Source organism: Dietzia alimentaria 72 (assembly GCF_000226215.1).
GTDB classification, from domain to species: Bacteria; Actinomycetota; Actinomycetes; order Mycobacteriales; family Mycobacteriaceae; genus Dietzia; species Dietzia alimentaria.
The window spans coordinates 1-57,317 of sequence record NZ_AGFF01000025.1 but is presented as its reverse complement, the minus strand read 5'-3'; the positions used below and the strand labels follow the sequence as shown (position 1 = coordinate 57,317).

At 66.6% G+C, this 57,317-nt stretch carries 52 protein-coding genes and 1 riboswitch; of the genes, 20 read left to right on the top strand and 32 right to left on the bottom strand.

Features of this window, described 5'->3' with window-relative positions; all coding sequences use genetic code 11:
- Positions 1-235 precede the first annotated feature (235 nt).
- Positions 236-868: a hypothetical protein gene (locus ON04_RS13685; protein ID WP_010542196.1), complete on the top strand. Its 633-nt coding sequence runs from the start codon at positions 236-238 to the stop codon at positions 866-868.
- Between the two features lie 255 nt (positions 869-1,123).
- Positions 1,124-1,621 carry an SRPBCC family protein gene (locus ON04_RS13680; RefSeq protein ID WP_029458460.1) on the top strand — a complete coding sequence of 166 codons (498 nt, stop codon included), beginning with the start codon at positions 1,124-1,126 and terminating at the stop codon, positions 1,619-1,621.
- A 31-nt stretch (positions 1,622-1,652) separates the two neighbouring features.
- Here ON04_RS13680 and ON04_RS13675 read toward each other — a convergent pair whose 3' ends face one another.
- Positions 1,653-2,024 carry a hypothetical protein gene (locus tag ON04_RS13675; protein WP_010542194.1) on the bottom strand — a complete coding sequence of 124 codons (372 nt, stop codon included), beginning with the start codon at positions 2,022-2,024 and terminating at the stop codon, positions 1,653-1,655.
- A 183-nt stretch (positions 2,025-2,207) separates the two neighbouring features.
- Between ON04_RS13675 and ON04_RS13670 the strand changes: the two genes are divergently transcribed.
- Positions 2,208-2,396, top strand: coding sequence for a hypothetical protein (locus tag ON04_RS13670; RefSeq protein ID WP_010542193.1), 189 nt, complete (start codon positions 2,208-2,210; stop codon positions 2,394-2,396).
- A 207-nt stretch (positions 2,397-2,603) separates the two neighbouring features.
- On the opposite strand, the gene ON04_RS13665 is transcribed toward ON04_RS13670, so the two are convergent.
- Both ON04_RS13665 and ON04_RS13660 read right to left on the bottom strand, forming a co-directional pair.
- Positions 2,604-2,792: a hypothetical protein gene (locus ON04_RS13665; RefSeq protein ID WP_029458457.1), complete on the bottom strand. Its 189-nt coding sequence runs from the start codon at positions 2,790-2,792 to the stop codon at positions 2,604-2,606.
- 226 nt (positions 2,793-3,018) lie between these two features.
- A complete protein-coding gene (locus tag ON04_RS13660; protein ID WP_010542191.1) occupies positions 3,019-4,242 on the bottom strand; it encodes an NAD(P)/FAD-dependent oxidoreductase in 1,224 nt (407 codons plus the stop codon).
- A 228-nt stretch (positions 4,243-4,470) separates the two neighbouring features.
- On the opposite strand from ON04_RS13660, the gene ON04_RS13655 reads away from it, so the two are divergent.
- Positions 4,471-4,989 carry a TetR-like C-terminal domain-containing protein gene (locus ON04_RS13655; RefSeq protein WP_238529334.1) on the top strand — a complete coding sequence of 173 codons (519 nt, stop codon included), beginning with the start codon at positions 4,471-4,473 and terminating at the stop codon, positions 4,987-4,989.
- Here the strand turns inward: ON04_RS13655 and ON04_RS13650 are convergent.
- The 4 genes from ON04_RS13650 to ON04_RS13635 are packed head-to-tail and all read right to left on the bottom strand — an operon-like array spanning position 4,961 to position 12,580.
- Positions 4,961-7,339 carry a GNAT family N-acetyltransferase gene (locus tag ON04_RS13650; protein WP_010542189.1) on the bottom strand — a complete coding sequence of 793 codons (2,379 nt, stop codon included), beginning with the start codon at positions 7,337-7,339 and terminating at the stop codon, positions 4,961-4,963. The two genes, ON04_RS13655 and ON04_RS13650, sit on opposite strands and share 29 nt — an antisense overlap.
- On the bottom strand, positions 7,336-9,684 hold the full coding sequence (locus ON04_RS13645) for a GNAT family N-acetyltransferase (RefSeq protein ID WP_010542188.1): 2,349 nt from the start codon (positions 9,682-9,684) through the stop codon (positions 7,336-7,338). Before ON04_RS13645 ends, ON04_RS13650 begins: the two co-directional genes overlap by 4 nt.
- Complete coding sequence (locus tag ON04_RS13640) at positions 9,681-11,036, bottom strand: lysine N(6)-hydroxylase/L-ornithine N(5)-oxygenase family protein (RefSeq protein ID WP_010542187.1); 1,356 nt, start codon at positions 11,034-11,036, stop codon at positions 9,681-9,683. The genes ON04_RS13645 and ON04_RS13640 overlap by 4 nt, the downstream gene beginning before the upstream one ends.
- Positions 11,036-12,580, bottom strand: coding sequence for a pyridoxal phosphate-dependent decarboxylase family protein (locus ON04_RS13635; RefSeq protein WP_010542186.1), 1,545 nt, complete (start codon positions 12,578-12,580; stop codon positions 11,036-11,038). The genes ON04_RS13640 and ON04_RS13635 overlap by 1 nt, the downstream gene beginning before the upstream one ends.
- Positions 12,581-12,745: 165 nt before the next feature.
- On the opposite strand from ON04_RS13635, the gene ON04_RS13630 reads away from it, so the two are divergent.
- Positions 12,746-13,984 (top strand): MFS transporter, encoded by a 1,239-nt coding sequence (locus tag ON04_RS13630; protein ID WP_010542185.1) that lies wholly within the window; start codon positions 12,746-12,748, stop codon positions 13,982-13,984.
- 55 nt (positions 13,985-14,039) lie between these two features.
- On the top strand, positions 14,040-14,906 hold the full coding sequence (locus tag ON04_RS13625) for a siderophore-interacting protein (RefSeq protein WP_010542184.1): 867 nt from the start codon (positions 14,040-14,042) through the stop codon (positions 14,904-14,906).
- Between the two features lie 74 nt (positions 14,907-14,980).
- Here the strand turns inward: ON04_RS13625 and ON04_RS13620 are convergent, their stop codons facing one another.
- On the bottom strand, positions 14,981-15,739 hold the full coding sequence (locus ON04_RS13620) for a cobalt-precorrin-4/precorrin-4 C(11)-methyltransferase (protein ID WP_010542183.1): 759 nt from the start codon (positions 15,737-15,739) through the stop codon (positions 14,981-14,983).
- Positions 15,736-17,004 carry a bifunctional cobalt-precorrin-7 (C(5))-methyltransferase/cobalt-precorrin-6B (C(15))-methyltransferase gene (locus ON04_RS13615; RefSeq protein WP_010542182.1) on the bottom strand — a complete coding sequence of 423 codons (1,269 nt, stop codon included), beginning with the start codon at positions 17,002-17,004 and terminating at the stop codon, positions 15,736-15,738. The genes ON04_RS13620 and ON04_RS13615 overlap by 4 nt, the downstream gene beginning before the upstream one ends.
- 72 nt (positions 17,005-17,076) lie before the next feature.
- Positions 17,077-17,260: riboswitch (cobalamin riboswitch) on the top strand.
- Positions 17,261-17,282: 22 nt separating this feature from the next.
- Between ON04_RS13615 and ON04_RS13610 the strand changes: the two genes are divergently transcribed.
- Genes ON04_RS13610 through ON04_RS13600 form a run of 3 tightly spaced genes read left to right on the top strand, consistent with a single transcriptional unit; the run spans position 17,283 to position 21,653 of the window.
- Entirely contained in the window at positions 17,283-19,502 is a 2,220-nt protein-coding gene (locus ON04_RS13610; protein ID WP_010542181.1) for a magnesium chelatase subunit D family protein, read from the top strand.
- A complete protein-coding gene (gene cobO / locus ON04_RS13605) occupies positions 19,502-20,116 on the top strand; it encodes a cob(I)yrinic acid a,c-diamide adenosyltransferase (protein ID WP_010542180.1) in 615 nt (204 codons plus the stop codon). Before ON04_RS13610 ends, cobO begins: the two co-directional genes overlap by 1 nt.
- Positions 20,106-21,653: a cobyrinic acid a,c-diamide synthase CobB gene (locus tag ON04_RS13600; RefSeq protein ID WP_010542179.1), complete on the top strand. Its 1,548-nt coding sequence runs from the start codon at positions 20,106-20,108 to the stop codon at positions 21,651-21,653. The genes cobO and ON04_RS13600 overlap by 11 nt, the downstream gene beginning before the upstream one ends.
- Positions 21,654-21,761: 108 nt before the next feature.
- On the opposite strand, the gene ON04_RS13595 is transcribed toward ON04_RS13600, so the two are convergent.
- From ON04_RS13595 to ON04_RS13580, 4 genes are all read right to left on the bottom strand, one after another.
- Positions 21,762-22,544, bottom strand: coding sequence for a cobalt-precorrin-6A reductase (locus ON04_RS13595; protein WP_010542178.1), 783 nt, complete (start codon positions 22,542-22,544; stop codon positions 21,762-21,764).
- Positions 22,541-24,073, bottom strand: coding sequence for a cobyric acid synthase (locus tag ON04_RS13590; RefSeq protein WP_141564795.1), 1,533 nt, complete (start codon positions 24,071-24,073; stop codon positions 22,541-22,543). The genes ON04_RS13595 and ON04_RS13590 overlap by 4 nt, the downstream gene beginning before the upstream one ends.
- A gap of 67 nt (positions 24,074-24,140) precedes the next feature.
- Positions 24,141-26,135 carry a hypothetical protein gene (locus ON04_RS13585; RefSeq protein WP_010542176.1) on the bottom strand — a complete coding sequence of 665 codons (1,995 nt, stop codon included), beginning with the start codon at positions 26,133-26,135 and terminating at the stop codon, positions 24,141-24,143.
- A gap of 92 nt (positions 26,136-26,227) precedes the next feature.
- Positions 26,228-27,481, bottom strand: coding sequence for an ATP-grasp domain-containing protein (locus ON04_RS13580; protein WP_010542175.1), 1,254 nt, complete (start codon positions 27,479-27,481; stop codon positions 26,228-26,230).
- A gap of 367 nt (positions 27,482-27,848) precedes the next feature.
- On the opposite strand from ON04_RS13580, the gene ON04_RS13575 reads away from it, so the two are divergent.
- Positions 27,849-28,283 carry a universal stress protein gene (locus tag ON04_RS13575; protein ID WP_010542174.1) on the top strand — a complete coding sequence of 145 codons (435 nt, stop codon included), beginning with the start codon at positions 27,849-27,851 and terminating at the stop codon, positions 28,281-28,283.
- 49 nt (positions 28,284-28,332) lie between these two features.
- On the opposite strand, the gene ON04_RS13570 is transcribed toward ON04_RS13575, so the two are convergent.
- Both ON04_RS13570 and ON04_RS13565 read right to left on the bottom strand, forming a co-directional pair.
- A complete protein-coding gene (locus ON04_RS13570; protein ID WP_081477203.1) occupies positions 28,333-29,715 on the bottom strand; it encodes an MFS transporter in 1,383 nt (460 codons plus the stop codon).
- Positions 29,716-29,798: 83 nt separating this feature from the next.
- Positions 29,799-30,569 carry an SDR family oxidoreductase gene (locus tag ON04_RS13565; RefSeq protein ID WP_010542172.1) on the bottom strand — a complete coding sequence of 257 codons (771 nt, stop codon included), beginning with the start codon at positions 30,567-30,569 and terminating at the stop codon, positions 29,799-29,801.
- 205 nt (positions 30,570-30,774) lie between these two features.
- Here ON04_RS13565 and ON04_RS13560 point away from each other — a divergent pair, with 205 nt between their 5' ends.
- Entirely contained in the window at positions 30,775-30,954 is a 180-nt protein-coding gene (locus ON04_RS13560) for a hypothetical protein (RefSeq protein ID WP_029458454.1), read from the top strand.
- A 78-nt stretch (positions 30,955-31,032) separates the two neighbouring features.
- Here the strand turns inward: ON04_RS13560 and ON04_RS13555 are convergent, their stop codons facing one another.
- Genes ON04_RS13555 through ON04_RS13545 form a run of 3 tightly spaced genes read right to left on the bottom strand, consistent with a single transcriptional unit; the run spans position 31,033 to position 33,787 of the window.
- Positions 31,033-31,368, bottom strand: a complete 336-nt coding sequence (locus tag ON04_RS13555; protein ID WP_010542171.1) for a hypothetical protein — start codon at positions 31,366-31,368, stop codon at positions 31,033-31,035.
- A gap of 29 nt (positions 31,369-31,397) precedes the next feature.
- Positions 31,398-32,396 carry an alpha/beta fold hydrolase gene (locus ON04_RS13550; protein WP_010542170.1) on the bottom strand — a complete coding sequence of 333 codons (999 nt, stop codon included), beginning with the start codon at positions 32,394-32,396 and terminating at the stop codon, positions 31,398-31,400.
- Between the two features lie 32 nt (positions 32,397-32,428).
- Positions 32,429-33,787 carry a cytochrome P450 gene (locus tag ON04_RS13545; protein WP_010542169.1) on the bottom strand — a complete coding sequence of 453 codons (1,359 nt, stop codon included), beginning with the start codon at positions 33,785-33,787 and terminating at the stop codon, positions 32,429-32,431.
- A gap of 120 nt (positions 33,788-33,907) precedes the next feature.
- On the opposite strand from ON04_RS13545, the gene ON04_RS13540 reads away from it, so the two are divergent.
- Positions 33,908-34,525, top strand: a complete 618-nt coding sequence (locus ON04_RS13540) for a TetR/AcrR family transcriptional regulator (protein ID WP_010542168.1) — start codon at positions 33,908-33,910, stop codon at positions 34,523-34,525.
- 6 nt (positions 34,526-34,531) lie between these two features.
- On the opposite strand, the gene ON04_RS13535 is transcribed toward ON04_RS13540, so the two are convergent.
- Entirely contained in the window at positions 34,532-35,230 is a 699-nt protein-coding gene (locus tag ON04_RS13535) for an SDR family NAD(P)-dependent oxidoreductase (protein WP_010542167.1), read from the bottom strand.
- 136 nt (positions 35,231-35,366) lie between these two features.
- Between ON04_RS13535 and ON04_RS13530 the strand changes: the two genes are divergently transcribed.
- On the top strand, positions 35,367-37,382 hold the full coding sequence (locus tag ON04_RS13530; protein WP_010542166.1) for a BCCT family transporter: 2,016 nt from the start codon (positions 35,367-35,369) through the stop codon (positions 37,380-37,382).
- Between the two features lie 34 nt (positions 37,383-37,416).
- Here the strand turns inward: ON04_RS13530 and ON04_RS13525 are convergent, their stop codons facing one another.
- The 5 genes from ON04_RS13525 to ON04_RS13505 form a co-directional block, all read right to left on the bottom strand.
- On the bottom strand, positions 37,417-38,286 hold the full coding sequence (locus ON04_RS13525; RefSeq protein ID WP_010542165.1) for a Rieske (2Fe-2S) protein: 870 nt from the start codon (positions 38,284-38,286) through the stop codon (positions 37,417-37,419).
- A gap of 55 nt (positions 38,287-38,341) precedes the next feature.
- A complete protein-coding gene (locus tag ON04_RS13520; protein WP_010542164.1) occupies positions 38,342-38,731 on the bottom strand; it encodes an SRPBCC family protein in 390 nt (129 codons plus the stop codon).
- A gap of 96 nt (positions 38,732-38,827) precedes the next feature.
- Positions 38,828-39,799, bottom strand: coding sequence for a hypothetical protein (locus ON04_RS13515; RefSeq protein WP_010542163.1), 972 nt, complete (start codon positions 39,797-39,799; stop codon positions 38,828-38,830).
- A gap of 30 nt (positions 39,800-39,829) precedes the next feature.
- A complete protein-coding gene (locus ON04_RS13510; RefSeq protein WP_010542162.1) occupies positions 39,830-41,347 on the bottom strand; it encodes a molybdopterin-dependent oxidoreductase in 1,518 nt (505 codons plus the stop codon).
- A gap of 14 nt (positions 41,348-41,361) precedes the next feature.
- On the bottom strand, positions 41,362-41,892 hold the full coding sequence (locus ON04_RS13505; protein WP_010542161.1) for a hypothetical protein: 531 nt from the start codon (positions 41,890-41,892) through the stop codon (positions 41,362-41,364).
- A 142-nt stretch (positions 41,893-42,034) separates the two neighbouring features.
- On the opposite strand from ON04_RS13505, the gene ON04_RS13500 reads away from it, so the two are divergent.
- A complete protein-coding gene (locus tag ON04_RS13500; RefSeq protein ID WP_010542160.1) occupies positions 42,035-42,814 on the top strand; it encodes a metal-dependent hydrolase in 780 nt (259 codons plus the stop codon).
- An 89-nt stretch (positions 42,815-42,903) separates the two neighbouring features.
- On the opposite strand, the gene ON04_RS13495 is transcribed toward ON04_RS13500, so the two are convergent.
- From ON04_RS13495 to ON04_RS13485, 3 genes are all read right to left on the bottom strand, one after another.
- Positions 42,904-43,848 (bottom strand): alpha/beta hydrolase, encoded by a 945-nt coding sequence (locus ON04_RS13495; protein ID WP_141564794.1) that lies wholly within the window; start codon positions 43,846-43,848, stop codon positions 42,904-42,906.
- Positions 43,849-43,916: 68 nt separating this feature from the next.
- Complete coding sequence (locus ON04_RS13490; protein WP_010542158.1) at positions 43,917-44,540, bottom strand: TetR/AcrR family transcriptional regulator; 624 nt, start codon at positions 44,538-44,540, stop codon at positions 43,917-43,919.
- The gene (locus ON04_RS13485) at positions 44,537-45,865 is read right to left on the bottom strand and encodes a flavin-containing monooxygenase (protein ID WP_029458448.1); all 1,329 of its coding nucleotides are present in this window, start codon (positions 45,863-45,865) and stop codon (positions 44,537-44,539) included. Before ON04_RS13485 ends, ON04_RS13490 begins: the two co-directional genes overlap by 4 nt.
- Before the next feature lie 94 nt (positions 45,866-45,959).
- On the opposite strand from ON04_RS13485, the gene ON04_RS13480 reads away from it, so the two are divergent.
- From ON04_RS13480 to ON04_RS13455, 6 genes are all read left to right on the top strand, one after another.
- A complete protein-coding gene (locus tag ON04_RS13480) occupies positions 45,960-46,724 on the top strand; it encodes an SDR family NAD(P)-dependent oxidoreductase (RefSeq protein WP_010542156.1) in 765 nt (254 codons plus the stop codon).
- Positions 46,721-47,608, top strand: coding sequence for an SDR family NAD(P)-dependent oxidoreductase (locus ON04_RS13475; protein WP_050815370.1), 888 nt, complete (start codon positions 46,721-46,723; stop codon positions 47,606-47,608). Before ON04_RS13480 ends, ON04_RS13475 begins: the two co-directional genes overlap by 4 nt.
- Positions 47,609-48,026: 418 nt before the next feature.
- Entirely contained in the window at positions 48,027-49,136 is a 1,110-nt protein-coding gene (gene pstS, locus ON04_RS13470) for a phosphate ABC transporter substrate-binding protein PstS (RefSeq protein WP_010542154.1), read from the top strand.
- A 638-nt stretch (positions 49,137-49,774) separates the two neighbouring features.
- On the top strand, positions 49,775-50,146 hold the full coding sequence (locus ON04_RS13465; RefSeq protein ID WP_010542153.1) for an SdpI family protein: 372 nt from the start codon (positions 49,775-49,777) through the stop codon (positions 50,144-50,146).
- 270 nt (positions 50,147-50,416) lie between these two features.
- Positions 50,417-50,878 (top strand): transposase, encoded by a 462-nt coding sequence (locus ON04_RS13460; protein ID WP_010539514.1) that lies wholly within the window; start codon positions 50,417-50,419, stop codon positions 50,876-50,878.
- Positions 50,875-51,930 carry an IS3 family transposase gene (locus tag ON04_RS13455; RefSeq protein WP_010539515.1) on the top strand — a complete coding sequence of 352 codons (1,056 nt, stop codon included), beginning with the start codon at positions 50,875-50,877 and terminating at the stop codon, positions 51,928-51,930. The genes ON04_RS13460 and ON04_RS13455 overlap by 4 nt, the downstream gene beginning before the upstream one ends.
- Before the next feature lie 254 nt (positions 51,931-52,184).
- Here ON04_RS13455 and ON04_RS15790 read toward each other — a convergent pair whose 3' ends face one another.
- The 5 genes from ON04_RS15790 to ON04_RS13430 form a co-directional block, all read right to left on the bottom strand.
- Positions 52,185-54,323 (bottom strand): MMPL family transporter, encoded by a 2,139-nt coding sequence (locus ON04_RS15790; RefSeq protein ID WP_238529332.1) that lies wholly within the window; start codon positions 54,321-54,323, stop codon positions 52,185-52,187.
- Between the two features lie 46 nt (positions 54,324-54,369).
- Positions 54,370-54,759 (bottom strand): DUF3817 domain-containing protein, encoded by a 390-nt coding sequence (locus ON04_RS13445; RefSeq protein WP_010542151.1) that lies wholly within the window; start codon positions 54,757-54,759, stop codon positions 54,370-54,372.
- Positions 54,756-55,229: a DUF2871 domain-containing protein gene (locus ON04_RS13440; protein ID WP_050815369.1), complete on the bottom strand. Its 474-nt coding sequence runs from the start codon at positions 55,227-55,229 to the stop codon at positions 54,756-54,758. Before ON04_RS13440 ends, ON04_RS13445 begins: the two co-directional genes overlap by 4 nt.
- A 149-nt stretch (positions 55,230-55,378) precedes the next feature.
- Positions 55,379-56,014, bottom strand: coding sequence for a response regulator (locus ON04_RS13435; protein WP_029458446.1), 636 nt, complete (start codon positions 56,012-56,014; stop codon positions 55,379-55,381).
- Positions 56,011-57,183, bottom strand: coding sequence for a sensor histidine kinase (locus ON04_RS13430; RefSeq protein WP_010542148.1), 1,173 nt, complete (start codon positions 57,181-57,183; stop codon positions 56,011-56,013). Before ON04_RS13430 ends, ON04_RS13435 begins: the two co-directional genes overlap by 4 nt.
- Positions 57,184-57,317: the final 134 nt, after the last annotated feature.

Here is a 57,317-nt window from a genome sequence, read left to right as displayed (position 1 = left end):
CGGTTCGAGTGCGTGCGGACAGGCCCCGTTGGGCCAGGCAGCATTAAAAATTGTTCCCGTGGAGTCAACCCAGGACAGTCCCTGTATACGTCACATCAACACGGCAAAATCCAATGCTTGTGCGGTTCACATCGACCGAAGTGTTTGTTACGTTTGCTTCTTGCCCGGGCCACCCGGCCTACTCAATCGACGGTCCCCCGTCGATCTGGGCAGACCGAACGAAAGGAAACACTGCATGCGTTTCACCCGTTTCTCCGGAATCGCCGCCACTGCCGCGCTCGGCGCCGCCACCGTCCTCGGCGGAGCAGGCATTGCCCAGGCCGGCTCGCTCGGTTCGCTCACGGCTGGCTCGTCCGCACCGGCACCCCTCGTGTTGGATCTCGAAGACGCAGGCAAGGAGAAGGCGAACGGCACCCTGACCAACGACACGGAAGAGGCTCTGGAGTGCACCGTAATTCTTGGTAATTCCAAGGCAGTGGCCGGCGAGGAAGCCGCAGTGGCCGCAGACGCGACCCACGATGTCCAGCCGTTCGCGGGTCAGTTCGCGTTTGTCCCGGGAATTCAGGTCCCGGCGAACGGCTCTGCTGACTGGGACGTCACCTACACCGAGCTGGCCGACGATCCCGTTGCCGGTGCAGGGGCGTTCTGCGGTGACGCGGGCAAGGATCGTCTCCACGCCTTCGACTACGAGTCCGATGGCACCGGCTCGCTCGATAACGTGCTCGGCTCACTCGGCTCGTCCAACGGTGAGGCCACCGACGACGACGCCCCCAACGGTGACAACGACAAGGGCGACGCGGACAAGAACGACACCGGCTTGCTCGGTTCGCTCGGCTCGTCCAACGACGAGGACAAGACCCCTGCGTGAGACTCCACGCTCATGGGTGGGACCTGAGCCCGGATAGCTAGGACTCGTCTCCCGCATCCGCATAGCGGTTCCTTCGACACCCCGCCACGATTCGACGTGGCGGGGTGTCGTCTTACCACCGCAGCGACGGGCCACGGTCCATGGGCAGCGACCTCTTTCGATCGCGCTCTTTGCGATACAGAGATGAAAGATTGCCGAGGCGTCGAATCTCGTCGGCTACCGACCCGTGGGCGGGCCCTATGGCACGCTTGACCGATGTCACGCCCGATGCACGTGTCCGACAGCATCGAGGTCGCGGCTGACCCGATGAGGATCTACAACGAACTCGCTGATCCTTCACATATGGCACGGTGGAGCCCCGAGAACGAAGGCACAGATGGCCCGGGCCGCGGTCCCCTGTCAGTTGGAGACGAGTTCGTCGGCCGCAACCGCCGGGGTTTCGTCCGCTGGACCACCACCTGCACCGTGAACGTCGCAGACCCGGGCGAAAAGTTCGCCTTCCGGGTGAACCGGATCGGACTACGCCGTCCCGTGCTCCGCACACCCATCGCCACCTGGACCTATACCCTCGAGCCGGCCGGTGACGGCATCACCCGCGTAACCGAGACCTGGCAGGACGACCGCACGGGGTGGCCGGACGCGTGGGCGGCCCGCTTCGACAAGGTGGCAACCAGCGGCAGCACGTTCGACCGGTTCCAGGCGAAGAACATCGAGCGCACCCTCGCCCGCCTCAAGGCCGATCTGGAACGCTGAACTCGCCTCGAATCGTGGGCGACCGCGCACTTCACACCCGGTCACGCCGCCACGCCCAGACTGAAAGACCGGCCGCGACCACCGCGGTGATCGGTAGCGCCCACAGGGCTGCCGAGTAGAGGCGCATACAAAGGTAGACCGAGTTGAACTGCTCGTTGCTCAAGAACTGCATTTCGTGAGACCTGTCGGCCAGCGGCATGTACATCGTCCAGCCTCCGACCGCGCCGACCCCGGGCAGCCATACCGAGATCGAACCGGCCACCAGGAGTATTGCCGCCGGGAACGCGATCCAGAACCACGGGAATCCTGCAGGAGGCTGCGCCGCTCGTCGCGGAAGCACCGCGCCGCCGACCAACACGACGATCAACACCGCGAACGTGAAGATCCACACCATGGCGGTCATGGTATCCGGCGAACTCTGCGGGCGCGTGCGCCCCGGGCCGAGATAGCGCCGGGGTAATTCGTGGGAACTTCTACGCCCAGTCGTTTGATTTAAAGGTCAAGTAGTGGGAGATACATTGTGGGACTGAGCGTATCGTGATCCGAGGATGCCTCCCGCCCTTAACCCCAACCATGGAGTTTCTCGATGATCATCCGCCCCAACGGTCCCATCAGCGGACCGGCGTACGACGCAATTAATGCTGTATTCGGTGCGGTCGCCGGATTCTTGGACTCCGTTGGAATCCCCACGGAGCAGTCCATCGTTCCGCTCAGCTTCCTCGCCATGCCCTTCGTGGCGGGTTCTAGCTACCTGCCTGCGGCGCTTGGATCCTGAGCTGATCCCAACGTCGGTAGATCGAGGAGTAGTCCGCGGCGGCCAGCAGACGTTGGTCGTTGTGGTGACCCGCCCGGTGCGCTTGATACCGACCGCGTTCAGGACTCCGGGCAAGAAAGCTCGGGGATCGATACACGGTCACCTGCATCTCTCTGCCCGTCATGCCCCGGGGCTCCGCGGCGAGGCGGCGCTCAGCCTCCGGAGTCGTTATATAACGGGCCTGGAAGCGGCGCGGCGATATCGGCAGGACGTCGTGGGCAGGTGAACGATAGCTCCGTCGACGACCTGCGCCACCTCACCGGACATCGAGTGCAGCACGTGTTCGTCGATGGTCTGCCCCAGGTTGACCGTGTAGGGCACGGCCATGACCACGTCGACGCTGTGAGCAGAGTCCATGGACTCGGTCACTCAGCTGGCGAGCGGGCTGGTACTACCCGGGGCGTACCCCATGCCACAGACGATGCGGACGTCGGCGGCTCTCGTTGCAGCGACGAGTTCTGCGATCAACCAGTTCGTCGTAGCGCGGGTCGGAGGCCAGGAGTCGCGCTACGGAACCGGCGACTGCGCCGGCACTGAGGATGACGAGATCCATCTTCTTTCGGGTGCGCGTAGAGAGCGCGAGTCAGTTGGGTGTGACCCAGCGGGCGCGGAAGACCTCGTGCGGAATGCCGTCTCTCCATTGACCGGCCAGTGTGTATTCAGCCGTCAAGCGCCCGAGTTCGTCGGCGGCCATCGCGCCCCGCTCGCCCTCGACGACCACCGTGACCCGGTCATGCACCCGGTCCCGGTACGGCAGTCCCGTCGGGGTGTCGCACACAGTGCACGGCCGGGTGAGCGCCGGACCGAGTTTCTGGTCGGGCATCAACTCCGCCAGCAACTCGTAGGTGTCGTCGATGTCGGCGGTCCGGCCACCCGTGCGTACCCACTCGGCGATTTCATCGGACGACTCGAGCGGGGTGTCGAGCAGACTGTTGCCCGAGACCTTGATGTACCACTTGCCGTCCGGGTAGCGCAGGGGCGACATCACGATGCCGCCGAACCGGAGCTGCCCGTCCGCGAACTTCAGGTACATCATCGCCGGCATGTCGACAGTGGCTGGGTCGTCCACCTCGACCAGAACGACGGTCGCGCCATAGGTCTGCATCTGCAGTCGACGCGGCAGCAGGCCGGTGGCGTTGGTAGCTGCGCCTGTCGCCAGCACGACCTTGTCCGCGCGCCACGTGTCCGATGACTTTCCGACGACGAGAACGCCGTCGTCGTCGTTCTCCGCACGCTCCAACGAGACCGCCTCGTCCCGGACGAGGGTCACGCCAGCCGCGGTAGCGACCGCGAGCTCCGCGCGCACCAACTCCCGTGGGTTGAGGATCGCGGCGTCACGCTGGACCACGCCGACGTGCCCCGGGGCGAAACGCATCCGCGGGTACTCACTGCGCAGCTCATCCGCACTGAGCGGCGAGACGGGGACCCCCAGGTCCTCGGCGTTGCGGAGCAGTCGGTCCCTGTCGAACCACTCCGATCCCCGGTTGCCTTCGGTGACGTCGGGCAGGATACTAAGCGACTCGGTGGGGGTGGTGAAGGTGACGCCCGAGCGTTCCCGCAGCTCCGGGAAGCGTCGGATCGACCGGGTGGCCAGCAACGAGGTCACCAGTGGAACCTCGAGAACGTGCGCCAACCGACCCTGGTCGTAGTAACCCGCCCAAACGCCCTGGTGATCGTCGAAACGTTCGGGCTCGGCGGGGCCGACGACGATCACCGATGCGCCCTGGTCGGCCAGATGCCTCGCGGTGGCGGCGCCGATGGGGCCGGCGCCCACCACTGCGACGTCGTACTGGGATTCGACTGACATGGTGATGTCCTCTCGCGGGCCCCGCGGACGTAGATTGCGGAGTGTGTGATCCACATCATGCGCGCAGGAATTCGATAAAGTCAACATGCTGTGTCGTTAACGGGAGGTTCTTCGATGGATTCGCAGGTCACGTCATCTCACGGCGGCGGGTCGACACCGGACGAATCCGAACCCGCCCCGCGCGTGCGCACCCGCTCCGGCGGACGAAGCGCGGAGGTTCGGCGTGCCGTGAGAGAGGCATGCCTGGCGTTCCTCGCCGAGGGGAGGATCGATTTCACCATGGTCGAGATGGCCGAGCGCGCTGGTGTGAGTCGTAAAACCCTGTACAGGTGGTGGCCCACACCCGAGGACGTGCTCGTGGAGGGACTGTCGACGCATGTGCGCCGCATAGCCCCGCCGGACACCGGCTCCTGGGCCGAGGACGTCCGTGAATTCGCGCACCGCATCGCGACGTTCGCCGCCGACCCTGTCGAGGTGGCCACCACGTTGCTCCTGGCCAGTCGGCGCTACCCCGAATTCGGGAGGCTGGTCGTGGCCCAGTACGCACCTGTCAGGAACGAATGGCAGCAGATGGTCGAGCGCGCATTGGCCCGCAATGAGATCTCCGCCGAGCACACGCCGGAATCAGTGATCAACGCCCTGGTGGCACCACTTTTTCTCGCCCCGATGACGATGGGTCGCAAAGCCGAAGACGAGGAGATCGAGCGCACGGTCCGCATCATTCTCGCGGCCACCCGCCCCGGGTGACCGTGTCTGACGCCATGAACTCGAACCGCTCTCGGGTGAGAAAGACCAGCCTCGCGAGCTTGTCGCCGATGGTGACCTCGTCAGCGAACTCGAAGCCGCTCTGCTGCAGTCGGGTGAGCATCGCGTGGTTTTCCGCATCCGGTTCGCCCACCAGACGCCGGACCGCCGGGTCGGCGAAGATCCATGCGAGGATCCCCGCCGCGGTACGCAGGGCGTCCTCGCCGGGTGCGACGAAGACGTGCGCGCCGACATCCCCCGGCTGGACCGCGTAGACCCCTGAGATCGGGTCGTGCTCCGGCTCGTAGGTCTGCACCAGCGCCACCGCCCGCCCGGCGTCCTCGACGATCCACGCCCAGTGCGCCTCGAGGGAGTCGACGAAGGCGTAGATGTCACGGATCTCCTCCACGCTCTTGTCCGCCATCCCCCAGAAGCGTCCACGGGGCCGGGTGGCCCATTCGTGGATCATCGGGGCGTCGTCCGTCGGGCGCAGGGGGCGGAAGATCAGGTTGGTCATGGGGGTGTCCTGTCGTGTGGGGATCTGAGCGCCGGCGCGCCACAGGTCGTGCTGGTCGAGGGCGTGGGGGGAGTCGGACGGGCCGTCGGCACCCAGAGGAACTATCCAGGTGCTCCCTCCGGCCAGGTCCCAGACGAGTCTGGCGACCGGCCCGCGCCAGCACTGATCGCTCAGTCCGGGGGCGGCCGCGGTCGCGAGGACGCAGTCACCGTCCCCGCCCAGCGGCTGCGGCTCCGGGACGGGACTGTGCCCATGGACGAGGCTGAAGGCGGCGACATGGGACTCTCCCCATGTCTGGTCACCGAGCGTGTCGGCCACTCGTCCCAGGGCTGCGGCCGCCAGCTCGGCGACGGGAAGACCGTGATGTCCGCCGCGGGCGACGACCCTCTCGAGGCCTGATCCGATTCGCGCGACCGGGTCCGTCCACGGGGCGAAGAACGGGGCCAGCCCGGTCGGGGCGTGCAGGGCCTCGAGCCGTGGGTGGGCTGCGATGAGGCGGACGAACTCGGTCCGCCAGTGCGCGAAGAGGGCGGCCTCGACGCTTCCGGCGTCCATGTGTCCGTCCCAGCCGAGCAGCCGCCGGCGGACCTGCGCGGTCATCGCGCCCGGGTCCGACCGTTCGTCGATTTCCAACCGTTGCAGCAGGGCCCGGTACGTCGGCCACGAACCGAGCCGGGTGTCCATCTGGATCGTCGAGAGGGACTCACTGTCCCACCGCTCGCGATGCGCGAGCAGTTCTGCGATACGGCTGCCCCGGTGCGCGGCCGCGAACTCCTCGCCGAGCCCCGCCACGGAGGGGCGCCGATCATTGGCATGGACGACGACCTCTCCCTCGGCGAGATCCCGCCGAGCGGGAGGCACCGCGAATGTCGTTCCTTCCTGCGTCACCATGCGGCCCGCGACGCGCTCGCGGACGACTCCGTCTGATCCGGCGATGATCACGGCGTTGACCGGCTCCACCCAGTCATCGAACGCCGCGTCGACATCGTCCACGGTCCGCGCTGTCAGCAGTCGGCGCATGGCTCCCAGCGCGATATCGCCGTCGATGCCGGCCGGGGTGAGCGGGTGTGGCATCGCGGGATCGGAACCGGGTGCGATCTGTTGGTAGTCCGCCATGGCGTGCGTGATGGCCCAGGCGACCGTGCCGGCGTGGCCGAAGTGCGCCACTCCGGGCACTCCCGGGAAGGCGAGGCCCGTGACGTCGATCGTCGGGGTCGTCAGCCGAACCTGCTGGTAGATCCCCGGGGCCTCGAGCACGCGATGTGGGTCGGCCGCGATCATCGGGGCGCCGCTCGCGGTACGAGACCCGGTCAGCGCCCAGGCGTTGCTGCCACCAAAAGGCACAGCTTCGTGGCTGAGCAGGTCGATGCCTGTCTCGCCGAGCGTCGCACGCACGTGGCGGCGCCACAGTTGGTGCCCGAAAGACCCCATGAGCACGTGTTGGACGAGGAACACCCCCGCCGCGCTGTGGGGCTCCCAGTGTCCGGGCTCGGTGCCGGTGGCGAGGAACTCCGGCGCGCGCCGGGCTCCCTCTGCCAGGCCCGCGTTCACCCCCTCGACGAAAGCCGCGAGCCAGGCGGCTGTGTCCTCGTCGACCGAGGCGACAGCGGCCCGGGACATCTCGGGGAGCCTGGCGGCCACGGCGAACTCATCCCACTCCGAGGTGCCGAGGACGGCGGTCGTCGTGGCCTCAGACCGCCTCCGCTCGATTTCCAGTTGCCAGGCCCGATCGACGGCGGCCGTCCATCCCTGGGCGTAGGCGAGGTCATTCAGTGTGGCGCCCCAGCAGTGGGGGATTCCCCATGGGTCGCGCCGCACCCTCCAGCGCCGGTTCACGACGCCCTCTCCGGCGCACGCGTCGCAGCGTGCAGTGGGTTGTCGAGCATCCCGGCCGTGATCAGCGATCCTGCCGGATCGGCCAGATCCACCATCTGCAGGGTGTTGCGCAGTTGCAGACGGTTGAGGCAGGAGTGTTCGAACCTCTGCCGCAGCAGGTCCAACCGGGCCGCCCTGGGATGGTCCCGAGCGTGTGCCTCAACGCAATCCGCGACGAGGGCCCAGAAGGTCTCCTCGGCGAGCACCTCGTCGTCGTCGAGGATCTCGCAGACAAAGCGGAGCACCCCGTCGACGACGTCTGTGAGGATCGACAACGACTGGGTCCTCGGGTCGAGGACGTGCCGGATGCGCTCGACATCCCGCGGGAGCTCGCGCTCACCCATGACGACGACCTCCTCGCCGATGTCCTTCATGAAGATGCCGGTGGGACAGTGGTCCTCCAGCACCAGGATGACGTTCTCCCCGTGCGGCATGAAGGCCAGATCGTGCACACCGAGGCAGTGGACGATCGGCCGCAGGTAGGCGCGCAGCCACCGGCGCACCCACTCGCCCGCCGCCAGCGGACTAGCCGCGATGAGCTCTCCGATGAACGAGGTGCCCTGCGCGTCCCGGTGCAGCAGCGCCGACATCGAGATCACCCGCTGCCCCGCTGCCAGCTTCGGCACGGGCGACTCCCGCCACAGGGCCGCGATCATCTTCGTATGGGGATTGGCCGAGCCGAGGGTGTGGTAGACGTCGCCGGTATATCCGACGGCGGCGACCTCGCGCAGCACCCGGAAGTTGCATGCGGTCAGCTCCGGGTCGTCCGCTACGACCTGCGCGACCCAGTCGTTGACCGCGGGTGTGTCCCGCATGTACCGCGGGGACAGCCCACGGAGAAAGCCCATGTTCTGGATCGACAACGCCGTCTTGACGTAGCACCGCTCGGGCCGGTCACGGTTGAAGAAGGTGCGGATTGACTGCTGTGCCCGGTAGCGGTCGGCGGTCGTCCCGAGGTGGATGATGTCGCCCCGGGCGATGTCGGCGGCAAAGGTCACCGCGAGCTTGTTGTCCCACTGCCACGGGTGGATCGGCATGAAGAGGTGGTCCCGGCGGCTACCCCCCTTCGCTTCGAGACGACGAGTGAACCGCGCCAGGTCGGCCGCGTCGAGCTCTGTGCTGTACAGGGCCTCCTCGGAGAAGTCCTCGGTGAGCGAGAGTCCGGCCAGGGAGCGGCGCACAGCGACCCAGACGAGACGCACGTCGGCCCCCGCCTCGGGGGACCACGCCGCGTGGTCAGAGGCGGAGAAACCGATCCGACCGTTGTTCGCGACAAAGGCGGGATGTCCTTCCGTCATCGCCGCCTCGACGGTCTGGAAGTCGGCGTGGACGAGGTCAGCACTGGAATGTCGCTGGTGGTGCCACTTGTACGCCAGACTCGCGAGCGTGCCGCTGAGCTCCTCGAGGTAGGTCGAGCGCAGGTGTTCCGGGATTCCGAGTTCCTGGTGCAGGTCGCCGACGACGATCAGGGCGTCGACCCCGGTGGCGTGGCCGTCGACCTCACGCTCGATGCTCGCCGGGTCGATGCGCCAGTGCTCGGGCTGGTGTCGGGAAGCGGAGAACGAGTATCGGGCGCGCCCCGCGGTGATCTCCCACCGTCCAGCATCGGTCGCGGCGGGTTCCAGGAGCCGCTCGTGAGCGAACTCGCCGAGCGCCTTTGCCGCGATGTGCCGGTGGGCACGGGCCATGACATCGGGATTGAGGTGCTCGACCCGCGGCCCGCGATCCCGGCCGTCGCCGCGCTCCAGCTCGCTCGTCGCGAAGGCAGCCACGGTGCAGAAGCTGAGCAGTGCCTGCTTGTCCGGCAGGGTAATCGTGCGGTCGACGACGAATCCGGCGGCGGCGTTCTTGGCGTGAATGGCATGGTTGCGCACGTCCGGCTCCACGACGACCTCGGTGATCTGCGGGTCCCGGAAACAAAAATGCATCACCGCGCGGAAGACCTCCGAGGTCAATCCCCGCACCGGGGTGTCCGTGGGGGCGACGAGCACGTGCATACCCAGTTGCCCCGGGGTGGCCCGGTAGTGCGCAGCCAGGACGCTGTGCCTCGGGTCGTATGTCTCGACCAGGAAAGTCGGCTGCCCGTCCACCCGTCCGAGCCACGCGTCGTGGTGCGGGTCGGCGTGAATCTCCTCGAAAGCCGCACGGGTCTGCTTCCGCGTCCACCCCTGCATGCCCCAGAAGCTGGACTTGGGATGGGTGACCCACCCGTGCAGGAGCCGCGCCACGTCGTCGTCGTCACCGGTCGGTTCCACCGACTCGAGGGTGACGCGGCCGATAAGCGTGACCATCGAGTAGCTGCTCATCGGCCCACCCCCGCCGCCGCGGCGACGCGGGCGTCGCCGCGAGTGACCATGGGGGAGTGGATGTCCTCGACCCCGAAGTGTTGGAAGGCGATCCGCTCCTCGACGGGGTAGACCTCCCGGCCGGTGATCGCCGCGATGATCACCGAGTTACGGTAGGCGCCCATTCCCAGGTCCGGCGCGAGGACGCTGTGGGTGTGCTCCTCGGCGTTCTGGACGAAGATCCTCCCGGCGACGTCGACGCTGTAGTCGGATGCCGTGTCATATCGGCCGCGCGCGTCGCGGCGGATGCGGTCCGCGACGGGTGCGAGGAAGTCCGGTGTGCGCGGGCGGTAGCCGGTCGCCAGGACAAGGCCCTCGCTGGCCACCGTCACCGTCGTGTCCTGTTCCCGGTGGTGTACCCCCAGCGTGTAGCGGCCGGAGTGATCGTCCCAGGAGGCGTCCCGGACTTCACAGTTCGTCAGCAGCGTGGTGGGCACGCTCCTGCCGCTCTCGATGCGGATCCGGTAGAGCGTGTCGTAGATGGCGTCGACGAGGTCGGCGCTGATCCCCTTGTAGAGGGCGCGCTGCTCCCGCCCGAGGGTGTCTCGCCGCTCCATCGGCAGCGCGCGGTGGTAGCGGGCGTAGTCGGGGGAGGTCATCTCGAGGGTGAGTTTGGTGTACTCCATCGGGAAGAACCTGGGCGAGCGCGTCACCCAGGTCAGGTGGTAACCGTGTTCGGTGACGCCCTCGAGCAGATCGAGGTAGATCTCCGCGGCGGACTGTCCGCTGCCCACGAGAGTGATGCTCCGCCGAGATCGCAGTTCGCTTCTGGCGTCCAGATAGCCTGCACTGTGCGTCACCGGGCCACCCAGGTGCTCGGTGACGGGCGGGAGCGAGGGCTCGGTCCCGACGCCGAGGACCACGTGCCGGGCGCGGAGGGAGCTGATCGACCCATCTGACCGGCGCGCCGTGACGAGGTAGGTGCCGTCGGCCTCCTGCTCGACGGCCATCACCTCGTGGCCCCAACGGATGGTCTCGAGCTGGTCGGCAACCCATCGGCAGTACTGGTCGTACTCGGCACGAAGGGGGTTGAAGTTCTCCCGTATGTAGAAGGGATAGAGGCGGCCGACCTGCTTGAGGTGATTGAGGAAGCTGAAACGGTTCGTGGGGTCGGCCATCGTCACCAGGTCAGCCATGAAGGGCACCTGGATCGTCGCTCCCTCGATCATCATCCCCGGGTGCCACGAGAACGCATCCCGCGATTCGAGGAAGACGCCATCGAGGTCTGGCAGGTCGTGGGTCAGCGCGGCCAGGCCCAGATTGAAGGGGCCCAGGCCGATGCCGATGAGGTCGCGCACGGGGCCTGTGGTCATCAGCGAACCTGCTTCCCGGTCGAGGCGAACTCGGACGGACGCTGCGCGAGGCGAACGACCCCCCGTTGGTCGCGGGCGGAACGCCACCGACCAACCTCTCGGTTGTCCGCCGCGTCCTCTGCCAACAGTTGGTCCCCGGTCTCGGCGATCGTCTCGAGGATCCCGCGGAGGTGCTCCAGCGGGGTCCCCGGGTTGAGCAGGGTGAATTTCAGCCAGCTGCGGCCGTCGATGACAGTGCCCGCGACCATGACGTCGCCGCGGCCGAGCAGGGCGTGACGGATGCGGGGGTTGAGAAGGTCCGCCTCCTCGGCGCTGACCCCCTCCGGTCGGTAGCGCATGAGGACGGTGCTCAGGGTCGGCTCGGTGGCCACCTCGAAACGCCCATCCGAGCGCAGCTCGTCCCACACCTCGTGGGCCCGGTCGATCACCTCGTCGAACATCTCGCCGAGAGCATCGGCGCCGGTCACCCGCAGGGTCATCCAGAGCTTGAGCGCGTCGAAGCGACGCGTCGTCTGCATGGATTTGTCGACCTGGTTGGGCGACACCGCCGTGCGGGGATTGAGGTAATCCGCGTGATGGGTCACGTGCGCCAAGGTGGCGGCGCGACGCACGATTAACGCGCTGGAACTGATCGGCTGGAAGAAGGTCTTGTGGAAGTCGACCGTCACCGAGTCGGCGCGATCGATCCCTTCGAGCAGGTGGCGACGACGGGAGGAGACGAGGAGTCCTCCGCCGTACGCCGCGTCCACGTGCAGCCAGGCACCGTACTCGGCGCACAGGTCGGCGGCTCCGGCGACAGGGTCGATCACTCCGAGGTCTGTTGTCCCCGCGGTGACGACGACAGCCATGGCGATCTCGTCGCGGTCACGGAGGGAGTCGAGGGCATCGCGGAGGGACGTAAGCGACATACCGCCCGTCTCGTCGGTGGGTACGGAGATGACCGCGTCGGGACGCAGCCCCATGATGCGAGCGGACTTCACCACACTGAAGTGGCTGTGCTCGGTCGCGAGGATCCGGAGTCGTTGCTGCCCATCAGGCACAGCGGCGGACGCGCCACGCATCGCCTCACCCCGGGCCAGGACGAGCGCCTGCAGGTTCGATTGCGTGCCGCCGCTGGTGAAGACGCCGTCAGCATCGGTGCCGAAGCCGATACGGTCGGCGGTCCAACGCACGAGCCGCTGCTCGATGAGAGTGCCTCCGACACTCTGGTCCCAGGTGTCGACCGAGGTGTTCACCGCGGCCAGGATGGCCTCGGCCAGGACCGCGGGAAGCGCGACGGGGCAGTTGAGATGGGCCACGTAGGACGGATGGTGGAACCAGACCGCGTCACGGAGGTAGAGATCGGTCACCTCGGACAGGGCGCTGTCCAGATCGGTGGCGGGACAGTCGAGGTCGATCGCCTCCACAGCGGGGGTCAGTTCTGCGACGGTGGCGCCCGTGGACGGGGCGGTGGCGGCCAGGTGGGCCGCGACGAGGTCGGTGACGCGGGACATGCCGGCGACGTACTCGCCGGCAGTCTCGTGGGTCAGGAGATGCTGGTTCACCCGGGAACTCCTCGGATTTAGGGTTGCCTTATTATGGGTTGGCTACCCTAACCTAGCGATAGCGGGATCGGGTTAATGCACCGGGCGCGCGCACCACCGCAGGGGCGCCGCACCGAGACCCGACCGTGCCCGACCCCTGACCCGCACCGCCGAGGAGCCCGCACGATGCCGACCACCACCGCCGTCCCCGACGGCGCCGTCCGCCGGGAGTCACAGAGATTTCCCCTGATCACCGCGCTCTACTTCACCCAATGGCTGGGCGTCGGGTTTCTCACGATCGGTCTCGTCGCGATCCTGCGAGAGGGCGGGACCTCTCTCGCGACACTGGGCCTGCTCCAGACGATCGGCATCATCTGGCCGCTGAAGTTGCTCTGGGCCCCCCTCGTCGACAGGTATGGCAGTCGCCGCTTCGGGCACTACCGCTCGTGGCTCATCCCGTTGCAGCTCGGCCTGGTCCTCTCGCTGCTGGCGCTGGCGCCCTTCACCGACCCGTCGGACAACCTTGGCCCGGTCATGGTGATCTGCGCCCTGTACGTCGTCTTCTCGGCGACGCAGGACGTCGCCGCGGACGCGCTCGCGGTGCGCTTACTCACCGCCGGAGAGCGTGGCCTGGGCAATGGCATCCAGGTCGGAGGAAACTACCTCGGCAGCGTCGTCGGCGGCGGCCTGGTGGTCCTCATCTACGACCGCTTCGGGTGGGTCGCCGCGATCCTCGTACTAGCGGCGCTCACCGCCACCGCACTGGCGCTGGTCGTGGCCTATCGCGAGCCGGCGCGGGACATCGTGCTCGAGCGGCCCGGGTACTCCGACCTGCTGACCGTCTTCCGTCAGCCGGGCTGCAGGAGCTGGACTTTCGTCGTTGTACCGCTCTACTACATCGGCGCCGCGGTCGGATACGCAATCGTCTCCCCCGCCCTCGTCGACGCCGGGTGGTCCCTGACGCGGATCGGGATCGTCACAGGTGTCGTCGCCTCGATCCCCGCGGTGCTCACCTCTCTCGGCGCGGGATGGCTGGTGGCCAGGCTCGGCCGGAGGCGCACCCTCATCCTCGGTGGCGTGCTCCTGGCGTTCTCCTCGCTCGGCCTGCTTCCCCTCGCCCTGGGTTCGGCGTCGATCCTCTGGACCCCGGTGGCCCTGTGCCTGTTCATGGCGACCTATGCCATGGCCAATGTCGTGGTCTACACGATCAATATGGACTACTCGAGAATCGGTTCCGCGGGGACGGATTTCACGGTTCTCACCTCGTTCGCGCTCGCAATCTCGTTCATCGCTGCCGGCCTCGCGTTGGCGCTCGCCCAGTTCGTCGGATACACGGGCGTGCTCATCGCCGCGATCGTCCTCGTGCTCCTCGGGACCTTCCTGGGCGCGCGCCACCAGGAGCGCCATGGCGTCACGGCGGCCTGACGAAGCGAGGCACTGGCCTCATTTTCCTCTGTCACTTTTCAATACGGGAGTATCTATGCAGCTCGCTCAACTCAAAGACAAGATCGTCTTTGGCGCCGCACGCCTGTGGTATCGCAACACCATGGCCGACGTGGCCGAACGCGACGGGCAGGCGCAATTCGAGGCGACCGTGGCACGTGTCCGTGAACTCAACCCGGTGATGCGCCGGATCACCTTGGCCGCACCCGAGTTCACCCGGTACTCGCTCGTCGGTCCCGATGAGTACTTCGGCCTGCTCATGCCCGGCGCGGACGGTCAGTTGCACATGCCCGACGCCAACCGCGTCAACGTCCGGGCAGCAATCGCGGAGATGCCGCAGGAGGCGCAGCCCGGCCTCCGGTGGTACACGATCCGCGAACTACGCTGCTCGCAGGGCGAGATCGACGTCGACATCGTTACCCACGGCGATACGGGTCCCGGATCGGTGTGGGCCACCACGGTCGATGTCGGCGACCGCGTCGGATTCCGCTCAGGCGGCGCGCTCTACACAACCTACGACGCCCGGCGACAGCTACTCGTGGCCGACGAAACCGCGGTCCCGGCGCTGCTGGCGATCCTCGAGGAGCGGGGACGCCGCGGCCTGCACGGGCTCGGCGAAGGCGTGACCGCGCACGTCGAAGCCCCGTCCGCCGCGGCGCTCGCCGGCACGGGCCTGCCCGCGGAGATCACCGTCCACGAACGGGGGGACGCCGCGCCCGGAACGGCGGTGTTGGCCGCCCTCACCGCGGACGCGAGCGCGACGAGCGACGTCGACTACGCGTGGGTCTGCGGCGAATCCGGCCTGGCGACCTCGCTTCGCCGCCACCTCGTCCAGGAAGTCGGCATGGACAAGAAGGCCGTCACCTTCTCCGGCTACTGGAAGGTCGGTGCGGCCAGGGGCTGATCAGCAACGAACTCGGTGCACCTCACCCGCCGACCGGCCCGGGGACTTCTCACTCCGAGGTTCCGCAGCCGTGGCTACCTCCGCCGCTTTTCGGCCCGCTCGGGGTCGGAGGCATACAGCCAGGACTCAGCGAGCCCCGGGCGTTCGAGTGCCCGGCTAACAAGGATCACCGCGGCCTGACGTAGACCTGCTTCCTCAACCGAGTCCGCGATGTCAGCGAGTGTGCCGCGCAGCTCCACTCGGTGCGGCCTGCTCGCGTTGGCCACCACGGCCACCGGGCAGTCCGCACCGTGGGTCGGCACCAGGCGTTCGGCGAGTTCGCGGATCCGCGTGATGGCCAGGTGCAGCACCAAGGTGGCGCCGGTTGCGGCAAAGTTCTCCAGCGCCTCGGCCGACGGCATAGCGGTGGACCGAGCCTGCACACGCGTGAGCACCACCGACTGCACCACCTCGGGCACGGTGAGTTCCACCCCGAGTTCCGCAGCGGCTGCTGCGTACGCGGGCACGCCCGGCACCACGTCCCAGGGAACACCTGCGGCGTCGAGCCGGCGGGTCTGCTCCGCCAGCGCCGAGTACAGCGACGGATCGCCCGAGCACAGGCGGACCACGTCCAGGCCGTCTGAATGCGCGGCAGTGATCTCAGCGATAATGCCGTCCAGATCGAGATACTGGGTGTCGATTAGCCGCGCCTCGGGACGGCAGTGCTCGAGCACGCCCCCGTCCAGATAGGTACCGGCGTAGAGGCACACGTCGGCCGCCCGCAGCGCCGCTGCGGCGCGGAGCGTGAGCAGGTCGGCAGCGCCGGGTCCGGCACCCACAAAGTGAACGGTCACGAGCTCTCCTCTACAGATGTCGACCAGGGCTTGACGGCCGCCCACTGCACGACCGCGCGCGCTGGAGCCCAGCCGGTGAAGGTGCCGATGGGCTCGGCGTGCTCTAGGTGGAGCCGCGTCAGTTCGCCCCCCAGCTCGGCGCGGGAGTCCAGGAGCACGCGCTCGGTCTCCAGCGTCACCGCGTGCGCGACAAGCCGCCCGCCCGGCACAAGCGCCTCCCAGCACCGTCTGACAAGCCCCTCAGCTGTGCCGCCCCCACCGATGAACACCGCATCGGGACGAGGTAACCCGGCCAGCGCATCGGGCGCCCTGCCGTGGACCACCTCCAACCCGGGGACCCCGAGGGTGGCGGCGTTGCGGGCGATGCGCGCGGCGCGGGTGGCATCGGCTTCAACGGCCACGGTGCGGCAACTCGGATGGGCCCGCATCCACTCGATCCCCACGGAGCCGGCCCCGGCGCCCACGTCCCAGAGCAGGTGGCCGGCGGCAGGCGCGAGCCTGGACAGGGCGGAGGCCCGCAGGTCGCGGCGCGTGAGCTGACCGTCGCTGTGGAACGCGTCGTCGGGAAGTCCGGGGGCCAGGCCCAGTGGGCGGGCGGCTGCGTTGTCGTCGTCGTGACCTTTACCGCGAAGCCCGCTGCCGCCGACCGCGCATTCCACGGCCAACACGTGCAGCGCGGGGGCCACCCGATCCGGTGACCAGTCCCGCGCGGAGCACGTCTGGCGCGCCTCGGATGCGGCGCCCAAGTCGGACAGGACGGTCATGGCGCTCGCCCCGAAGCCGGCGGCGGTGAGCATCGCGGCGACCTCGGCGGGCGTGTGCCTGTCGGCGGACAGGACGAGGATCCGGCGGCCCGGGGAGAGTTCACGGGCGAGGGCGCGGTGATCGCGGAGAACCACCGAGGTCTCGGCGGGCCAGCGCATCCGGGCTCGTGCGAGCGCCGCCGAGGACACCGCCGGCATCACCTCTACGGCATCGGCACCGAGCACGTCGATCAGCGTGGTGGCCACGCCGGCCACAAGGGGATCGCCCGAGGCCAACGCCACTATCCGGCGCCCGCGGTGGCGCTCGAGAAGTTCAGCAAGACCGGCCCGCAGCGGCCTGGGCCAGCGCTCCCGAACGGCATCGATCCCGGCGGGGATCATCGCGAGATGACGCTCCCCGCCGAGCAGCACACCGGCGGCGCCGACAGCTCGGCGACGAGCCTCGTCGAGCCCGTCCCAGCCGTCGCCCCCGATGCCCACCACGACCACCTGTGCGCTCATGAGCCGGAAGACTACCGGCGAGGCCGGAGGGCTTCGTGTCGGAGTGGCTGGGTAGCCTGAACACCACAAACGAATAGACCCACAGCACGAGGTGCCCCACGACCGCTTGACGCGGCCGGAGGGGAGAATCAGGGAAGCCGGTGAGAATCCGGCACAGGGCCCGCTACGGTGACCCGCGCCTTTCGATCGACGCGCACAGCGCAGACGTCGGGAGGGGTCGGGAAGTCCGGAGACCGGCCTCGCGCTGCCCAGTCTGGCTGACGAGAGCGGGAGCCCCTATGCCACAGCACTATCCTTTCAGCGCGGTCGTCGGATCCGACGACATGGCGCTGGCGCTCATCCTCACCGCGGTGTCCCCGTCGGTAGGTGGCGTTCTCATCCGAGGTGAGAAGGGCACCGCCAAGTCCACCATGGTGCGTGCGCTCACCGGCGTCCTGCCGCCCCTCGACGTGGTGTCCGGCGATCGCTTCTCCTCTGCCCCGGACCATCGCGGCACCGATACCCCCGACGGCCGGATCGCAGTGGACGCCCCCGTCGAGCAGCGACCGGTACGTCTGGTCGAGCTACCAATCGGCGTGTCCGAGGACCGCATCACGGGGTCACTACATCTGCAGAGTGCGTTGTCCGAGGGGCTGACGGTCTTCGAGCCGGGCCTGCTCGCGCGCGCCCACCGCGGCCTGCTCTACGTGGACGAGGTCAACCTCCTGCACGACCACGTGGTGGACCTGCTGCTCGACGCCGCCGCGATGGGTCGCGTGACCGTAGAACGCGACGGCGTGTCCGTGGACCATGCCGCGCGATTCGTCCTGATCGGCACCATGAACCCCGAGGAAGGCGAGCTCCGTCCGCAGCTGCTCGACCGATTCGGGTTAACCGTCGAGGTGGCCGCCCCGCGCGACCCTGAACTTCGGGCCGAGGTGGTGCGCCGCCGTATCGCCTACGAGTCCGATCCGTCCGGTTTCGCCGCGACGTTCGCCGCCGACGAGGCCGCCCTGCGTGAGCGGATCATCGCCGCGCGCGAGCTGGTCGAGCAGGTACCCATGTCACCATGGGCGCTGGCCACCATCGCGCGGGTCTGCGCCGGATTCGACGTGGATGGCATGCGCGCCGACATCGTCACCGCTCGCACCGCCGCCGCCCACGCCGCCTGGCACGGTCGCCTCCGCATCACCCGCGACGACATTCGTGCCGCCGCGCGGATGTCCCTGCCCCACCGCCGACGCCGCGCCCCGTTCGACGCGCCGGGCCTCGACGAAGACCTGCTCGACCGGCTCCTGGGTGACGACGACGACCCCGATCCCGAGCCCGACAGCGACCCCGCCCGAGACGACTCCACGAACCAGTCCGACGCCGCAGACGCACCGAGCGAGTCGGAGGCCCCCTCCGCCGAGCAGCCCGCACCGCACGCGACGGCGGAGGACCCCGCGCAGGACCCCGATACCGAGCAGTCTCCGAGGGACGACTCCTCCAGCCCCGAGTTCGCTGACAGCGCGGAAGCCGACCCCTCGGACGACCCCGCTGACCAGAGTGCCGACGGCCCGGCCGACGCGTCCGCCGACGGCTCTTCAGGTCAAGACGGCGCTGCTTCCAGCGGGACCGTCTCGGCAGCCACGGACCCGTATCGAACCCGCCTGCTCAGTGTCGCCGGAACGGGACAGGGTGCGGCTGGTCGCAGATCGCGAGCCCTCACCAGCTCGGGCCGGCGCATCGGATCGGGCGCCTTCACCGGCTCGGACCTGCACCTGCCTGCCACCATCCGCGCCGCCGCCCGCTGGCAGTCCGGACGCGGCCGCGACACCGGCCGCCTCCTCCTGAACAGGGATGACCTGCGTTCTGCCGTGCGCGAGGGCCGGGAGTCCAACCTGGTCCTCTTCTGCGTGGACGCCTCCGGTTCCATGGCCGCCCGCACCCGGATGGAGCAGGTCAAGACCGCCATCCTCTCCCTGCTGCTGGACGCCTACCGCCGCCGCGACAAGGTGGGCCTGGTGACGTTCCGCGGGCCCGGAGCTGAGGTGGCTCTGCCGCCCACGTCGTCGGTTGACGTGGCGGCCACCCGACTCGCCGCACTCCCGGCCGGCGGCCGGACCCCACTGGCGGAGGGACTGCTCACCACCGCCGAGGTCCTGCGAGTCGAGAAGGTGCGCGACCCGCGGCGGCGGGCTCTCGTCGTCGTCGTGACCGATGGCCGCGCCACCCATGGCCGCGACGCGCTCGCACGGTCCCGCCACGCCGCAGCCGGGCTCGCGGGAACCGGCGTCGCCTCAGTGGTGGTGGACTGCGAAACCGGCCGATTCCGCATGGGCCTGGCCGCCGAACTGGCAGCGCACCTCGGCGCCGAACACATTCCCCTGGGCGAGATCACCGCCGAGGGACTGACCGACACCGTCCGCGCCCGCACCGCCACACGGGCCACCGGCTCACACGTCCCGCAGGCAGACGGCGGCGACTCCCGACACCCGGCCGACGTGCCGTTCACTCCGCGAAACGAGGTGGCCTGATGCCCAAGGGACAGCCGGAAATCGTGCCCGACGACGGGCTCAGCACCCGCCAACGCCGCAACCGTCCGCTGGTCATGGTGCACACCGGGCCCGGCAAGGGGAAGTCGACGGCCGCGTTCGGGCTGGCGATGCGGGCGTGGAACCAGGGCTGGGACACCGGTGTGTTCCAGTTCGTGAAGTCCGCCAAATGGAAGATCGGCGAGCAGAACGTCATGGAGCGCCTCGGGCAGCTGCACACCGAGACCGGCGAGGGCGGGCCCGTCGAGTGGCACAAGATGGGCTCGGGCTGGTCCTGGTCGCGCAAGGACGGCACCGAGGAGGACCACGCCGCCGACGCCGCCGAGGGCTGGGCGGAGATCAAGCGGCGGATCGGTGAGGAGCGCCACGACCTGTACCTGCTCGACGAATTCACCTATCCCATCAAGTGGGGCTGGGTCGACGCGGACGACGTGGCCGAGACCCTCGCCACGCGGCCCGGGCGGCAGCACGTGGTGATCACCGGCCGCGACGCCGACCCGCGACTGCTCGAGGTAGCCGATCTTGTCACCGAGATGACCAAGATCAAGCACCCCATGGACGCCGGACAGAAGGGGCAGCGGGGCATTGAGTGGTGACCTGCCCCGGTTCGTCGTGGCGGCCCCGGCCTCCGGACACGGCAAGACCACGGTCGCCACGGGGCTGATGCTCGCACTCCGGCGTTCCGGCCTGCGGGTCTCCGGCCACAAGGTGGGCCCCGACTACATCGACCCCGGCTACCACGCCCTCGCAACGGGCCGTCCCGGCCGCAACCTCGACCCGCACCTGGTGGGCGAAGACCGCGTAGTGCCCCTGCTGCTCCACGGCGCCGCCGACGCGGGCGGCTCGGGCGGCTCGGGCGGCTTCGACGGCTCAGGCCGTTTAGTCGGCTCAGGCGCGGCCGATGTCGCCGTGATCGAGGGCGTCATGGGCCTGTACGACGGTCACATCGGCGGAGACGGGTTCTCCTCCACCGCCCACGTCGCCTCGCTCACCAACAGCCCGGTGATCCTGGTGGTGGACATCTCGCACGCCTCCCGCAGCATCGCGGCCGTGGTGCTGGGGATGGCCACATACCAGCCGGGCATCCGCATCGCCGGGGTCGTGCTCAACAAGGCCGGCTCCGAGCGGCACTCCGACGAGGTCCGCCGCGCCCTGGCCCCCCTGGGCATTCCTGTGCTGGGCGTCCTGCGGCGCGACGACCACGTCACCGCCCCCTCCCGCCACCTCGGATTGGTTCCCGCCGCGGAGCGGCCCGAGGCAGCCCGATCACTCGATCACCTGGCCGACCGTGTGGCCGCGTCGCTCGACCTGGACGCGGTCATGCGTATCGCACGAAGCGCTCCCCCACTGCCGGGCGAGCCGTGGTCTGCCGAGAGCGCTCTGGCGGGAACGTTGCGTGACCACCACGACCACGGCGGCGACGCCGACAACGAGGTTCGTCCCCTCATCGCCGTGGCCGGTGGCCGAGCCTTCACCTTCCGCTACGCCGAGACGGTCGAACTGCTCGAGGCCGCCGGATGCTCGGTCGCGCCGTTCGATCCGCTGTCCGACGATGCGCTGCCCGAGGGGACCGCCGGGATCTATCTGGGTGGCGGATTCCCCGAGGTCCACGCGTCGGAGTTGAGCGCCAACGAGCCGATGCGGGCCTCGCTGGCTGCAGCGATTACTGCCGGAACGCCGACGGTCGCCGAATGCGCCGGGCTGCTGTACCTCTGCCGCAGTGTCGACGGGGCGCCGATGGTCGGTGCCGTCCCCGCCGACGCCGCGATGGCGCCCCGGCTTACGCTGGCCTATCGCCGCTCGACCGCCGTTGCCGACAGCGTGCTGGCCGCGGCGGGCACCGAGGTCACCGGCCACGAATTCCACCGCACCGGCGTCACCCCGGCGGCTCCGAACTTCGGCGCTGTATCACCGCTGGGCCGGGACGCCGCGCCGGCGTGGACCAGCACCGCCGGCCCAGAGGGGTTCGCGGGCGCGTCACTGCACGCGTCGTATCTGCACACGCACTGGGCCGGCCATCCCGCTCTCGCCCGCCGGTTCACTGACCACGTTCACCGCTTCGCCGGTGTGGTTCGCAGCTCCGCCGGCCTCAGCAGCACGCCTAGCAGCGCAACCGGCGCTGCCCACAGCTGAACTCCGTTCGCCTCAGTTTTGTCGTGGCTACTGCGAAAATTTCCCGATTCTTTCGCAGTAGCAACGACAAAACTGTCTAGGTGCGGCAAGGTGCGGCTAGGCGGCGTCCTACGCGCGGCCGAGGGAGCGGATCTCGGCGACAGTGTCGGCGGCTTCCGCGGCCGTGGCGACCACTGGGACTCCCGGGGGAGGGCCGGGACGGCGTACCACCACCACCGGGATGCCGGCGGCCGTCGCGACCGCCATCTTCGGCCAGGTGAGCGCCCCTCCGGAGTCTTTGGTGACCAGCACGTCGATGCCGTGCCGCTCCATCAACTCGCGCTCGCCGTCCTCGGTGTACGGGCCGCGGGCTCGTAGAACCAGCCAGGGATCGGGCAACGCGTGATCCGGCGGATCGACCACGCGCACGACGGCCGGCATTTCGGCCAGCGGGCCGGTGAATCGATCGAGCGACTGCCGACCGACGGTCAGTAGCGGGCGTCGACCCAGGAGCGCGCTGGCCTCGGCGGCGGCGTCGTGGTGATCGACCCAGTGCCAGTCCGCCGCGCCCGGGGCCTCGGACCAGCCGGGACGCTCAAGCCGAAGCAGCGGAACACCGGTGGCGGCGCACGCAGCCGCGGCGTTTCCGGAAATGACCCGGGCGAAGGGATGGGTGGCGTCCACGACCGCGCGCACCCGCGTCTCTCGCAGGTACGCGGCGAGTCCGTCGACCCCCCCGAACCCGCCGATTCTCACCTCACCCACCGGCAGTCGCGGCTTAGAGACCCGGCCCGCCAGCGACGAGACCACCGGCGCCCCGCCCTCGACCAACAGCCGGGCAAGTTCGCGCGCCTCGCCGGTCCCCCCGAGGACGAGCACCTTGTCGCCGGCCGCCCCAGCGCCACCAGTCACCGTGTCGCTCCCGGCGGCAGCACCGGCATCTCCGGCGCGCCGGTCTGAGCGAGCTCGAGGAGTGCGTCCAGGTCGAGGTGCTCCTCCGCCAGGTCGGCCAGCAGGTCGAGTCGGGCCTCGCGGGCCGCGGCGAAGCTCACGCCAGACGCCGCGCGCTCCTCGCCCGAGGCACGGGCGACCTCGGCGAGGACCGCGCTGCGGAAGTCGTCGGATTCGAGACTTCCGTGCCACATCGTCCCGAATACCCGATCCCGCCGGGCCCCGCCGAGGAACTCGTCGTCGTCGTGGACCGTGACCCGCCCGTGGTGGATCTCGTACCCGGACACGTCCTGACCGAGCGCTTGCCCCGTAGGCAGTCTCAGAATCTTCTCGGCGGCGAACCGCGTGGTTGCGTCGAGCAGTCCGAGCCCGTAGACGACGGTGCCGGGGTCGCCTTCGATGCCGTCGGGGTCGGAGATCTCGCGGCCGAGCATCTGGAATCCCCCGCAGATCCCCAGCACCGAGCCGCCGCGCTCAACATGTGTAGCGAGGGCCTGATCGAGTCCGCGTGCGCGGAGCCAGGCGAGGTCGTCGAGGGTCGCCCTGGTTCCGGGGACGACGACGAGGTGGGCCCCTGCGAGGTCGCGGGGCTCGGTGACAAACTCCAGGTAGACGTCCGGCTCGAGGCCGAGTGCGTCGACGTCGGTGAAGTTACTAATGCGGGGAAGGCGGATCACGGCCACGCGGACGGGTGCCCGGGCAGCGCCGTGGGATGTGCCGCCAAGCGTGGCGGCGGTGAGCCCGGTGGCGGAGACTGCGGGCACGGCGAGTCCGTCCTCGGAATCCAGCCAGAGATCGGGATGCCACGGCATCACCCCGAGCATCGTCCGGCCGGTCAGGGACTCGAGCTCGCGCAGTCCCGGGGTGAGCAGGGAGGCGTCGCCGCGGAATTTGTTGAGCACGAACCCGGCGAGTAGCTGCTGGTCGGCGGCCTCGAGTAGGGCGAGGGTGCCGTAGAGGGCGGCAAACACGCCACCGCGGTCGATGTCGCCCACCACCACGACCGGCATGTCAGCGTGGCGGGCCAGACCCATGTTCACATAATCGCTCGCACGCAGGTTGATCTCGGTGGGGCTGCCGGCGCCCTCGCAGATCACCACGTCGTAGCGGGAGGCCAGGTCGTCGTAGGCGGCAAAGGCGGCGTCGGCCAGATGCGCGCGGCCGTCGGCGAAGTCCCGGGAGGAGACCGACCCGGCCGGCTGCCCCATCACCACCACGTGGCTACGCCGGTCGCCGCCGGGCTTGAGCAACACCGGGTTCATCGCCGGCTCGGGGCTCGCCTGTGCGGCGACTGCCTGGATCCATTGGGCCCGTCCGATCTCCCCGGTGCCGTCTGCGCCCGCGACGACCATCGAATTATTGGACATGTTCTGTGCCTTGAACGGCGCCACCTTCAGACCGCGACGTGCGAACGCCCGGCACAGGGCGGTCACCACGACGGTCTTGCCCGCGTCCGAGGTCGTACCGGCGATGAGGAGGGAAGCGGCCACGAGCACTGATGGTAGCCGCGCACTTAGAGACCAGGACCACCCAACCCGGGCTGGCGCGACACCTGGGTCAGCGCCGCACGGTCGCCGGCTCGAGTTCGGGGAGACGATCGGCGCCCCAGCTGCGGTGTAGGTATCCGGTGGCCTGGTCGATCTCGTCCTGCGTCACCGAGCTGGTCTCACCGGGCTCGAGCGGGTCGAAGTGGAAGATGTACAAGCGTGAGGCGAACTGCTCAAAGGGCAGTGAGGACTCGCCGAATCGTTCACCGTGGCCGGCGGTGCTCACCACCACGCCGTCGCCCCAGTCTTGACCACTGTCGTTGTTCGGGTTGAAGAAGTAGACGCGCATGACATCGTCCGGGTCGAGGGCTGCTCGCAGGATCGTGATGGCGTGCCAGCCCACGAACCGGGCGGAGCTGTCGGTCACGGCCACGCCGGCGGGCTGCGGGTGGATCAGCGGCTGGTTGCCGTTGTGCATCGGGTGGTAGCTGCCGTAGAAGTGACGAAGGAAGTCGTCGAGCCCGCTCAGCCTGCCGGTGGCCACGTCGACATTGATGCGGAAACCGCGCGCGGCCCACCAGCCATGGAACTCTGGGTTCACCCAGCGGTGCGGATCGCCCTCGCGGTCGATGCACTGACGTCCCATCTCGGCGTAGATGCGGTCCAGGTGCGGGACCACCAGCAGGGAGACCGGGTCCAGGTCCACCGGTTGCGTGGCGGCCAGCCCGGCGTCGACCTCTTGCGAGGAGATGGGGCGGCCCTCGAAGTGCATGATGACCTCGTCGTCGCGCGCGGCGCGGACGATGGTCTGCAACAGGTAGTCGGGGTCGTTGTAGGCCCACATCGACATCGCGCGCGCGGACTGGCAGGTCGGGTTGTCCCCCTGCCCCACGCCGAGGGGCTGCCCGAGCATCGACAGGGTGCCGGCGAGCAGCCAGACCCGGCCTTCGTGGGCGGAACCGAACGCCATGTGCAGCCGTTCTGCCGCGTGCTCTGACAGCGGGAGAGCGAGTTGGCGCCACAGCGCGGGCGCCACCGGGGGCTGGAAGAGGATGCCGCGCTCGAGGAGGAGGGCCAGACCGTAGACGGCCTGCGCGGTCTCGGGGTGCACGGCGGCATCGATCAGGGCGTCCACCAAGCCGTGAAAGGAGAGCAGGCTCTCGCGTCCGGTACTGGAGAGTCCCAGGGCCTCGACCAGCAGCAGGCTGCCCTGTTCCCGCAGGAACCGCAGGAGAACCGGATGATACGGGGAGACGAGGCCGGTGTCGTGCATGGAGCGCGCGAATCCGGTGGCCTCGTACTGGAGGTCCCCCTCATCCATGGACTCGAGTCGCGAGCGGTAGACGTCGACACCCGGGTCCTCGCGGCTCGCCTCGGTGGTGCCGTAGATGCTGGTGATGAGCCGGTCCACGCCCACCCCGCCTCGGCTCATGTCCATGTCCGGGTTCTGGCGGGCGATAGCGATCTGGGTGATGGTCTGCTTGATCTGGTCCACCTGGATGGGCCGCTGGCGCAGGATCCGCCAGATCTCCTCGACGAGCTGGTCCAGGACGCTGTCCAGGCCGATCTCCGCGGCGATGTGGCGTATCGCCGAGCGCGTGACCGTGGCCATGCGACCCTGCTGCGCCCGCTCGGCCTCGGTGGCCGCGGTGAACAGCAGCGTGGCGTTATTGGCCAGGACTTCGCTGAGGTGCTGCATCGCGCCCTCGGCGGAGATATCGGGGTGCGCGTACCCGTCCTTTGCCACGGCCACCAGGCGGAGGTCGCTGACGATCTCCATGATCACCGTGTCCTGCTCCGCGCTGCCGAGCGAGCCCGCACTCAGAGCCGGAACAAGCGATCCGGGGTTGGCCCAGTCGGTGCCGTCGAACACGCCCGCGGCTTCGAGGTCAGCTGCCATGGCCTGCACGACAGCGGCCCCACCGTCCTGGAGGAGCACCAGACGCAGACCGTCGAGGACCCGTCGCAGGGCGGCGGCTTTGCCCAGACCGCCGGCCGCGGCGAGTCCGGAGGTGGCGTCGACGAGTGAGGCCACACGCTTGTCGAGCACCGCGTTGTCAACCACTGGTCACTACTCTCAATCCCGCCTGCTGCGACGTTTCCCGTTGCCGGTACCGTACCCGCGTCGGCCCAGCGTGTGAGCCGCCAGCCGCCTCGTCACACGTAGAAGTCGAGCTCCTCTTGGCGGGAGAGGACGCTGCGCATCTCGTAAGCGTCGTCACCGAAGAAGTAGACCAGGCCCCAGTGGGTGCCGAACGCGGTGCGTTTGGTGACGGTCTCCTCGAGCGGCGCGGTGAGTTCGTGCGACTCGAAGTACGGGTGGTCCTCGGTCTCCTCCGGGATCTCGAGTTCCGAGACCACGCGACGCCGCGGGTAGACGCCAAAGCAGCCGGCGTGGCCCGTCGCATCCACCACCTCACGGGGGAAGAACGACCCGATCTCCTCCGCAGTGGTCTTGGGGTCAAAGGAGAGGACGAGCGCCTGGTAGGCGTTGAAGCCGTAGGCGCGCTCGAGCAGTTCGAAGACCTTGAACCCCGGCGGACGGTAGGCCACCTCGCCGAAGTACATCTCGCCGTCGCTGGTGACGAAGTACTCGGGGTGGACGAACCCGAATTTGATGTCGAAGGTTTTGATGAGCTTTTCGAGCTGCCGCGTGATCTCGGGCCTGTACTTCTCCAGCTCCGGGGAGGCGGGAACGAACACCGAGTACCCGAGCCGCACGTACTCGGAGATGTTGAGGAACACGATCTTGCCGTCATGCACCCAGGCCTCGACGGCGAACTCCCACCCGTCGAGGTGAGATTCCATCAATACCGGGAACTCTTCGTCGGGGATGGTGTCGACCTCGTCCGGCGTGCTGATGACGCGGTGGCCGAGACACCCGGCCTTGTCAAAGGCCTTGAGGTGGATCGGGTCGTTGGGGTCGCCGTCGAGCTTGAGCAGCGTCTGGTTGACGCGCTTGAGGAAGCGCACCACGTCGTCGCGCTCGTGGGCCTCCTCGAAGATGCCCACGCGGATGCCGCCGAGCTGGGCGCGACGCTTCATCAGGGCCTTGTCGCGCAGCAGCAGCGCCTGGCCGTACAGGGTGGGGTTGTCCATGAGCATGGAGTTGATGGCGCCCGCCCACTCCACGGTCTCCTCGAACAGCGGGATCGCCACGTCGACGCCCATGTCCCTGAGGGTCTCGGCGATCTCCAGGGAGCGGTCGTTGAGCCGTTCGAAGTCCCAGGGAACGTAGGGGATGCCGTGCTCGCGGCAGTAATCCTCGGCCCAGGCGGGGGCCACCACCACGTAGCGGCGGTCGAACCGGTCGACGGCGTCCACCGCACCGGGCGCCCAGCCAAGAAGCGCCACGTAGCCCTTGTCGGGGTCGCGTCGGTCCGCGTGAGCATCACGCGTGGTGGACGGCATGGAGCCGGACTTCTCGGCAGCTGCGGTGGGAGTATGCAAAACCCGGGGTCTCCTCGGTTCGAGTGGGGATGAAGTGCCCAACCTACTCACCCGGGCCACCCGCGCAAGGGAACGCAGCCAACGGCCGAGGTCAGCCGGGTCGCACTCATCTGCTGTTCAGCTCGGCCGGGCGGTGCCCGGAGAGAACGACGACGACAACGACGACGATCGCCGGCACCGGACTGACCGCCGAGATGCCGGTAGCGCACCTACCTCCTCGACCTATATCCCGCGATACCCGGGCCGTTCGTGGATACGATCGGGGCGTCGTCGGGATACGACAGTCCCGGCGTGAACTGTTCACCGTCACACGGAGGTAGAGCGACTCATGAGCAGCACACCGGTCATCGTCGGAGTGGACGGCGGGCAGGATTCCGTACGAGCCCTGCGCTGGGCCGCAGAGCATGCCCGCGCTATCGACGCACCGCTGCAGGTCGTGGCCGCCTACGAGATCCCCACGCAGTTCGGCCCGTACGGGATGGCCGCCTGGGAGAACCCCACCGAGCTCGAGAAGCGCGCGAAGGAAGTGTTGGCCGACACCGTGCGCGAGGCATTGGGCTCCGACGCGTCGGTCGAGCAGTACGTGGTTCAGGGTCACCCCGCCGAGGCACTGGTCGACGGCTCAGCCCGGGCCCAGCTCCTCGTGGTGGGCAGTCGCGGCCGGGGCGGTTTCGCCGGGTTGCTGCTCGGGTCGGTGAGTCAGCACGTGGTGGCGCACGCCCGCTGCCCGGTCGTCGTGATGCCGCGGAACGCTTCCGACTAGAGGCCCGCGCTCCCCCGGCCGGCTTCGGGCACTGCAGGCGCTACCAGCGCTACTGGCGCCACTGGCGCTCTGCAGCGTCGGTGTAGAGCGACTTCTCGCTGGTCTCCGGCGCGAGGACGAGCGAGATGATGGTCAGCATGGCCAGCCCGACCAGGTAGTAGCCCACGAAGGACACCGAGTAGTGCTGCACCAGCCACACCGCGACGAACGGCGTGAGCGCCGCGCCCAGGATGGCGGAGAAGTTGTACGCCACTCCCGAGCCCGTGTACCGGGTGTTGGTGGGAAACAACTCGGGCAGTACCGCTGACATCGGTCCGAACGTCAGACCCATCAGCGCCATGCCGACGCTCAGGAACATCACCATGCGCACCACATCCACGTCGTCGCCGGTTCCCATGGCGTCGGGGTTGAGCCACCAGCCGAACGACAGGCCGAACAGGATGATGCCGACCGTGGTGGTGATGAGCATCGTGCGTCGACCGAACCGGTCCGCCAGATAGCCGGCGAGCGGGATGAACGCCGCGAACAACAGGATCGCGATCAGCTGGATGACGAGGAACGACCGGTAGCCGTAGCCGAGGCCGCCGGTGCCCTCGCCGCCGATCGCGAACGACAGGATCCACGTGGTCATGAGGTAGAACAAGCCATAGGTGGCCAGCATGATGAACGTGCCGAGGATGACTTCCCGCCAGTTTCTGGCGAAGACTTCCCACACGGGCGTCTTGACCCGCTCGTTCTGGGCGATCGCCGTGGCGAACACCGGGGTCTCCTCGATGCGCAGGCGGACGTACAGACCCACGCCCACCATCACCACGGACAGCAGGAACGGCAGTCGCCACCCCCACACCAGGAACGGGTCCGAGAGGTCGGACGCGGTGGAGTCGTAGACGAAGACCGTCGTCAGGACCAGGAAAAGACCATTGGCCAGGATGAACCCGAACGGCGCACCGAGTTGGGGCCACATCGCCGCGAATGCCCGCTTTCCGGGCGCCGCGGTCTCGGAGGCCAGCAGCGCCGCTCCCGACCACTCGCCGCCCAGTCCGATGCCCTGGAAAAAGCGCATCACGGTCAGCATCGCCGGCGCCCACAATCCGATCTGGTGGATGGTGGGCAACAGCCCGATGAGGAAAGTGGCGATTCCCATCGTCAACAACGCGCCGACCAGGGTGACCTTCCGGCCCAGCCGGTCGCCGTAGTGCCCGAAGACCACCGAGCCCAGCGGTCGCGCGATGAACGCCGTGCCGAAAGTAGCCATCGAGGCGAGCAGCGCCGTCCCCGAGTCGCCGCCAGCGAAGAACAGCAGCGGGAACACCGACACCGCGGCCGTCGCGAAGATGTAGAAGTCGTAGAACTCGATCGTCGTTCCGATGAGCGATGCAAGGATGATCCGGTGGCGAGGCACGGTATCCATCGGCGCCTTGCCCCCGTCCATCACACCGCTGACCTCGGATTCAGGTGATGCGTCCACCGTGGCCGTGCTCCTCCTCTGCGTAACGCTGTGTGATCAACGGGCAACTACCCCGCGAGGTACTTGTTGACCAGCCGGGTGGCGAAGTTGGGCGAGAACTTGGAAATGTTGGCGAGCACCGTGGTCTGGGCACCGACCGAGTACGACGTGCGATGCAGTCGGCGGTCGAGGACCGTGGGGTGGACAGACCGCCAGACCGTGTCCGCGACCTGCTCCGGCGTGATGCGGATACCGAGCGTCTTGGTGCTCTTGGCGTTGGGGTCAGCGAGGGCCGTCTTGGCCCAGAGTGGCCAGATGCCGACCGCCCGCACGCCGTACTTGGACCACTCGAGCTCGAGCGCCTCTGTCAGGCCGCCGACGTAGAACTTGGCCGCGCTGTAGGTGGCGATGCCGGGCTGCCCGTACACCGCCGACGCCGAGACGAGGTTCACCAGGTGCGATCCCGGGGTCGCCTTGAGGTAAGGGAGCGCCGCCTGCGCGCCGAGCGTGACACCCAATACATCGATGTCGATCTGGGACTTCACCGCGGCCGGTGAGATATCCGCGAGATCGCCGGCCACCAGAACACCCGCGTTGTTGTCCAGGACATCGAGCCTTCCCCCAGTGTGCGAGGTGAAGTCTTTCAGCGCCCGATCCCACTGCTCGGCGTCGCGGACATCGAGTTCGCCGGTGATCCATTCCGGGTGCTTGGCCTGCACCTCGGCGAGCGCGGCCTTGTCCACGTCGTAGACCCCGACGGTCCAGCCCTCGCGACCGAATCGCTCAGCCGTGGCCAGGCCGATTCCGGCCGCGCCACCCGAGATGAAGATCGATGCCATGTACTGCTCCTCTGTTCCCCGTTCGGATACCCGTGCACCCGGCGGTGTCGTCCACCCGGTGGTACTGCACCCAGTATCAGACCGACGATCTTGTGACGCCACCTCGCCCGCAGCATGGGGACCACAAAGAAAACCCTGTTACCATCGTGCGAGTGATCTGGATCACCCCAGGTCACATGACGCCCCCGTCGAAAGGAACACTTCCATGGGTTCAACTGGTTCACTCGGATCGCTCGCCATAGGTTCGCTGGCGGCCCCCATTCTCGGTTCGCTCGGCCTCGGCTCACTGATCTCGCAGGGCAGCGGTGGCGGCAGCGGCGACTCGCTGACCGGCAGCCTCCCGGCCGACCTGCTAGGCGGCCTCATGCCCGAAGGCCTCAGCTGAGGCACCCCGAACTCGCAGAGCACCCCGGCCCGTCACCCACGGGCCGGGGTGCCCTGACTTCGCCGCGGGCCGTCCCGTCTAGTCGGGGAGTTCCTGGTTCGCGCGGGCGAGCACCCGGGCGAACCCTGCAAGGTAGTCAGCACCACGCCGGGCGGCCTGCTGCTCGATGAGACCACGCGCCAACTCCTCGGACACCTCCGCCGGCCCGCTGCCGGCATCCAGTCGGGCGAGCCCGAGCCCAGCGGCGAACGCCTGCCCTTCGTAGAAGACGAGGTCGGGAAGAATCGCGTCCAGAGCCCGCGACAGCTCGCCGGCTGGACGCTCCTCGATCGCGGTGGACACGGAGGCCCGGTAGTGCTCGAACTGGTCCCGGACCGCCTCAAAGGCATTCCGCAGCTCGGTGGTGTCTACCATTCGGTTCCTCGTCACGCTGGGTGGGATATCTAGCCGGAGTACTTGTCGCCGAGCTCGTCAACGGACTTCTCCGACGTGTCGGTGATGATGTCCAGAATCGGGCCGTACCAGGGTGAATCGCTGTTCACCAGGGAGACGTGGTCCTCGCCACCCGCCAATGTGAGAACACCGATCCCGCCCGCACGCTTCACCGCCGCGATGTAACGCTCTGAGTTCGTGGGCGAGACCAACGTGTCGGCGGTGCCGTGAATCGCGACGACCGGGACGTCCGGGTCGATGTTCTGGATGGGATCGACCGAGGTGTAGCGCTCGGGGACCTTGTCCGGTGGACCGCCCAGGACGGCAACGATGCGGTCATCACCATGGGTTGCCGCGTAGGTCATGTCCAACGGGCCGGCGAGGGAGATCACCCGCGTCGGGCGGAACGCCGGTTTGCTGCCGACCTCGTTGTCTTCCAACGCATGCCGGGTGCCTGCCCACATAGCCAGCTGCGCCCCGGCACTGTGGCCCACGACGAGCTCGTCGTCAGTGGTCAGCTCCGGGTACTGCCGGTCGATCTCAATCACGTGATCGAGCGCGTGAGCGACGTCGCTGAACGTGGTCGGCCAGCCGCCGCCGGAGCCGACGCGGCGGTACTCGATGTTGTAGACAGCCATGCCACGTTTGACCAGATCACGGGCGTAGTCATCCATGACGGCGGCACCGAGCTGCGATGCCCACGAACCGCCGTGGATCAGCACCACCAAGGGGACAGAGTCTTCGGCGTGCTCACCGACGGGCAGGTATAGATCACCCCAGTTCTGGTCCGGGTCGGCTTCCCCACGGGTCGGGTAGGCGATGCGCTCGATAATCACCTCAGCCCGCTCAACCAGGGCCTCATCTCGCACCTCCGCCGCCGTGACAGCGGGAAGTTGCGTGGCCTGTTCGTCCGTCCGTCCACCAGTCGTGCAGGCCGTTGCCGCGGTGACGACGGAAACCGTCAGGGCGAGCGCTACACAGCGCGTTCTCGAGGCGGGCACGAGGTTCACAATAGGCGTCTAGCGCCCACGGATGGTCGCCTTTAGCCGTTGTGCAGGCGCGTGAGCCGCACCGGCTGCCCATCCCTGGGGTACGGCAATGACTTCATGTCCATCGGAGCCCGATAGTCCGGGTCCACGTGCCATTCGAAGTTGCGCAGTAGGTGATGGAGCACGATCTTGATCTCGGCACCGGCAAAGTGCATGCCGATACACTTGTGGACCCCGCCACCGAACGGCTGCCAGGCCAGTCGGTGAATCTTGTCCTCTCGGCGTTCAGCGGAGAACCGGCCGGGATCGAAGCTGTCGGGGTCGGGCCAGTACTCATCGAGGTGATGGGTGAAGTAGGGGGCAATCGCCACCATGGTCTTGGCCGGGATGAAGTGCCCCAGGACCTCGGTGTCCTTGACGGTTTTGCGGACAATCGCCGGGACGGGCGAGACGAGCCGCAGCGACTCCTTCATCACCAGGTCGAGCGATTCCAGTTCGGACAGTTGGTCGAAGCTGATCGAGTCCGTGTCGATCGCGAGCGACTCCTCCCTGCAGCGCTGCTGCCACTCCGGGTGCTGCCCGAGGTATTGCATCATCGTGGACAGAGTGATGGTCGAGGTGTCGTGGGCCGCCATGAGCAGGAAGATCATGTGGCTGATCACGTCGTCGTCGTCAAATCTCTCGCCGTCGACCTCGACCCGGCACAGTACCGAGAACAGATCGTCCCCATCGCCCGCTCTGCGGGCGGGGAGGTACTCGCGCAGGAATGCCTCGAGGCGGCGTCGGCCCACGAGTCCACGGTGCCAGCGCCCGCCCGGGACGGGGTACCGCACCAGGGCGGTGGCGGCCTGGACGCAGTCGATGAACGAGGAGTTGATCTCGTCGAGACGCTCTTGACTGGCCCCGGGTGCGCCGCCCATAAACACCTCGACGGCCAGGTTGAGGGTCAGCTTCTTGAGTTCGGGGTAGACCTTCACCGACTCACCGGGCTGCCAGTTCTCGATCGCCCTCCTGACTGCGGGATCCAGCGCTGCCGCATAGCGGGCGAGGCGATCGTTGGTGAAAGCCTCCTGCATCAGTCGTCGATGCGAGAGGTGCTCGTCGAAGTCCAGCAGCATGAGCCCCCGGTCGAAGAACGGCCCGATGAGGAACCGCCAGCCGTCGCCGTTCGCAAAGGCCTTGTCCCGGTTGGTCAGCACCACGTGGGCAGCCTCTGGTCCCAGTAATGCCACGAAGGGTCGGCCGAAGGCCTTGAACCAGGAAACGGGCCCGAAGCGGTGGTAGCGGCCCTTCCACAGCTCCATCGGATCCCGCAGGTATTTCAGTCCGTGGCCCAGCAGCGGCAGCCCGCCGTCCCCGGGAACGGGGGTCAGGTCGCTTCCTGCTGGCGCGGCCGCAAGTGTTCTGGTCATCGGTCCTCCTGGACTTGTAGGACCCCCTAGATCTCCGGGCAGTCCGGCCGTCTATCTGACAGGGAACTCTGTCAGATGCTGTGAGTTTGTATCTGACAGGGCGTCCTGTCAAGGTTGGGCATGGCCACGAACCCTCGCCGCTACGGCGGCCTCAGTGCCGACGACCGTCGTGCGATGCGGCGCAGCCAACTGCTCGACGCCGCGCTGGAGATCGTCGGAACGCGCGGCGCGGACCGGGCGACGATGACCGCGATCTGCGCAGAGGCGGGGTTGACCGAGCGGTACTTCTACGAGAGTTTCTCGTCCCGCGACCAAGTGCTTCTCGCGCTGGTCGACGAGATCGCCGAGCAGGTCCGCGATGCCGTGTTGGCCGTTCTCTCGACCACCGAGGGTGACGCCGGAGCCAGGGCGCACGCCGCGATCGCCGAATTCGCCACGCTGCTCACGGATGACCCCCGCAAGGGCCGGGTGGCGATCATCGAGTCGGTCACTGTGCCCGCGCTGCGATTGCGCCGCCACGAACTGTTCCGCGACTTCGCCGCTCTCGTCGTGTCGCAGGCGCGGACCCTGTTCGAGGATCGGTCACTTCCCGCCCCACAGGACGAGATCAGTGCGCGACTGCTCGTGGGCGGGTTAGCAGAACTGCTCACCGCGTGGCTTCAGGCCGAGACCAGCGCAAACGTTCAGGAGATCGTGGACGAGGCCGCCCGCTGGTTCACCGCCGGCATGCACACCTGATCGGCACTAGAAGTTCCTGACCCAGGGCCGCAGTTCGATCTCCCAGCTCCACGCCGACCGATGTTGCTCGATGAGGTGCATATAGTTTTTCGCAATCTCATCCGGATCCATCGGGCTGTAGGTCTCGTCGGACAGCGATGAGCTCTCGTCCTCGCCGGCCTTGCCGATCCGACCATCGATGACCACGTGGCCTACGTGAATGTTCTGGGGATGAAGCTCGCGCGCCAATGACTGGCACAGACCACGCAGTGCGAACTTCCCCATCGCATACGGAGCGGAGTTGGCGTAGCCCTTCACTCCCGAGGACGCTCCGGTGAACAGCATCGTTCCGCCGCCGGAATCCAGCATGCGCGCTGCGGCCTGCTGCGCCATCAGGAACGCCCCGAACGCCGTCACCTCGAGCACGTCGCGGACCTCACGCGGATCGAGCTCGGTAATCGGACCCCGCATCCACGGGCTCGCGTTGTACACGGCGACGTCAAGCGAACCGTCCAATCCGTCGATCGCCTCGAACAACCCAGCCACTTCCTCCGGGACGCTGGCGTCACACGGCAGTGCCACACCGCCGACCTCCGCGCAGAGAGCGTCTAACTTACCCGTGTCGCGAGCCACCAGAATCGGACGATACGAGCGCTGGGCTAGTGCGCGAGCAATAGCCGCAGACAGTCCGGAACCAGCGCCTACGACGAGAGCGAGCGACGACATCACTTCACCTTTCAGCTCAGCCGTGCGACGTCGATGACTGTCCATCGCGCGCGGCCAAGCCCGGGTCTCCCAGCTGAACTACGGATAAGAGTACTGTGACATAGGTCCCACTCGCTCCCCCGAATGAGGTTGACCCGTGACCGTCGAGCCGAAAGATCCGGTTGAGCCGTCTGCGGACGGCGGTGCATCGCGGCCTCGGGAGAAGGTTCGGCGCGTCGTCGACGAGGTGACCACTCCCGGCCTGGTGCATCCCGCGTTGATCCCCGGGATTGGAGTGGACCGCACGAGCAGGGTGTTCTCCACGAACATCGGAGTGTTCGTCATCGCAGGGCTCGCCGTCGCGGGCGTCATCCTCTGGGCTGTCATCAGTCCCGACAGCGTATCGACAGTGGGCGATGCGTCGCTGGCGTGGGTCACGGCCAACTTCGGGTGGATGTTCGGTGTGCTGGCGATAGTCTGCCTGCTATTCATGCTGGTGGTCGGCTACGGAAAGACGGGCGGTGTGCGGCTGGGCGCCGACGACGAGTCGCCCGAATTCACCACCGTGTCCTGGGTAGCCATGCTGTTCTCGGCCGGTATGGGAATCGGGCTGCTGTTCTACGGCCCGTACGAACCCCTGGTCTACTTCCTCGATCCCCCGGAGGGTTTCACCGCGGATCCGGCGTCGGTCGAGGCCATGCAATCCGCGCTGGCGCAAACCGCGCTTCACTGGGGGCCGATCGCCTGGTCCTTCTACGCACTGGTGGGTGGGGCGATCGCCTACAGCGCGTACCGCCGCGGCCGCGCTCCCCTCATCTCCGCCATTTTCGAGCCGATCTTCGGATCCCGGACGAACGGGCCGCTGGGTGCAGCCATCGACGTCTTCGCGATCCTCGTCACGCTCTTCGGTACCGCGATCTCACTGGGCATCGGCGCTCTGCAGATCGCACGGGGTACCGAGATCGTCACCGGCTGGGGACCCCTGGGCAACGGATTCATCGTGGGAGCCATGGTGGTTCTCACGGTGGCGTTCATCATCTCCGCTGTCTCCGGCATCAAGCGGGGAATCCGCGCGCTGTCCAACATCAACATGATCATCGCGGGAGCTCTCGCCATTTTCGTGCTGGTCACCGGGCCGACGATCTTCCTTCTGAACTTCATTCCGGCAGGTGCGATCGACTTCGTCCGCGAGCTGGGCACGATGCTCATGCGCAATCCCACGCAGAGCGAAGATGCTGCGGAATTCATGGGTGCCTGGACAACGTTCTACTGGGCCTGGTGGGTGTCCTGGACCCCGTTCGTCGGCATGTTCATCGCCAAGATCTCCCGCGGCCGGACGCTGCGCGAGTTCGTCACCGTGGTGATCATGGTCCCGTCGACCGTGTGCCTGCTGTGGTTCGGCATCCTCGGAGGCACATCCATGTGGATGAGCTCCAACGGCCAGGGCATGGACGGCTCGCGGCCGCCGGAGGCGATGTTGTTCGACATGCTCGGCAACCTGCCCCTGGGGGCCATCACGTCGGTGGCCGCACTGATCTCCATCCTCGTCTTTTTTGTCACCTCCGCCGACTCGGCGTCAATCGTCATGGGCTCCATCACCCAGCGCGGCAAGCCGGACCCCTCCAGCTGGGTGACTGTTGTATGGGGTGTCATGCTCGGCGGAACCGCGATCTCGTTGCTGCTGGCCGGCGGCGAGGACGCACTCGGCGGACTGCAGTCGATCATGGTCGTCTCGGCGCTGCCGTTCGCCTTTGTGGTGATCGGGATGATGTTCGCCTGGTGGAAGGACCTGTCCACCGATCCGTACATCATGCGGCGTAAATACGGGCGCCTGGCAATCGCCGAAGGCGTACGGCTGGGTATCGCCGAGCACGGTGACGACTTCGTATTCGGTTCGAGTGAAGTCGCCGCCAACAAGGGCGCGGGCGCGTGGTTCGACAGCACCGATCCGGTACTGAGCCAGTGGTACGTCGACGCCGCAGGTGAACTGCGTGCAGTGACTGCGGAAGACGTCCGGCGCACACTTGATCCCGGTCGCATCCAGCCGAAGGGCCCCGACCGCCCGGAGCACCTCGCTTCCGGTGAGCGCGCGATGAACGCAGCGAACTCTCCCCTGCGGCTGCGTCTACGCCGACAACGCCGCGAGCAGCAGGAACGGGAGTCAGGCGACTAATCGCACGCGGCCGCGCCTGATCAATGTCCGACCGTTAGTCCGTGGCCCGGCTCTTGATCTGGACCCGCCCGTCGACGACCCGAGCTGAGTAGGTGGGCTGCGGGCGGGACGCCGGGCCGCGGGCGATCGAGCCGTCGTCGAGCAGGAATCGGCTGCCGTGCCAGGGGCACTGCACGCAACCGTCGACGAGCTCGCCCTCATGCAGCGGAGCGCCCCGGTGCGTGCAGGCGTCGGCAATGGCGTGGACCTGACCGTTGTGCCGGGCCAGCAGAACGTCATTGCCCTGCACCGTGGCGACCGCCAGTCCACCATCGGTCAGATCGGCATCCGACATCGCGTCGGTCCAGTCGGCGATCCCGTCGTTGAACGCGGTGACGTCGACCCCTGTGCCCAGGGCGTAGGTGAGGTGTCCGCCGAGCCACCCGGAGAAGGCGATCAGCCCTAATCCGGCCGTCGACAGCACGCGCCCGTCATGACCACGGCCGCGTCGCCACCAGGATGCGGCCATGAGCGAGGTCGCGGCGACGTTGCCCAGGGCGTGCACCACGCCCACTCTCCGGTCGCCGCCGCCGGTGTCGCCCCAGTCGGACAGGCCCGTCGCGGCCGTCGGCAGGACCGAGAGGATTCCGAATCCCAGTAGGCGCCGCGTCGCTTCCGGGTGCGTCCCGGAGGCGTCGAGCACCGCGACCGAGGTGAAAGCGCCGATAGGCACCGCGACCAGTGCGGGATGCAGGGGATGGCCCGCGGGAGTGCCGGACAGTGCGTCTTTGACGCGGCCGGCGGGCATCCGGGTCACCAGTGATTGCAACGGATCCGCGATCGTGTCGAGGGCCGAGGCGCCGGCGAGCCGGTTGGCCAGGCTGTCTAGCAGGGCTGGTACACGCTGTCGGTCGGTGGCGTCCATGTATCACATGTACGGCACTGCGGGGGGCGCAGCAACCGGAGCGGCGCAGGAAGGTTTAGGGAGTTGCGGCGACGAGGCGCTTCAGGGCACATCGGGCCACGGGCGGGTACGCGAGACAGATAGGCCACGGCCCGGTCATCGTCAGGGAGGTCCGCGAGCCCGTTGATGTGGCGCGCACGACGTGATGCATGCGCACTGCGACGGTTGCGACATGCACGGTCCAGGTCCAGGAGCGGTTGTCCGCGTCCACCGCGTCGACGACAAAGGCCGCCCGCACCCCGAGCGGTCCCACCACTGTCCCCCGCAGTCCGGGTCTCAACTCCGCCGCTGGTGGATCGACCTCGCGGATCTGCGGCGCCCACTCCGGCCATCGGGCTGTTGACTGATACCGGGCCCACGCGGTTGCGGGGTCAGCGCGACCGTCCACCGAGATTGTGCGCCGCATCGTTGCTCCTTTGCCCCGGTCACACTCTGGCAACCGGTGTGCGGACAACCTACCGGCATCACAATGCGACGTGAGTCGTCTCAATGGAAGGGATGGTCAGTGTCGCACCTCTCGGCGCCACTTACCGGAAACCATCCGCCGCAGCCAGTGCGGTCTATCCGAGGCCGGATCGGCGGTGGGTAGCTGGGTGCGAGGCCGAGGGTTACGGATGCGCAGCCTGGGAGAGAACGTAGCGCTCTCGGCTTTCTCTGCCTGCTTGAGTGCCGCACTTGCCACCTCGGCAGGGCGGGCCAGTCCGAGATCGCGCAGCACCGGCTCCGACTCGGCTGCACGCTCCTCGAAGGAGCGCAGAGCTCGAGCAGACGTCTCATCGAGGTCGTTCTTGGATTCGTAGTATTTCAAGCGCGGGTAGCGGCCTGCCATCGCGACTCCCCAGTTCAGGGCAGGGTCCCACCACGTGTTCATCTCACGCCCCTTGCCGGTGGCGTGGTGAGCGAGCACATCCGCCAGCGCACCCTCGAGAATGCGCAGGTCCATCTCGACGCCCGGAATGCGGTCTCCGGCGATTCCTGTGTAGGAATCGATTCCGGTGCGAGAGGGCCCGGTACGGGTGTCGCGGTAGCGAGCCATCGTCATTGTGTCGCTCGCCAGCACCGGCTCGTTGACGGCGAGCCGCGGCGCCTGTCGATCACCCATGAGCTGGCCCCAGGACATGCGGATGAAGGTGTGCTGGTCTTCCATCCCCGAGTGGGTGCAGCGCAGTCCAACCGCGTACGCCTCTAGGTCCTCGCGGACGAACTGGAACCCCACGTAGCGTGCCCAGCGCACCACCAGGAACTCCTCTGGCGTGGCCCCGGGCAGGTGGTAGTCGACCTCGCGGAGGTAGTCGTGCACGATTTGGACCTGCTCGTCGCTGAGCTCGATGTCCTGGTGCAGCGGGTACATGCCGTCGAATGTGTTGCGCACGGGCCGAGGGCGCCGCGCCATATAGGCATCGAGCTGTGCCTGGGTGCGGGGCCGGTGGTGCACGGTCTCGACGTTCCGTGGCCCGGAGTCATGGTCGGTCATCTGACCGTTCCTTCCTGGTCGCAGAGGATCTCAGATCAGCTGGTTTCGGTCGTAGAAGTCCGTGTCCTCGAAGTATCCACCGCGCCCCTCCACGATGATGTCGTAGCGATTGACCACCTCGATTCGTTCCAACCACTTCAGGCTCCGGAACCCGGTCGAAGTCTCCGTCCGCAATCGCAGTGGGGCACCATTTTTTGCCGGGATTTCGCCTTCGTCGTTGAGCTCAAAGGCGATCAGTGTCTGCGGCATCCGTGCCTCGATCATCGGGGTGGACTCGTAGTACGTGCCGCCGTCGTACGCGGCGTCGTCGCGGCCCATATCCTGGAAACTGGTGTACACGACATCTGTAGCACCGGGCAGTACGCCGGCCAGATCCAGCAGGTGTGAGACAGGGATCCCGCGCCACCGACCGATCGAGGTGAAGCCCTGTACACAGTGGTGCAGCGTGGTCTGGGAGTGACCGTCGGCCATCTCCCGCAGCTCGCCGATCGTCAGCGTCATCGGCCGTTCGACGTACCCGCCGATCTCCAGCACGAAGTCATCCTCGAAGCCGTTGGCCATGAGGGCGAGGTATTCCTCGGTCTCCGGCGGGCGCCCACTGCCCCGGAAATTGTGGGTCGCGTTCCCCAGCCCCACGTCCTTACCGGTGACATTGGAGCGGTCGTAGTGCATGCGCGACGGCAAGCGGTAGAGAAGATTCGACCAGGGCCGGACGATCACGTTGTGCAGTTTCTCCACTGCGCGGCCATCGGCCAGCGTCCAGCGCGTCGCGACGACGTTCAGGACGACGACGACGACGAGGCCGATCGTGAAGATGACCGCACCCGCCACGGGCAGCTCGGAGTCACCGAACACCATCTTCGCAGTCTCGTGGGCATAGCCATGAACCACCACCATCGCTACGTGGATGGCGAAGAATGCCACGTACCCGACCAGGCACAGAAAGTGGACGCTGCGGATGACCTGACGCCCACCCAGCGCACGTGTGATGCGGGAGAAATAGTTGGCGATCGCCGGTGACTGGAACGCGCCCGTAATGATTACCAGCGGGGTCAGGACCAAGAACACGAAACCGTAGGACAGTTGCTGGACTGCATTGAACGGCAGCCCCTCCACCGCTGGGGGAACGGTGAACGCGAGATATGCCAGCATGTCGTGCCCGGCCTGGGTGAAGGTACTCAGCGAAGTGGGGATGTAGCGACGCCACTGGCCGGTGGACAGCAGCAGCACCATGTAGATCAGCCAGCAGCTGACGAACCCGGTGACCGCGATGAAGTGCCAGTACCTGCCCAGACCGAGCATTCCGCGGCCCGGCAGGGAGATCCGGGGCGAGTAGTCGTCGTACTCACCGCCCACTGTGTAGTACTTGTGCTTGGGTTCCTGTCGCGTGGTGAACTGGGCCCACGACGTGCCCGCCACGTTGTGCTGCGAGCGGTACAGCTTGGGGTAGCCGCCCAGAATCTCGAGGCCCGAACGAACCAGAAACGAGAGAAAGATGAGGTTCAGGAAATGCTCCAGACGGAGCCACCACGGGAATCCCAGATCCACTACGACGCTCCTCGTCAGTCCATGAAGTTCTGATCGTCGGGCGCGGCGACGATGATCCCGTACCGCAGCGCCCAGTACAGGACGACGTACGCCAGAGACGCCAGGAGAGTCAGGTTCCACATCGCGGCCAGAACGACACTCGCACCGTTCCATACATACGGCGCATCGCCGGCCAGTCCGCCCACATAGATCGACGCCGAGGCCAGGGCAATTCCGAGGCCCCAGGTCCAGATGCGGGCCGATGTCACCAGACCTACCGCCACAAACATCACTGTCGAGCCCAGAACGACCCACAAGATGGGGTCAGCGAACGGGAAAGGTTCATGGTCGCCCAGCGCTACCGCGGCCGATGCCGCACCGATCACAGCGACGACGATCAACAGCAGGAAGCGAGTGACCCTCGGGAGGTTGATCAGCACGTACCGCATCAACGGCGCGCGGGTCCCCCCTGGCTTGATGTGCTCGGACACCCGCTCGGTCGCGTTTGTGGTGCCGCGAAAGTCCACGCCCATGCGCAGTGCGGGTGAGTTCTTATCCTCAATCACCGCTGCTGCCTCCGATCACGATGCTTTTCGCGCGTACCCGCTCGATGGTCGCCTTGATGGGCACCGTACCTTCGTTCACACGGGCTGGGCCCAGCCAGCCGTACCAAGCCCGAGACCCGGTGGACAGTAGGGTGTTCTACACATGGTGATGGGACCTACGCACGCGATGAGCGGCGCCGCCGCTGGGCTGGCTATCGGGGCTTTTCTCCCCGTCGAATGGGGCGGGGCCACCTCCGTGTCCGAGGTGTTCGTCTTTGCTGGCGTCACGGCCGGGGCGGCGCTACTGCCGGACCTCGACACCCCGCAAAGCACCCTGGCCCGCAGTTTCGGATTGGTTTCCAAGGCCCTCGCTCACGTCATGGAGAACGTCTCGAAGGCCATCTACAAGCTGACGATGACTCGCAAAGACGCTGCGATCAAGAACGGACACCGCACCGCGACCCATACGGTGTGGTTCGCTCTCCTCGCAGGCCTCGGGACCGCGGCCCTCGTCACGGCGTTCGGCAGGAACGGCGCCATCGGGGTGCTGTTCTTCCTGCTCGGGCTAGCGATTCGTGGGCTGGCTCCAAGCTGGACCCGCAGGCAGGATTGGGCGTACGTCACCGGGCTATCGTTAGTGCTCGCGGTAGCGGTGTGGTGGGCGTTGCCCGGCTCTGCCAGCGGTCCGGCACTCGGCGCCGCAGTTGCTGCCGGCGTCCTGGTGCACATTCTGGGGGACATGCTCACCAAGCGAGGCGTGCCTCTACTCGGCGGCATCGTCAGCATCGGCGGCAAACGGTGGTGGAACTTCCGCCCACCGGGGCCACTACGAATCCGCTCCGGGGCGGGAATGGACAAACTTCTGGCCCTGGCCTGCACCGCCGCTACTGGGGTGTTGGCGTACTGCGTGGTGGCTGCGCCTCACCTGATCGGCGCACCCTAGGCGGCCGTCACACTGACCTGAACAGTGCTGCAAATCGCAATGCGAGCGGCAGAACCGTGCTTCGGCGGACTACGGGGGCGGGCGGAGACTCAGTTCGGCTCCGGCGTCAAGTGTCGCTGCAGGAAATGCACCGCGTGCTCGACGGCCGGGCCGTGGAAAGGTTTTCCCGGGAATAGGTCGAAGTGATCGCCTGGGTAGTGGCGGACTTCGGCGCGGCCCGCGAACGCTGCCAGTTCGGCCGCACGCGGCGGGGCGGCCTGGTCGAAGTCGGCGATCTGGACCAGAAGGGGGACCCTGATCTTCTCGGCCGCCTGGGCCGGTGCCCGGGTGCCGAGTTCCATGCCGACGTCTGCGCGTATCTCGTTGCGCCAGGACGGACCCGCGATCGAGTGGAAGTCTTCGTACGCCCCGGGCAGGGTGAGCGCACCGGGTTGACCCGGCTTTCCCACGACCGGCATCATCACGGTTTTGCCCATACGAGACTTGGCTCGGGCGGCGATCCCGGTTGCGGTTGCCTTGAGCAGGGACAGTGGGCCGTGAGCGGCCAGCGCGTGCCGCATAGCGGCCAGACCGTCGACCATCGGCACCACCGCGATCACAGCCGCGATGTCCCCACGGTCCGCGGCGACCTGGAGCACGTGTCCGCCGGAGAGTGAGACGCCCCAGAGGACGATCCGCTGCGGATCGACGCCCGGCAGTTGTGCGGCTGCGTCGATCGCGTCCATCCAGTCCTGGACCTGGCCGCTCAAGGACACGGTCTGACGGTTTTCTCCGCCGCTGGTGCCAAAACCGCGGTAGTCGAATGTGAACGCGTCGAGCCCGGCTGCGGCGAATGCCTCGGCAAAGCTGTCCAGGCCCGAGTCTCGGGTGCCGCCCAGCCCGTGGGCCAGAACTACTACCGGCCGACCGGCGGCTGAGGCCAACGCGTCGGTGCGAGCCGGGATGTGGGTGCCTTCGCACCGAGTCCCCGCCACGGTGAAGCTGATGGTGTTCGGTGGTGCGGTGGGCGACGCCGAAGGCAGGGGATCGGTCATGGTGTTGGGATACGCATTCATTGCTGGCTCCGAAGGTGGACGGGAGTCGGTCCGCAGGGGTGCGCGACTCAGGAGTGGGGTTGGGTGCCGTAGATGGAGCGGACCCAGATGCTGGTGACCGCCTCGACATGCAGGTCGTGTTGGGGGCATGGCCCCACCACTCGACGCTCCATATTGCGGTCGTTGACGTCGAGCAAGATTGCTGCCAATGTTCGTGAGTCGACCCCGTCCGGGGCCCGGCCGAGTGCGCGCTCGGCGTCGATCATGTCGGCGACGGACTCCTCGAACGAACCCCGATCTGCCTCCCACATCTCGTGGACGGACATATTGGTGGCGCGGGCCTCCAACACGGCTCGGTAGAGGTGGCGGTGTCGTTCGGTAACGGTGAAGAGGTGGGAGACACTCGCGCCGATCCGCTCGGCCGGGTCGCGGGTGGTGTCGGTCAACCAGGCGCCGGCCTCAGCGGCCTCGTCATAGATGACTTCCATCAACTCGCTCACTGCAGCGGCCTTGTTCTCGAAGTAGAAATAGAATGCGGACCGCGTGACCCCGGCCCGGCGGGACAGGTCGGCTACGTTGATTGACTCGACGCTGTCCACCTCCCGCAGCAGGGCGTCGAGAGCCGCCAGTAGTGCGGTGCGCCGTTCGTCTCCTTTGCTCGGGACGTGCGCAGGACGGACGCGAAGACTCATCGGGATGCCCGAGCCCGGCCGATCGGCAGTTCCTTGGTCCGTAGCTGGTGCTCGTAGACGAAGTAGTCCAGCTGCTGGGTGTGACGCGGAGTCGGAAGCATGTGTCCTAGGTACAGAGCCTCGTCCTTGGCGATGACCTGTTCCATCTCTGTCACCGAGGGCAGGGCATAGTGGCCGGCCAGGTAGGCGCCGAGGATTCGGGTTTGAGACTCCACGAACGGGAACAGGGTGGGGGTCGACTGGGCGAATCCGATGAACGCCAGGTCGTCGATGCCGGGAGAGAATATCCGTTTGTACAAGCGGATGTGGTTGTCCGGGGCCGAGAGGAATTCGGGGTCGAAGAACGGGAACGTGATGTTGTAGCCGGTGGCGTAGATGATGACGTCGAACTCGGCGCTCGTGCCGTCCTCAAAGTGCACGGTCTTGCCGTCCAGTCGCTCGAGATTGCCCTTGGCGGTGAGGTCGCCCGATCCCAGCCGCAGTGGCAGCTCTACTGATTGGGTGGGGTGTGCCTGCATGAACTTGTGATTCGGCTCGGGCAAACCCATGTCGGTGGGGTACCCGTTCTGCCTGGGCGCCAACGTGGAAATGACCTTGCGCTGCCACGCCAGCGGAATGTAGGGCGAGGTCTTGAACCCTTTGTCCGCGGGCTTGCCCTTTATGTATTTGGGCACGATCCATGCACTTGAGCGGGTCGAGATCACGACCTCGTTGTCGAGGGTGCGACTAGACAGTTCGACGGCGATGTCGGCAGCCGAATTGCCGATGCCGACCACCAGGATCCGCTTGCCTCGCAGATGCAGGGGCTGTTCAGGATCGATGTAGTGGTGCGAGTGGAAGCTCTCCCCGGTGAACTCGCCGGGGAACTCCGGCAACCGGGCGTCCCAGTGGTGACCGTTGCCGACCACTAGGAAGTCGAACGACCGGGTGGAACCATCCTGTAGGTCCAGTTCCCACCCGCCACCGGGCTGGCGGCGTGCGCTGAGAACACCGTTGGAGAATTCGATGTTCTTCTTCAGCTCGAAAGCGTCGGCATAGTCCTCCAGGTACTTCTTGACCAAGGTGTGGTGCGGGAAGTCAGGGTAGTTCTCGGGCATCGGGAAGTCCCGGAACGAGAGTTGGTGCTTGGAGGTGTCGATATGCAGTGACTTGTAGGCGCTCGACATGCCGTTCGGGTTACCAAAGGCCCAGTTGCCGCCGATGCGGTCGGAGATCTCGAAGCAGGTGTGGGGAACGCCGTAATCGGTGAGCATTTTGCTGGCGGTGAGTCCGGAGATTCCCGCGCCGATGATCGCGGTGGTGGGCCTGTCGAACTTTGTGGGCATGAACGACTCGCTTACGTCGAAAGGAGTGATGCACGTCACCATAGGTGTTACGTTGACGCACGTCAACAAAATTCGACGCACGTCAGGAGTGCGCATGTCTGCTTCATCCGGCACAGCCGGGACTGGCTCGCCTAAGACCACGGTGGTGATCGGCGCCGCCTCCGGAATCGGCGCCGCGACCGCCGAGCACCTGCGACTGCAAGGCCACCGCGTAATTGCCGCTGATCTGGTGAGCAGCGAGTCGGTCCTCCCTGTGGATGTTGCCGACGAGGCGACAGTGCATGCTTTGTTCGAGAGTGTGATGACCGAGTGCGGCTCGTTCACCGGAGTGGTGAACTGCGCGGGGACGAGTACTTTCTCACCGGTCGTTGAGCACGATTCGGCCGAGTTCCGGCGAATTCTCGACATCTCACTGGCCGGTGCATTCCATGTGCTCAAGCACGCCGGAAGCCGCGTTGATGAGGGTGGCTCGTTGGTCACTCTGGCGTCACTCAACGGGACGCAACCCGGCACGGGGCTGGCGGCCTACTGCACGGCCAAAGCAGGGCTCCTCATGCTCTCGCAGGTGACAGCACTGGAGTTGGCTCCCCGGCAGATCCGGGTTAACACGGTGTCTCCCGGTCTCGTCGTCACCCCGTTGACCTCGCCCGCCATGGACATCCCCGGCGTACGCGAGGACTACATCGAGAACACGCCACTCGGAAGGCCGGGGACGGGGCTGGAGATCGCGGCTGCGTGCGAGTATCTGCTCTCCGACGGTGCGGCGTGGACAACCGGCGAAGACATGCAGGTCAACGGCGGTGCACATCTCAAGCGCTACCCGGACATGTTGACCCTGATCGGGAAGGCCTTCGGATGAGGCGCGCAGCGTCCGCAGACGGAGCCACTCCCTACGGTGGCCGATTTGCAGGTCGCGCCGTGCTTGTGACCGGTGCCGGATCCGGCATTGGCGCCGCGTTAGCGTCTGCCCTGGTCAAAGCGGGCGCACACGTGGTCTGTACTGACGTCGACGAGGCGGCGGTGCAACGCACCGCCACTGAGCTGGGGCCCCGGGCCCGGGCCGAGGCGCTCGACGTCACTGATCCAGAGCAAGTGATCGCGGCAGTGGACCGGGTCGTCGCCGAGCACGGTCGGATCGACCTGATCTTCAACAACGCAGGCATCACCTATGGCGGCGAGACCGAACAACTGACGTTGGACCAGTGGAATCGGATCATCGACGTGAACCTCCGGGGCGTCGTGCACGGCATCTATGCCGCCTATCCGAAGATGATTGCTCAGGGGCACGGTCACATCGTCAACACGGCCTCCGCCGGCGGCCTGATGGCAGCCGGGCTGATCACCAGCTACGTCGCCACTAAACACGCTGTGGTCGGACTCTCGCTCGCGCTGCGTACCGAGGCAGCCGCGAAGGGCGTGGGCGTGACCGTCATCTGTCCGGGCGCGGTCAACACTCCGATCCTGGACAAGGGGTCGATCGATGACTTCGTTGGCCGCGACTATTACCTGCGGGGCCAGGGCATCAAGACCCCGCACTCGCCGGATGAGTTGGCGCATGAGGTGCTCACAGCCGTCGCGCTGAACACAGCGATCGTGGTGACACCGCGATCAACGCGCCTGGCATGGCGCTTTAACAGGCTATCGCCGGGACTTATGCAACGCGCCTCAATTTCGTTCGTGGCTCGCCAACGCAAGTGGCAGTCTCAACGCGCCAAGAAATCCGGGAAGGCAGGCGGCCGCTGACATCCATTCATCTGCGTGTCTCGCGCCCTTCTTCGAGCGTCTGCGCAACGTCGGACTGAGGCGCGGTTCCGCAGGAGCGCAGTCCGCGACACTGCCGACCTGGGACCCAGACGGCACCGGCGTAGCAACCCCAAACTTCGCTGCTTCGCTTCAGCACCCCCTGGGCGGAGCCATCGCGGTTCACTGCTCCACCGAGAACCCGACCGGACCAGGACGCAGCGCTGCCGCAACACGGTGACTTCGTGTCAGTTAAGACCACCCAGAGGTTCATTCCTCGTTAATCCCTCCACCCGGGGTCATTCACATCGAACACTTAAGTTCGGTGACCGAAGGGGCGGGCAAGACGACTGCCCCTCCACTGGAGCCGACCGTTCGGAACCGGTGACTGACCCGCAGGACTGACGATGGAGGAAATTCCGTGAACCTCACCCGCACTGGTGCTCTCCTGGGCCTCGCCGCCGTCACCACGGCCGGCCTTACCGCCTGCTCGGACGGCAACTCCGGAGGTGGGGCCACCGCCGCCGAGCCGATCGAGGGCGTGGAGTGCGGCGGCAAAGATTCACTGCGCGCGTCGGGGTCGTCTGCGCAGAACAACGCCATGACAGTCTTCACCAATTCGTACTCGCTGAGCTGCGAGGGCCAGACCCTTGATTACAACTCCAACGGCTCCGGCGCCGGCGTGAAGGAATTCACCGGCGGTCAAACAGACTTCGGCGGCTCGGACTCCCCACTCAAGGATGTCGAGTACGCCCAGGCCGAGCAGCGGTGCGGGTCGGAGGCCTGGCACCTGCCGGCGGTGTTCGGACCAATCGCGGTGGCCTACAACCTCGATGGCATCGAACTCACGCTCTCGGGACCGACCATCGCCAAGATCTTCAACGGCCAGATCAACATGTGGAACGACCCGGCCATCGCCGCCGAGAACCAAAGCGTCGATCTGCCTGACCAAGACATCACGGTGATCTTCCGCTCGGACGAGTCCGGCACCACCGACAACTTCCAGAAATATCTCGAGGCGGCCTCCGAAGGCGCTTGGACCGACGGCAGCGGAAAGCTCTTCGCCGGCGGCACCGGTGAGGGAGCCAAGGGCAATGAGGGTGTCTCAAGCGCCGTCGACCAGGGCCCCGGCGCGATCACCTACACCGAATGGTCGTACGCGAAAAACCTCGGGCTCGACATGGTCAAGGTCAGCACCCCAGCCGACACCGAGGGTGTGGAGCTCAACGCCGAAACCGCCGGAACCACCATTGACACCGCCACCCTCGTCAAGGAGGGCAGCAACGACCTGATGATCGATACCTCCTCCTTCTACGTCCCCGAATCCGCAGGCGCCTACCCGATCATCCTGCCCACCTACGAGATCGTCTGCTCGCGGTACCAGGATCCGGACACGGCGATGGCCGTCAAGTCGTTCCTCAACGTGGCAGTCTCAAAAGACGTGCAAGGACAGCTCGAAAGCGAGGGCTACATCCCGATCCCTGCCGCCTTCGGCGAGAAGCTCACCGGGGCCATCGACGCCATCAAGTGAAATACCCCGCATCTTCCGCCGACTTCTTCTTCAAGCCGAGGAGGCGGCGGGAAATCTGGGATCCGATTCAGTACTGACAATATCGGGGACGCTACTAACACCGGTTTGGCAACCGACTCTCGCCGTGCCGCCCGGTTCGACGAGACATGCGGGTGCAAATTACCAGAACTCGGGCATCACAGCTGAGCCCGTCAAAAGTAGCCGCGAAACGGTACTGACGTCTGGGCAGCCGTAACCTTCTACGCGACCATTCCCCGCCTAAGCTCGTACGTTGCCCCCACGGGCCAGGTCATCCAATCCTCTGCCCCGCTTTCGGGAAAGCAATCCCACAAATGTTCCTAGTGCGCAGCTGGCAAAGAACTCGACAGACTCGAATACGAACTCGTCAATCCAGGCCACATAGCGACGGCATGTCGGTTCTCAATCAGCTTGTCAGTGGGTGGCCGTTCCACCAGTGCGTTGTCACCAGTCTGTCAGCCGTCGATTGTCACGAGTTTGACAGTTTCCGAGCTACTGACACGGCGTGACAACACTAGATCACCAGATCTGCGCGCATCCCGACCCCGGAGCGCCGCTACCCGAGGTGGGCCTAGACGATAGTGTTTGGTGTCACAAACCTCTCCAGAAGGAGGCGAGCGATGGACGCAACCGAATCGCTGATCCTGACAGTCTCAGTCACCTCGTCAACACTTCTTGGCGGGGGTATAGCCGCGATAATGCCGCGCATGGTCGGAGATGAGCCCAATGCAATTGTGGGAATTCGAACGAGAGCAACCCAGTCCAGCGACAAAGCGTGGCAGCTGGCTCACCAAGTTTCCCAGCCGATCCTTCGAGGGACTGTGTGTACCGCCGCTGTGGGGTTGTTCATCCAACTCGTCACAGGCGTGGTGACGGGCTTCGCATCCGTTGCCTCGTCCTTTGCAGCGGTCGCTGTAGCCGTGTTGACGTTTAGTGTCCTCATCTATGCGGGGTTCAAGGGCGATGCCGCAGCGAGGTCACTAAACCGTTGATCCGTCGAATTGATGACTGATTGCGGCGACCCGCATGACAGCGCCGTGAGAAATTGACAGATTTGTCGGTTCGCACACAGAGTGTCAGTACGCTGCCGACCCACCAGCTCCTTGTCACTAGTTTGTCAGTCGCCGATTGTCACAGGATTGGCAGGATCCTCGCCACTGACAGCCGGTGACAATTTGAGGCCACCCTATCCGCCAGACTGAGTTGAGACACCCGGGCTGGCTGGTTGAGGGATTGGGGCAAGAGTAGAAAGAGAACCCAGCATGACGATCATCGCTACTACTGAGGGGGCCGTGGAGGCCTCGGAGCAGGCACCGGCGACGGCCTCGACGCAGCAGACCGCGGTGGAATCCCCGCGGGCCGGGCGGTCGGCGCGGCGGACGTTCACCGCGGAGTACAAGCGGCGGATCGTCGCCGAGTACGACCAGGCCCCGGCGGGCTCCAAGGGTCAGGTACTGCGCCGCGAGGGTCTCTACGATTCCAGCGTCAAACAGTGGCGGGCCCAGATCGAAGCCGGAACACTGGGCAGGGTGTCTAAGGAGAAGCCCCGAGCGGGCATATCGCCGGAGCAGGCGCGTATCGCCGAGCTGGAAAAGCAGGTCGGCAAGCTCGAGTCGGACGCCGCCCGAAAGGACCAGGTCATCGCCGACCGTGACGCCGCGCTGGAGGTCATGGGAAAAGGTGTCGCATTCTTGGAGGCACTCTCCAGGAAAAACAAGGAGTGAGCCGGGCGGCATGGCGCACCTGGCAAGCCGAGACCGCGCAGCTACTGACCACGCTGCTAGGTGTGGTGCGGGCATGTGCCCTGGTCGGGCGGTCGCGAGCCACCCATCACCGGCAGGCGAACCCCACGCCGCGCCCGTACGGTCCGCACCCGAAACCTCAGCACCCGGCCGAGCTCAACGCCACCGAACGTGAGGCGATCCTGACGGTCCTGACCAGCGAGGCCTACGCCGACCTGTCGGTAGCCCAGGTCTGGGCCCGCGAACTCGACGCCGGCCGGTACCACTGCTCGCAGCGCACCATGCACCGGATCCTGGCCACTGCGCGGATGAACGGTGAACGCCGCCGGCAGGCCACCCACCCGCCGCGCAAGATCCCCGAACTCATCGCGCACGCCGCCAATGACGTCTGGACCTGGGACATCACGAAAATGCGAGGCCCTGCCAAGGGAATCTGGTACCACGCCTACGTCGTCATCGACATCTACTCCCGCTACGTCGTCGGGTGGCGCATCGAGACCGTCGAAGACGGCGAACTCGCCGCGGACCTGGTCGCCGACGCCATCGCTGAGCAGGGCCGGGCGCCGGGGTACTTGCACGCCGACGGGGGCGCGGCGATGACCTCCAAACCGTTGGCCTCACTGCTGTGCGACCTGGACATCACCCGATCCCACAATCGGCCGCGGACCAGCAACGACAACCCCTACAGCGAGTCCCAGTTCAAGACCATGAAGTACACACCCGACTACCCCGAGCGGTTCGCCAGCATCGGCCACGCCAGGGCCTGGATGAACCGATTCATCTGCTGGTACAACCACGAGCACCGGCACTCAGGGATTGGTCTGCACACCCCGGCCAGCGTCCACGACGGCACCGCCGAGCACATCCGCGACAGTCGCCAGCTCGTCCTGGATGCCGCCTATGCCAAGCACCCCGAACGGTTCACCCGACGACCACGACCACCCCGACTACCGGAGAAAGTGACCATCAACGACCCCGACGCCCGCTCACCCGAAACTAGCCAAGCTCAACCGACCACTGCACGTCTCATTTGATTTGACACGCACCGCCACGCCGAGCGCCCCGCGACCGTTTCACCAGACCGTCAGGCCGGACCCGCGGGATCAAGGCTCGCTCCGTAAACCGCAGCTATATTGGTGCCGCGAGCGACGGGCTTACCCGGCGCCAATGCCTGCCACCTTCGGTGACCCCAGGCTGGTGACGAATGCGTATTCGAGATCAGGTGGGCCGATCGCCGCCAGAGTGCCCGCTACGCCTACAAAGGCGCGGGCACTCTGGCGGCGCTCCCTCAGACGTGGGATTGCTCCATCGCTGTCTGCGCTCTGGCTTCAGTCACGCTCGGCCATAACGCTCTACTTCCGAGTAGTCGCATGATCGCGGGGACCAACAAGGGCCTGACTACGAAGGTGTCGAGCAGGATGCCGATCGCCATTGCGAGGCCGAACTGGAACAGTTCTCGGATCGGTTGGGTGGTCAGTACGGCGAAGGTGGCTGCCAGAATCAGTCCTGCGGATGAGATCACTCCACCCGACCGGGTAAGTGCCACCCGCAGGGCTGCCCGTGGTGGATAAGCCGAGAGCTCTTGCCTGTAGCGGCTCATGAGGAAGATGGTGTAGTCGACACCGAGCGCGACCGAGAACACGAAGATGTAGATCGCAACGCGGTTCCCGATCCCCTCGTCACCGAGCACGGTGACAGTAATGAAGGTCGTGAGCCCGAGTGTCGCAGTGAACGACAGCACCAGTGTTCCGATCAGGTACACGGGTGCGAGCACGGATCGCAGCAGTAGTGCCAATACCGCGCCGACGATCACAAGGACCAGGGCGGCAACGACCAGATTGTCGCGATTGAGCGCCGCCCGAATGTCGGCGGAGTGAGCTGTTTCTCCGCCAACGAGGACCTGCGCACCGTCGATTCCCGCGCCGTTCGCTGCAGTCTGAGCAGCGGACGCGAGGGTGTCTACGCGGTCCATTGCCTCAGGACTGTATGGATTGTCGGTGAAGGTGACTTGGAATGCTGCGGTTGATCCGTCAACGCTGAGCGCGGGATGCTCGCCTACTCGGGCCACCCCATCCACGTCCGCCAGACCACGAGCGATTTCGTTCCAGTCGGCGGAGGATTCCGCCTCAGACGGGTTGGTGACATACACGGTCGATGGTGCGATCTCCCCAGGGCCGAACGCGTCGGCGATCATGTTCTGACCGGATTCGGATTGCGTGTCGATGCGGTACCCGCTGATGAAGTCGTAGCTTTCGCGGTAGTCGGCCAGGCCGGCGGTCATCACGAGAAGCCCGAGGAGAGTGGAGGCCAGGACGGTCTTCGGCGATCGGTCAACCAGATCTGCGATCCGATCCCATTGCTTGCCAGTGGCGCGGCTCGCGGCAGCCTTGGGTGTCGAGGGCCAGAAGAGTTTTCCTCCGAACAGCAACATGAGGGCGGGAGTGAAGGTGAAGGCGACCAGTCCCATCGAGGCGACGCCCAGGGCGAGATAGGGGCCGAATCCGCGCAGGGCCGGCGAGACCGCTGCGAGCAGAGCGAGCACGGCAAGAACGATCGTCGAGACACTCGACAAGATCGCCTCGGCCACTCCTCGCAGCGCCCGCATCATGGCAGCGGAGCGATCTGCTTCCTCCGCGAGGGCCTCACGGTAGCGGGCGGTGACGATCAGTGCGTAGTCGGTGCCGACCCCGAACAGCAGCACGGTCATGATCGACGCGGTTTGCGAGCTGATGTCGAACCATCCCGCGTCGGACATCATTGCGCCCACTGTTTCGGCGAGTCGGATCGCGACTCCGACGCCGGCCAGCGCGACAAGCACGAGGATCGGCGACCGATAGATCACCAGGAGGATAATCGCGACCAGCAGAATTGTTCCGAGGAGGAGGATTCTGTCGCCACTGCTGAACACTTCCACGGTATCGGTGGCGATTCCTGCCGGCCCGGTGACCGCCGCATCAGCGGGTCCGGCGGCCTCGTTGACTAATTCGCGGAGATCACCGACCGTGTTGTGGAACGTCTCGTCGGTCGGGTCGCCCGTCAGCGAGACGATGATCATCTCACTGTCACCGTCAGTGGTGCGTAGGTTGTCGCCGCCCGGGTTGTTGGCGGTGACTGTCGCGGCGATTGAGGGATTGTCGGCTTTCGCGGCGTCGATGCTCGTGACGATCCTATCCACGGCCGATGCCGTCGCCGCTGCGTCGGCTCCGCGCACGACGACGATCGCAGGGGTGCCCTCATTGCGGGGGAATTGGCGGGCAGCGAGTTCGGCGGCCTGCATGGATTGCGATGACGGGGGCGGGTCGTTTGCTCCAGCGTTTTTTTCAACGTCCTCCAAGGCGGGGGCCGCACTTGCCAGAGCGCCCACCAGGATGAGCCAGAGAAGTACGACGATTCCGGCCCGTCGCCGTGATCCGAAGAGAGCGTTCATGAAGCGTGATGTCATTTTGTGGCAACCATCCTCGACTGGAATGCGTTCATCGCACTGACGTCGGGTCGTGGGACAGGGAGGTGGAGTCGCGGTCCGCGCCCGGTGTGAAGCGCCCGGTACGGGCAGCCCACGCCTCGAATGCGATCGTGGCGAACGGCGGTAGGGAAGAGGCCAGCGCGAACAGGAGGGTCCGCAGGCGCCAGCGGAGCCGGACGAACATTGCGATTGAGAGCACGACGAATGCTACGAACACCGCCCCGTGCAGGGAGCCGAAGATACGGACGCCGGCCTCGGTGCTCTTGGTTATCCACTTGAAGTACATGCCAATCAGCAAGCCGAGCCAGGTCACCGCTTCCAGCGTTGCCACGATTCGGAACGCTCGCACGAGAACGCGGGCATCCGATGTCGTCTCCGGGCGTTGCGGCTGGCCATTCATGACCCGCTCTCCGAAGTCGTTGCTGCGCTGTCCATTGCGGGACCGCCGCGAATTTCCGGCGCGCGCGCGACTGCGGTACGAAGCGTGAGGAAGAAGATGACGAAGGCGACGGTCAGCAGGACATGACCGATCCCAGCGATACCCGAAATCGCGGCCGACGCATCCTGGTCGACGACCTGCATGGTCCCGTGGACGAGCTGCATAGCCACCGTGAGGATCAAGCCGGTGTGGAAGGTCGCGGTGAACCAGCGGTATAGCGGGCTGGTCGAGAGCACCAGGAGGCGCTCGAAAATGGCGACAATCAGCAGGAACAGCACCCCGAGTACCAGGAAATGGGTGTGCACGATGGACAGTTGGGTCGGACCGTCGAAGTCCTGGGCCTTGGTCAGCTCCCGGTAATACAGGCCTGACGCCAGGCCCGCGACGGCGTACCCGAAGGCGATATTGACAAGTGTTTTCACGCCTTCCATCTCACCGGAACGCGCACTCTGACGGATCTGACGAACGGCCTGTTTCTTCTACGACTTTAGATAGAGCCCGCACGGGGCGGCGCCGTCTGGAGCCACGAGTAGCCGATACCTACATAGGCAGCACTCGACCGTTGGGCTGGGCGGTAGATCTAGTCGAAGGTGCCGTCGATGATCCCCCGTGCCCGTGCCTTCGCCACAGCTGCGGTTCTGGATCGCACATCTAACTTGCCGAAAGTGTTCGTCAGATGCGTCTTGACCGTGCCCTCGCTGAGGAACATCCGACGAGCTATCTCTTTATTGGAGAAGCCTGCCGCGACAGCCTCCAACACCTGAATCTCACGTGGGGTGAGGGTCGGGGCCACCGCGCTCATCTGCGCCATCAGCTTCGAGGCCACCGAGGGTGACAGTGCGCTCGCACCCCCTGCTGCTGAGACGATCGCCGTGAAAAGTTCGGCCGGGGCGGTGTCCTTGAGGAGATAACCGCTGGCGCCGGCCTCGATTGCGTGCAGAATCTCGGCGTCGGTGTCGTAGTTCGTCACTACCAGTACCCGCGGAGCATCCGGCTGGGAGCGGATCTGTCTGGTTGCTTCTACGCCGCTCAGTCCGGTGCCGAATCGCAGGTCCATGAGTACGAGGTCAATCGTCTCGTCCCGGCACAGTTCAACTGCTTGTTGACCTGTGGAGGCTTCGGCAACGATGGAGACTTCATTCGAATGAAGATCGAGCAGCGCCCTGAGCCCGGCGCGAACGATCACATGGTCGTCTGCGAGCATCAGCCGGATCAACGGTATTCCTCCCCTTGCTGTGCGAGCGGAAACGTCACCGACACCGCGGTGTGGCCGGGCTCCGATTCGATGAACCACTGCCCGTCGAGTTGCTCGACACGGTTCCGCATGGCGTTGAGCCCAAAATTGTGCGCGGACGGGTCGTCGAGGAGGGTGGCATCAAAGCCCTGCCCGTCATCGACCACGTCCAGATGTACGGCGTCGGCACCGTAGCTGAGGGTGACTACGGCGTGGTTGGCATCGGCATGGCGCACCACGTTTGAGACCGCTCCCTGAACAAGCCGTACCAGGGCCGACTCCAACGGCATCTGCAAGGAAACCGGCTGCCCGTCGACACGGAGTCGAACGTCAACCGTCCCAGCCGCCGCTCGCTCGCACACCCTGCCCAACGCGTCGGCAAGCGAATTGCCCTCTAGATCGGAGGGCGAGAGAGCCGCGACTAGACGTCTGGCGTCAGCCAATCCTGCCAACGCGGTCCGCCGAGCCATGACGATTTTATTCGCAGCTCCCGGGGGCAGGTTCTCTGCTTCAGCGGCGCGCAACAGCATATGAATGCTGCTCAGCCCCTGCGCGACGGTGTCGTGAATCTCGCTGGCCAACCGCTCACGTTCGGCCAGTTTGCCCGCGGAGCGTTCGGTTTCCGCCAGCTCTGCTCGAGTTCGATGCAAATCTTCGATTAGTTGCTGCCGGCGCTCCGTCTCATGAAACAACACCCGAAAGCCGAGCCCGACAACGATGCCGACCACAGCCCCGAGCAACGACCCGACCATTGCGCCGCCCCACTGTCCGCTGGTGTAGACGCCGATCAGCACGTTGACACCGGTGATTACCGCCACGACAGACACCGCTGGCAAGAGCGGCACCTCGGTCATGAAGAGCAGGATGAGCCCGAACGATACGTACGCCGCGTCGGCGCCAATAAACGCCATCGCCACCCACACTGCACACAATGACGCAAACCAAGCGAAACGCGCGGCCGGAGCACGCAACGAACTGGCACCTACGATGTAGACAACAACAAACAGCGCGGTCAGCGCACCGATCAACCCCGCCGACGCCTCCGAAAGCAGCACCGCACGCAGTAGGACGATCAGCGCCAGAACGACAATGAGCACGTGTAGGCCCAGACGTAGCTGGGCGCCACGTGTGAACGCGGATTCCTCAAGCATTACGCCGAACGATAGACGACGGCGATGGTTGACCTACTGGACGCGCAGTGCTCTAAGGTCGCCGTTCGCACCCACATCGGGTCAGTCCTGGACGTTCGCCCGGCGACCCGGCGGGGTAAGTCCCGTGGAGTGGT

Bases quoted from the DNA above. Each gene is read 5' to 3' on its own strand.
- ON04_RS13670 (WP_010542193.1), top strand. From the start codon at position 2,208: ATGATCATCCGCCCCAACGGTCCCATCAGCGGACCGGCGTACGACGCA.
- ON04_RS13465 (WP_010542153.1), top strand. From the start codon at position 49,775: ATGGACGCAACCGAATCGCTGATCCTGACAGTCTCAGTCACCTCGTCA.
- ON04_RS13475 (WP_050815370.1), top strand. From the start codon at position 46,721: ATGAGGCGCGCAGCGTCCGCAGACGGAGCCACTCCCTACGGTGGCCGA.
- ON04_RS13610 (WP_010542181.1), top strand. From the start codon at position 17,283: ATGCCACAGCACTATCCTTTCAGCGCGGTCGTCGGATCCGACGACATG.
- ON04_RS13615 (WP_010542182.1), bottom strand. From the start codon at position 17,004: ATGAGCGCACAGGTGGTCGTGGTGGGCATCGGGGGCGACGGCTGGGAC.
- ON04_RS13545 (WP_010542169.1), bottom strand. From the start codon at position 33,787: ATGACCAGAACACTTGCGGCCGCGCCAGCAGGAAGCGACCTGACCCCC.
- ON04_RS13625 (WP_010542184.1), top strand. From the start codon at position 14,040: ATGCAGCTCGCTCAACTCAAAGACAAGATCGTCTTTGGCGCCGCACGC.
- ON04_RS13660 (WP_010542191.1), bottom strand. From the start codon at position 4,242: ATGTCAGTCGAATCCCAGTACGACGTCGCAGTGGTGGGCGCCGGCCCC.
- ON04_RS13570 (WP_081477203.1), bottom strand. From the start codon at position 29,715: ATGGACGGGGGCAAGGCGCCGATGGATACCGTGCCTCGCCACCGGATC.
- ON04_RS13540 (WP_010542168.1), top strand. From the start codon at position 33,908: ATGGCCACGAACCCTCGCCGCTACGGCGGCCTCAGTGCCGACGACCGT.
- ON04_RS13645 (WP_010542188.1), bottom strand. From the start codon at position 9,684: ATGAGCAGCTACTCGATGGTCACGCTTATCGGCCGCGTCACCCTCGAG.
- ON04_RS13555 (WP_010542171.1), bottom strand. From the start codon at position 31,368: ATGGTAGACACCACCGAGCTGCGGAATGCCTTTGAGGCGGTCCGGGAC.
- ON04_RS13560 (WP_029458454.1), top strand. From the start codon at position 30,775: ATGGGTTCAACTGGTTCACTCGGATCGCTCGCCATAGGTTCGCTGGCG.
- ON04_RS13440 (WP_050815369.1), bottom strand. From the start codon at position 55,229: ATGGAAGGCGTGAAAACACTTGTCAATATCGCCTTCGGGTACGCCGTC.
- ON04_RS13485 (WP_029458448.1), bottom strand. From the start codon at position 45,865: ATGCCCACAAAGTTCGACAGGCCCACCACCGCGATCATCGGCGCGGGA.
- ON04_RS13675 (WP_010542194.1), bottom strand. From the start codon at position 2,024: ATGACCGCCATGGTGTGGATCTTCACGTTCGCGGTGTTGATCGTCGTG.
- ON04_RS13480 (WP_010542156.1), top strand. From the start codon at position 45,960: ATGTCTGCTTCATCCGGCACAGCCGGGACTGGCTCGCCTAAGACCACG.
- ON04_RS13495 (WP_141564794.1), bottom strand. From the start codon at position 43,848: ATGACCGATCCCCTGCCTTCGGCGTCGCCCACCGCACCACCGAACACC.
- ON04_RS13535 (WP_010542167.1), bottom strand. From the start codon at position 35,230: ATGTCGTCGCTCGCTCTCGTCGTAGGCGCTGGTTCCGGACTGTCTGCG.
- ON04_RS13430 (WP_010542148.1), bottom strand. From the start codon at position 57,183: ATGCTTGAGGAATCCGCGTTCACACGTGGCGCCCAGCTACGTCTGGGC.
- ON04_RS13685 (WP_010542196.1), top strand. From the start codon at position 236: ATGCGTTTCACCCGTTTCTCCGGAATCGCCGCCACTGCCGCGCTCGGC.
- cobO (WP_010542180.1), top strand. From the start codon at position 19,502: ATGCCCAAGGGACAGCCGGAAATCGTGCCCGACGACGGGCTCAGCACC.
- ON04_RS13575 (WP_010542174.1), top strand. From the start codon at position 27,849: ATGAGCAGCACACCGGTCATCGTCGGAGTGGACGGCGGGCAGGATTCC.
- ON04_RS13630 (WP_010542185.1), top strand. From the start codon at position 12,746: ATGCCGACCACCACCGCCGTCCCCGACGGCGCCGTCCGCCGGGAGTCA.
- ON04_RS13525 (WP_010542165.1), bottom strand. From the start codon at position 38,286: ATGGACGCCACCGACCGACAGCGTGTACCAGCCCTGCTAGACAGCCTG.
- ON04_RS13565 (WP_010542172.1), bottom strand. From the start codon at position 30,569: ATGGCATCGATCTTCATCTCGGGTGGCGCGGCCGGAATCGGCCTGGCC.
- ON04_RS13500 (WP_010542160.1), top strand. From the start codon at position 42,035: ATGGTGATGGGACCTACGCACGCGATGAGCGGCGCCGCCGCTGGGCTG.
- ON04_RS13680 (WP_029458460.1), top strand. From the start codon at position 1,124: ATGTCACGCCCGATGCACGTGTCCGACAGCATCGAGGTCGCGGCTGAC.
- ON04_RS13515 (WP_010542163.1), bottom strand. From the start codon at position 39,799: ATGACCGACCATGACTCCGGGCCACGGAACGTCGAGACCGTGCACCAC.
- ON04_RS13580 (WP_010542175.1), bottom strand. From the start codon at position 27,481: ATGCCGTCCACCACGCGTGATGCTCACGCGGACCGACGCGACCCCGAC.
- ON04_RS13460 (WP_010539514.1), top strand. From the start codon at position 50,417: ATGACGATCATCGCTACTACTGAGGGGGCCGTGGAGGCCTCGGAGCAG.
- ON04_RS13640 (WP_010542187.1), bottom strand. From the start codon at position 11,036: ATGACCACAGGCCCCGTGCGCGACCTCATCGGCATCGGCCTGGGCCCC.
- ON04_RS13445 (WP_010542151.1), bottom strand. From the start codon at position 54,759: ATGAATGGCCAGCCGCAACGCCCGGAGACGACATCGGATGCCCGCGTT.
- ON04_RS13520 (WP_010542164.1), bottom strand. From the start codon at position 38,731: ATGCGGCGCACAATCTCGGTGGACGGTCGCGCTGACCCCGCAACCGCG.
- ON04_RS13490 (WP_010542158.1), bottom strand. From the start codon at position 44,540: ATGAGTCTTCGCGTCCGTCCTGCGCACGTCCCGAGCAAAGGAGACGAA.
- ON04_RS13665 (WP_029458457.1), bottom strand. From the start codon at position 2,792: ATGGACTCTGCTCACAGCGTCGACGTGGTCATGGCCGTGCCCTACACG.
- ON04_RS15790 (WP_238529332.1), bottom strand. From the start codon at position 54,323: ATGAACGCTCTCTTCGGATCACGGCGACGGGCCGGAATCGTCGTACTT.